We start from the raw sequence: 57,671 nt of genomic DNA on the forward strand, positions 1-57,671 counted from the left end.
TACGCCGCGGTCACCCGGTCGATTCCGGTCATTCCGGCGGCCACGGCGCCGGTGAGCAGGTCGCCCAGCCCGCCGTAGAAACTCATCGCCGTGACCATGGTGATGCCCGCCCGCCGGGCCGGCTCGGACATGACGTCGAACATCCACTTCGTGTGGTGCTGCTCCAGCGCGTGGTCGACGTAGTGGCAGCCGCCCTCGGCGGCCGCCTCGGCGACCGGCGCGCCGGTGTGCGTGAACGGGCCCGCGCAGTGGATCAGCACGTCCGCCAGCGCGGCGAGCTCGCGTAACGCGGCGGGGTCGTCGAGCGCGGCCTGGTGGACGGGCATCCCGCCGAGCTCGTCGGACAGGGCCTTGAGCGCGACGCCGTCGCGGCCGGCCAGGATGACCTCCCGGCCACGGGCGCGGAGTTCGGCCGCGGCCAGGCGGCCCGTGTGACCGGTGGCGCCGTAGACGGCGATGTGCGGTGGGGACACGGCTTACCTCCATGTTGCCTACTGGCGGTACGTAATCGAACATACGTACCGCCAGTGTGCAAGTCACGCGCCGGCCCGGAAGCCGGTCTGTGATCAGCCGTGCGAGTCGGTCGCCCCCTGCTTGGCGAAGCCCTCCCCGGGGGGCGGCGAGCAGGACGGGCCGCCGGGGCCGTTGAAGCGGACGGAGTCGAAGAAGTCGCGGAAGTCGATGTAGAAGTTGCCCTTGCCGCGCGCGCTGGTGACCGCCGCGCACCCGCCGTAGTTCGCCTCGGAGAAGAGGTAGATACGGGAGTCGGTACGGTTCCAGTCGGACTTGGCCCGGTCGGCCATGCCCAGCGCGGCGAGGTCGGGCGTGCTGCCCTTGATCTGAACGATGTCACCGGTGCCGTCGAGGCCGGAGAACAAGCAGTAGTTGCCCTCCACGCACCGGTCGTAGCCGTCGGCGGCCTGAGCCGGGGTCGCCAGGACGGTCAGGGCGGCGGCGGCCGCGAGCGGGAGCGCCAGTATGTGAAGCTTCTTGCCCACCATTCCTCCATGGGTGAAACTTTCTTTCGGCTCGAACATACAGGGCGCGATCTTGCCAGGAAAGGGGTTGGCAGAAAGCCGCCACGCGCGGGCCCGGCCCGCCCGGCGATGAGCCCACGGGGGCAGGCGGGACGGGCCCGGCGGCTTCTAGAGACGGGCCCCCAGGTCGGCGCCGCTCTTGGGGCGCAGGAAGGACGACGAGGGAATGCTCCCGTCCGCCCGGCGAGGGCCGGTCAGGATCGAGGGGTCGGTGCTGACGAGCGCGGCGTCGTCCCAGGTGCCGCCCAGGTTCCAGGAGTTGCCGCCGCCCGTGGACGACGATCCCAGATCGACCGCCTTGCCGTTGACCGCCGACAGGTCGCGGGTGAGGGTGGCGCTCGCGTCGGCGAAGTCGAACCCGGTCCCGCCGTTACGCCACGCGGTGCTGCGGCTCACGGCCAGCGCGCCGGGGTTGGCGTTGTCGATGAACCCGCCCACCTGGTTGCGGAAGGCCATGCTGTTGCGTACGACATGGGCGGCCGGCAGGTCCTCGTCCCCGCCGCCCAGCTTGAACCCGTTGCCGTCGCCCGTGTAGTCGGGCAGGTTCCAGCGGTTGAAGCCGTTCCCGTACGCGACGCCGCCCTCGATGACGATCGGCGACAGGAACTCCCACGCGTCGAACCCGTCGTCGGAGTTGTTCCACAGCCGGGCGCCCCTGACGACGTTGCCCGTGCCGCTGCCCTCCTTGATCGCCAGGCCGTCGGCGCTCTCGCCGTTCTTGCGGGGGTCGCGGTTGCCGTAGCTGTCCAGGTTGAGGATGGCGTTGTTGCCACTCGCGCCCTGAATGTGCAGGCCGCTCTCGTAGTTGTCGCGGGTGACGAGCCGGTCGAAGACGTTGCTGTCGCAGGCCCTGCAGAAGATCCCGTACGGGCCGTTGGCGATCTCCAGCCCGCTGATCCGCCAGTAGGACGCCTCCATGTGGATGGCGCCGCGCTCGCCGTTCGGGATGCTGCCGCCGACAGGGGCCGGGGTGTGGGGGAGGGCTTCGCCGTCGATCAGCACCCTTTCGCCCGGGTACGCGCTGAGCGTGATGGGCGCGGCGGCGGTGCCGCTCTTGAGGATCTGCAGGTTCTTCGTCAGGGCGTAGGTGCCCCGGCGGACGAGGATGGTCGTGCCGGGCTGGGCCAGGTCGATGGCGCGCTGGACCGTGGCCAGGGGGCGGTCGGCGGTGCCCGGGGCGGCGTCGTCACCGCCGGGCGCGACCACGAGCGTGGCGGCCTGCTGGAGGAGCGCCGCCGGGGAGATCCTGCCGTGGCCCGCGCCGGCCCGGACCGCCGCCGGGACACCCTGCGGCGGATCGACCGTGTACGCGTAGAAGGTGCGCGGCTCGACCACGGTGCCCGCGACCTCCGGGATGCCCGAGTTCACGAACACGTTGTTCCGCTGCACGGCCCGGCCGGGGCCGCTGTCGGCGTAGCCACTGGCCGAGTAGAGCGGATGCGGCACGTTCTCGAAGTAGTTGCCCTCGACCACGGCGCCGGCGTTCTCGGTGGAGGCCACCCCGTACAGCTCGTTGCCGAGGAAGTAGTTGTTGAAGATGTGCACCGGCTCGCCGAACCTGATGCGCGGATGCCGCTGGCGGCTGTTGTCGAAGAAGTTGTGGTGAACGCTCACCTTCAGATGCCCGACGTCGGTGCCGGCCGCGCCGTCGGAGTGGCTGATCAGCATGGACTTGTCGGAATGGTCGAAGTGGTTCCACGAGACGGTGACGTAGTCGGCGCCCCGTACGACGTCCACCGACCCGTCCACGGCGCCCGAGAACGTGTTGTGGTCGATCCAGATGTGGTGCGAGTTCTGCCCGATGTTGACGGCGTCGTCCTCGGCGTTGGTGAAGCGCAGGTTGCGCACGATCACGTTGTACGACCGGTAGAAGTCCAGGCCGCCGCCCGTGATGTGCCCGGTCGAGCCGACGCCCACGATGGTCTTGTTCGGGCGCACCCCCTGCTTGCTCTCGATCGTGATCGTGCCCGAGACCCGGATGACGAGGGGTTCGAGGCTGTCGATGTACTCAAGGAACTGGTCGGCGTTGGTCGCGGTGACGGTCCGGCCGGCGGCGCCGCCGGTGGTGCCGTTCTGGCCGAGCGCGTTGACGGCGGCGAACCCGACCGGCGCGTCGGCCGCCGCCGCAGCCGACGCGCCGGCAGGATCCACCGAGCTGTGCGCCGGGGTCAGAGTGAGCGCGGCGGCCGTGACCAGGGCCGCCGTTAACGAGGTGAAGGGCATGATGCTCTCCGCAGGTCGATGGAAAGCGCTTTCCTCGTATTATCGGCAGATCCTCACAGCCGGTAAAGTCGCCGTGAAAGTTTCATCGGTGCTCGCGCTCCCACCGCTCGTACGCCTCGACCGCCGTGGGCAGCGTGGGAAAGATCAGGTCCGTCCCGACCGAGCCGGTCAGCCCGTACGCGTCGAGCCGGTCGCGCAGATCCTGCTTGACCCGCGCCATGGCGAAGACGATGCCGCGCCGGTTCAGCTCGCGGCGCAGCAGATCGAGGGCGTCCAGGGCGGTGATGTCGACCTCGACGTTGGCCTCGGCGTTGAGCACGAACCAGCGGACGGGGTCGCGCTGCCCGGCCACGGATCTCAGGGCGCGGCGGCGGAAGTCCTGGGCGTTGGCGAAGAACAGAGGGGAGTCGTACCGATAGACGAGAAGGCCGGGGATCGTCCGGGCCTCGGGGTGGTCGTCGATGTCGTGCATGCCGGCCAGCCCGGGCACCAGGCCCAGGATGGCGTCGTGGGGGCGGGCGACGCGGGCCAGCATCTCGACGACGGACAGGGCGACCGCGAGCAGGATGCCGTACAGGATGTCGAAGACCAGCACGCCGGCGAGCGCGCCGAGCGCGAGCAGCAACTCGGCCCGGCGGAACCGGGCGAGCCGCCGGAACTCGGGCAGTTCGATCAGCCGTGTGGCGGCGTAGACGACGATCGCGCCGAGCGCGGCGGCGGGGAAGAAGGCGAGCAGCGGCCCGGCGAACAGCAGCACCGCGACCACGGCCACCAGGCAGGCGAGCGAGTAGAGCTGTGTGCGCGCCCCCGCCGCGTCGGCCAGGGCGGTCCGACTGCCGCTACTGCTGACCGGGAATCCCTGCAGCGCCCCCGCCCCGAGGTTCGCCGCGCCCAGCGCGAGCAGCTCCTGGTCGGCGTCGATGTCCTGGTTGTGGCGGGCGGCGAAGGAGCGGGCGGTGAGCATGTTGTCGGTGTAGCCGACGAGGAACACCCCGATCGCGGGCAGCAGCAGATCGCCCAGCGGCGGAATCGCCGGCGCGGGCAGCCCGGTGGGCACCTCGCCCACCACCCTGACCCCTTGGGCGTCCAACCCGAACACCATCACACAGCCGGTCGCCAGCAGCACCGCGAGCAGCGGCGCGGGCACGGCGGGCAGCCGCCACTGCAGCACGAACAGGAACGCCAGCACGCCGCCGGCCATGAGCACGGTGCCCAGGTGCGCCTGGGGAAGCAGCCGGGCGAACGAGACGACCTGCTCGACCAGCGAGTCGCCCGCCACGGGCGTGCCGGTGAGCTTGCCGAGCTGCCCGATCACCATCGTCACGGCCACCCCGGCCAGGTAGCCGACCAGGATCGGCCGCGACAGCAGGTCGGCCACGAACCCCAGGCGCAGCAGCCGGCAGCCCAGGCAGAGCAGCCCGACGAGGACGGCGAGCGCGGCGGCCAGGGACGCGTACCGCGCCGGATCCCCGGCCGCCAGGGGCCCGATGGCGGCGGCGGTCATCAGCGCGGTGGTGGACTCGGGGCCGACGGAGAGCAGGCGGGAGGAGCCGAGGACGGCGTACAGGGCCAGCGGCGCCAGCATCGCCCACAGCCCGGTCACGGGCGGCAGCCCGGCCACCGTCGCGTACGCCATCACCTGGGGGACCAGATAGGCCGCCACGGTCACCCCGGCCAGCAGGTCACCCCGCAACCACGCGCGCTGGTAGCCCTTCACGACCGCGAGTCCCGGCAGAAGTCGAAGCATGATCGAGGATGACTCATCGCGCGGCCGGGCGCCAGGAGGTGAAAGTTTCACCGCGCCGGGCCTGTTTGCCCTGGTGGGGGACGCGGCGGTGGAGTGAGGCGGGGGATGTGACCTACAGTCGGCTTTGGGAGCGCTCCCAACCGACCCCCCGACCGAGCCGGAGCAGCGTGCCATGAGTATGAGATGGATGAGCAGGGCGGCGGCGTCGCTGCTGGTCGCCGCCACCCTGGTCGCGTCCCCGGCGACCGCCACCGCCGCCTTCCCCTACCAGGATCCGACCCTTCCCGTCCCTGACCGGGTAGCCGACCTCATGTCGCGGATGTCGCTCGATGAGAAGCTCGGCCAGATGACCCAGGCCGAGCGCGGTTCCGTCAGCGCGTCCGACATCACCACCTACCGGCTCGGCTCGGTGCTGTCGGGTGGCGGGTCGGCGCCGTCGCCCAATACGGCGGCGGGGTGGGCGGACATGTACGACAGGTTCCAGAACGCGGCGCTGGCCACGCCGCTCGGCATCCCGATGATCTACGGGGTGGACGCCGTGCACGGGCACAACAACGTCCACGGCGCGACGATCTTCCCGCACAACATCGGCCTGGGCGCCAGCCGGGATCCCGCGCTGGTGGAGCGGATCGGGCGGGCCGTGGCCGAGGAGGTGTCGGGGACCGGGATCGACTGGAACTTCGCGCCCTGCCTGTGCGTGGCGCGGAACGACCGCTGGGGGCGTACGTACGAGTCCTTCGGCGAGACGCCCGAGGTGCCCTCGTCCATGGCCACCATCGTCACCGGCCTGCAGGGCGCCGCGCTGAACGGGCCCGCGTCCGTGCTGGCCACCGCCAAGCACTACGTCGGCGACGGCGGCACCACCGGCGGCACCGACCAGGGCGACACGCAACTGTCCGAGGCCGAGCTGCGGGCGGTTCACCTGCCGCCGTTCCGAGCCGCCGTGGAGCGTGGGGTCGGGTCGGTGATGGTGTCGTTCAGCAGCTGGAACGGGGCCAAGCTGCACGGCCACCAGTACCTGATCACCACCGTGCTCAAGGGCGAGCTGGCGTTCGGCGGGTTCGTGGTGTCCGACTGGAACGGGATCGACCAGATCGACGGCGCGGCCGGGATGTCGGCGAGCGACGTACGGTCCGCGGTGAACGCCGGGATCGACATGATCATGGTGCCGACCGCGTGGCGGCAGTTCATCGACCTGCTGCGGGCCGAGGTACAGGCCGGGCGGGTGAGCACGGCGCGGGTGGACGACGCGGTGCGGCGCGTGCTGACGAAGAAGTTCGAGCTGGGGCTGTTCGAGAAGCCGCTGACGGACCGGGCCTACACCGCGACCGTGGGCAGCGCGGCGCACCGGGCGCTGGCGCGCGAGGCGGTGGCCAAGTCGCAGGTCGTGCTGAAGAACAGCGCGAACCTGCTGCCCCTCGCCAGGACCGGCGGCAAGATCTTCGTGGCGGGCAAGAGCGCCGACGACATCGGCAACCAGAGCGGCGGCTGGACGATCTCGTGGCAGGGCTCGCCGGGCAACATCACCCCCGGCACGACGATCCTGCAGGGGATCAGGAACACCGTCGGCTCCGGGGCCACGGTCACCTACAGCCGGGACGGCGGCGGCATCGACGGCTCCTACCGGGTGGCCATCGCCGTGGTCGGGGAGACGCCGTACGCGGAGGGCGAGGGTGACCGGCCGGGCTCTCTGGGGCTGGACACCACCGACCTGAACACCATCGCCACCCTGCGCGCCTCGGGTGTGCCGGTGGTCGTGGTGCTGGTGTCCGGGCGGCCGCTCGACATCGCCGCCCAGGTGCCGAACTGGAACGCGCTGGTCGCCGCCTGGCTGCCGGGGACCGAGGGGCAGGGCGTGGCCGACGTGCTGTTCGGGGTCGTGCAGCCGGGTGGCAAACTGCCCATGACGTGGATGAGCAGCGCCTCCCAGCAGCCGATCAACTCGGGTGACGGGAAGACGCCGCTGTTCGCGTACGGGGCGGGGCTCACGTACCAGCCGCCCCAGAACGACACCAGCCCGCCCACCGCCCCCGGCACCCCCGCCGCGTCGTCGATCACCGCGTCGTCGGTGGCCCTCGCCTGGGCGGCGTCGAGCGACAACGTGGGCGTGACCGGCTACGACGTCGTACGGGTGCAGGGCGCCACCGAGACGCCGGCCGCCACCTCCGCGACGTCCCCGGCCACCGTCACCGGGCTCGCCGCGAGCACCTCCTACACCTTCGCCGTGTACGCCAGGGACGCCGCCGGCAACCGATCACCGCGCTCCGGCACGGTCACGGTCACCACCGCGGGCGGCGGGACGGGCGGCTGCTCGGTCACCCCGTCCACGCAGACCCAGTGGAGCACCGGCTACGTCATCCAGGCCGCCGTGACCAACACCGGCACCACCCAGAAGAGCGGCTGGAGCGTCACCTTCACCCTGCCGCCCGGCCACACGGTCACCGGCTCCTGGAACACGGCGCTGAGCGTCAGCGGGCAGACCGTCACCGCCCGCAACGCCGCCCACAACGGCACCCTCGCGCCGTCCGGCGGCACGTCGTTCGGCTTCCAGGCCACCCGCCCGAACGGCGACACCGCCGTGCCGTCGGCCTACACCTGCGCGTGAGCCGGACGAGCCGCGCGGCGGCACCCTGCGTACGGGATGCCGCCGCGCGGTCTCGAAGGAGGGCGGGTCAGCGGTCCTCGTGCACCCGCCCGAACTCCACCGCCGGTGTGCTACCGGCGAAGTTGCGGTCGACCTCGGCCCGTTCGGCCGCACTGGGGTTGGCGTTCGTGCAGCTCACGGGGGCGCTGGAGCCCGACATCAGGTCCGTGCAGCGTCCGGTGCGCCGGTCGGGCAGGCCCAGGATGTGGCCGATCTCGTGGGCGGCGATGCGTACGGGGGAGTAGCCCTGGTCGACGGCCTGCCGGCCCATCCAGATCGTGCCGCGGCCCAGGCTGGTGGGCAGCGCCCGCGGCCAGCCGTTGTCGGCGATCACCACGAAGCTGGCGGGTGAGCCCTGCATCAGCCGTACGTTGACGACACTGGCGTTCCAGACCTGGGCTCCCTGGTTCACCACGTTCACGAACTCCGCGGCCCGGCTCACGTCGTAGCGGAGCACGCGGACCAGGGCGGCCGCCTGCGCGGGCGAGGTGACCAGGAGGAAGGAGAGGGTGAGGGCGACGGAGAGCGCTAAGCGAAGGGGTCTTGGCACGGAGCCTCCTCCGGGGGTTGGGGGGTGCTGTCACGGTATGCGCACCCCCGCGCCCGGGAGACGTACCAGATTGCCCCTATCACGGTGTTATGGCCGTCAGCAGATGGTCTGCCGGCTGTTGACGAGCGTGTTGTTCCTGAAGGTCGTGTTGATCCCGCACGGGTTCTCGGTGATGGCGGAGTTGGTCACCGTCAGGTTCTGGATGAGGATGTCGGAGGTGTTGGGGAACTCCGAGCGGGCCGCGAGCCGGATCTCGCCGCCGCCGTTCACGGTGCCGCTCTGGGCGGCGATGTTCACGTTGTAGCAGTTCTCGATGAGGATGGCGTTGTTGCCGGTCTGTGCGAGATCGACCCGGTTGATGATGGCGCCGCCGCTCTCCGACACGCAGAAGACGCCGCGCCCGCCGCCGCGCGCGATGACCTGGTTGACGCGGATGTTGGTGGGATAGCCGCTGCCGATCCGGCCGTTCCTGTTGGCCATGCGGAAGGCGGCGTAGCCGGTGCCGGTGCCGGCGTTCTGGGCGTCGACGAGGTTCACGCTGGCGTTGATCGTGTCGTTCAGCAGCAGGCCGGAGTGGCCGGTGCCGCGCGCCGTGACGGTGCCGACCGTGAGGCCGTCGAGTCCGTACGTCTCCACGCCGTGGGTGCTCGTGCCCGACACGTAGACGTTGTCGATCCGGACGTTCCTGGTGCGTACGCTGCGGTCGCCGTGGTTGTCGATGCGGATGCCCAGGCCGCCGGACAGGCGCATGTCGATCTGGCCGAGGGTGATGTTGACGCCGTTGCGGACGAAGATGCCGTACAGGGGGGCGCCGGTGACCTTCAGGTTCTGGACCTCGACGTCCGTGACGCCCCTGGCGTACACGACGGCCTGGTCGCCGGAGCCTGAACCGGTCACGTTGACGGTGCCGCAGACGTCGAGCACCGTGTAGCTCGGCAGGGAGAGGCGCGAGCCCGCGCTCATCGAGCCCGAGCCGCGCACGACGACCCGCTGCTTCGAGGTGCGCCCCGCCGTCAGGCTGCCGACCGCGGCCTGCATGGCCGGCAGCATGCCGGTTCCGGTGTAGACGGTCCTGGTGCCGTTGCGGGCGGTCCAGGTGCTGCCGCTCAGCACGGCCTCCGCGTTGTACGAGCCGTCGCCGCAGGCCAGCCTGTTCGCTGAGGCGCCGGCCGGTGCGGACATCGAGGTCGCCATGAGCGCCAACGCGGTGAGACCGGCCGCGAGAGAGATCCGTCGCATGCTCCGCTCCTGTCGTGGGGTCTGGAGTGAATCGATTCATTCGCCTGACCTGCGGCTTGAGGAGCAGGCCGGGGGCTGAATTCGCAGGGAGTATTACAACGTTCAAATCGGGCGTCAACCGATCGTGAAACTTACACGGGCCATCGCCGATCGCCACTTGCACATTGTTCAAGTGGTGCCTATGGTCTTGACTTGAACAATGTGCAAGTCGACTTCAGGAGGGCTTCGTCATGCCGGTTAGCGTCGTCATCGCCTCGGTGCTGCAGTTCTTGCTCGCGGCGACCTTCATGATCATGTCCATCGCCGTCCACACGCACGGGGGCCGCGCGCAGCGGGCCGCCGAGGCCGTTCTGGCCAGGCACGGGCTGCCCGGGGACGTCCTCGCCCGGCACCGGATCAAGTTCGAGGAGACCATCACCGAGTTGCTGTTCCCGGTGTCCATCGCGGTCGTCATGACCGTGCTGGGCGTGCTCACGCTGGCCGGCAGCGGGCCAGGCCGGATCGCGTCCTGGGTGGCCGCGGGGCTCATGACCACCGCGGGCGCGGCCGTCATGGTCAGCCAGATGTTCGCCGAGAAGGTCGTCGCTGCCGTCTTCAGGAGATCGGCCGACCCGGCGGTGCGCGACCTCGACGCCGCCGCGGTGGTGGGAGCCGCGCGAGCCGCCCTGCCCGCCTGGGCGTCGGCCATGATCGTGATCCGGTTCCTTCTCGCCACCCTGGGCTCGATCCTGGTCATCGTCCTGCTGGCGACGCCGGCGGCGAGCGCCTACTTCGCCTGACGTTCTGACTTAAGCTTGGGGCCCGTATCTGTCCTCAAGAGGGATGGTTCACCCGATGGATGAGCGGCTGACCGTTGTCGTCGGATATCCGGGTTCAGAGCTTCTCGACATCTCCTGTGCGACCACTCCGCTCTACCTGGCCAACAGCCTTGGGGGAGATCCCGCGTACCGGATCGTCCTGGCCTCTCCCGGCGGCGCCGACTTCACCTGCGACTCCGGCCTCACGCTGCGCGGACAGGACGCCATCGAGCGCATCACCGGGCCGCTCGACACCCTGATCGTCTCGGGCGGGGCCGGGCACGAGGAGGCCGCCGACAACCGGCGGCTCGTCGGGCACATCCGGCGCCTGTCCGAGGTGAGCCGGCGGGTGGCCTCACTCTGTACGGGTGCTTCCGTGCTGGCCGCCGCGGGCCTGCTGGACGGGCGGCGGGCGACGACCCACTGGAACTACGCCCGGCTGCTGGCCGCCCGCCATCCCGAGGTGACCGTGGACCCGGCGCCCATCTACATCCGCGAGGGCAAGGTCTCCACCGCGGCCGGGGTCACCAGCGCGCTCGACCTGACGCTGGCGTTCATCGAGGAGGACCATGGCACGGCGCTGGCCAGGAAGGTGGCCAGGGGGGTGGTGACGTACCTGCAGCGGCCGGGGAACCAGGCGCAGGTCAGCATGTTCGTGAGCGGGCCGCCACCTGGGCATCCGCTGGTCAGGCGGGCCGTCGACCACATCACGCTGCACCTCGACGGCGATTTGAGCGCGGCGGCGCTGGCCGCCCGGCTCAACGTGAGCGAACGGCACCTGACGCGGCTCTGCCTGGAACACCTCGGCCTGACCCCGGGCCGCTATGTCCGGCAGGCCCGCATCGAGGCCGCCGCCCAGCTCCTGTCATCGTCGTCGCTGCCTACGTCGGAGGTGGCGGTGCGGTGCGGGTTCGGCTCGGCGGAGAGCCTGCGCCAGGCTTTCGTCGCCCACTACGGCGTCTCCCCATCCCGCTACCGCCGATCCGGCGCGAACTGACACCTATCGATCACGGACGCGCCAGTAGGGCACCCCTAAGGCCCCTATGATTCCTTCAAGGCCCCTATGCGTTCCCTGGGCCATGTGCGCGGCTGACCGGCGATGGTACGAAAGCGTTCGTGACCAAGCGAAAAATCTTATCCCTGACATCCAGCGGAATTCTCGGCGCGGTCGCGCTCACCGCGAGCTTGGCGACCGCGGCCCCGGCGGGTGCGACACTCGCGCCGGTCTGGGACCACCTGTCCTTTCCCTACGGATACTCCGATTCCGGGAAGCAGCTCAAGGAACTCAACGACGTCGCCGCGCTGAGCGGCACCCAGGCCTGGGCCGTGGGGCAGGTGCGGATGGAGGGGTGGCCGTACCCGCCGCCGGGTGTGGTCTGCCCCGACCTGTTCCGCTGGAACGGTCAGACATGGGTGAACGACCGGCCGGACGCCACCTGCCGCGGCGCGCTGACCTCGGTGTCGGCCGCCGCGGACAACGACGTGTGGGCCACCGGTTCGGCCATCGCCTACCACTGGAACGGCACGGCCTGGACCCTCACTCCGTACCCGACCGACCAGAACAACCCCTTCTACCTCGATGATGTCGCCGCGGTGGGCGGCACCGCCTTCGCGGTCGGCAGGTCCGACCAGTCGAGCAGCGGGGTTTCCACGGCGGGCGTGATCCGCTGGGACGGCACCGCCTGGCAGAAGATGAGCCTCCCGCCGCTCCCGGGCAGCACCGACCTGAGCGCGGTGCACGCTCTGGCGCCGGACGACGTCTGGGCGGTCGGCACCACCAACCGCTACGGGCCGGGCACCGACGCGCACACCCTGGTGCTGCACTGGGACGGCCGCACCTGGTCCCGGCTGCCGGATCCGCCGAAGGAAGCGCTGGTCGAGACCGCCCTGGACGCGGTGGCCGCGCGGCCCGGCGAGGTGTGGGCGGCCGGTCAGCGGACCACCTACGAGGCCAACGGCATTTCGGTCAAGAAGCGCGAGGCGTTCGCCATGCGGTGGAACGGCAGCGCGTGGACGGTGACACCGACCCCGGCGATCACCGGCTGGTACGGATCCGCCATCACCTCGCTGGCCTGGAAGGGCACCGAGGTGTGGGCCGGAGGCAGCGGGCAGGACGACGCCACCGCGCGCAGCGTCGGTGTGCTGCTGCGCTGGAACGGCACCGCCTGGCAGCAGGCGCCGAAACCGCCGCTGGTCGACGACTACCGGATCAAGCAGCTCGGTGCTGTGCCGGGCGGCGGCCTGTGGGCAACCGGCTACGGCACCCGGGAGACCGACGCGCTCGCCAAGGGCCAGTTCCTGGCCCGGGTCACCGGCTGAACCTCCCTCCTCGCGATGGAGTGGGTGTTGCGCGCGAGCTGACCGCCGCCCCGCCGATCTCCGTCCGGCGTCCGTCGGCCGATGGGTCGGCGGGGGCGGGTGATGGGTGGGTCAGCAGGTGGCGAGCATGCTGGTCAGGGCCGACTTTTCGGCGGCGTCGGTGCTCAGGCCCCAGTACCACTTGACCTGGATCCAGGCGCGGGCGTACCGGCAGCGTTCGGCGGTGCGGGGCGGTTGCCACTCGGCCGGGTCACGGTCCGACTTCGACTGGTTGACGTTGTCGGTCACGGCCCACAGTTGCGGGCCGCCCAGGTCGTTGGCGAACTGCTGGCGGCGGGCGGTGGTCCAGCTCCAGGCGCCCGAGGACCAGGCCTCGGCCAGGGCCACCATGTGGTCGATGTCCACGTCGCTCGCGGCGGTCCAGGTCGCGCCGTCGTACGGGCTGTACCAGGAGCCGGAGGTGGCCGCGCAGGCGGAGTTCGTCACCACGTTGGTGCCGTCGCGCTTGAGCACCTGTTCGCGGGTGTTGCAGGTGCCCGTGATGGTGATCCAGTGCGGGAACAGGTCGCGGTCGTAGGTGTCGCCGTGGGACTCGGCGGCCACCGGGAGTGCGGCGAGGCGGGAGGTGGCGGTCGAGGCGGAGGGGATGTTGGGCGGGATCGCCGAGGCGGGCTGGGCGGTGATCGTGAGGGTCAGGGCGGTGGCGGAGACGATGCCGAGGGTTCGAGGTAAGGCACGGGGTAATGCACGGTCGCGGCGCATGAGGGGATGACCCTTCTGCCGCCGTCCTCGGACGGGCCGCAGATGCCGGTCAGGGGGCGAGGAGGGCGGGCACCTCGACGGTGACAGCGTCCGGTTGGTCCATATATGGCCAGGTTTGCCGAGCTGTCATGAAGGTGTTGATGAACTCCTGACAAGGATCGTCATGGGGTCGCCGCCGAGTGGGTCAACGTTGGGGCGACGTTCATCGGGCGCGTGTTCGCGCCGCCTGTGCACGCCGGTCCCGGAGGGTCAGGCCACGGTGACGTCGAGGAAGATCGGTTTCTTGGCGGCGAGGAGCGGGGAGCCGTCCTCGTCGGTCATCTTCCAGAAGATCTTGCACCGGCCGGGCTTGTCCGAGGCGCGTACGCGTACCGTGATGTCGACCGTCTCACCGGGCAGGACCGGGCCGATGCCGACCCGCTTGGGAGCCTTGCACGGCGTGTCGTTCATGCGGGTGAGGTAGCGCCCCTGCCACGGGACGTTGCCGGCGTTGCGGATGCGCCAGACCTTGTCGAACTCCGCGCCCTTCTTGACCACACTGCCGTCCGGGAAGGTCACGTCGCCCTCGAAGGCGGAGTCGTCCCGGGGGGCGGAGGGCTGGGCCGGGGTGGGCTGGTTGGTGGGGGTGCTCTTCGCGTTCTCCATGACGAGGGGCATCACCCAGCCGAGCAGGACGGCGGCCAGGCCGGCCACGCCGGTGACCGCGGCCAGCAGGGTCAGTCTCCTGCCGGACGAACCGGTGGGTGAGCCGGTGGTCGGGCCGGTGGTCGTGTCAGCGGACGGGTTGGACGGGTCCGACGGGCGGGTGGGTGGTTCGGGGGTCTGGCCGGCGGTTTCGGGCATGCCCGCCTCGTTCTCGGTGGCCGCGGCCTGCTCCCAGTATGCCCGCCACTCCCGCCTGACCTCGTCGGCATCGCGGCCCAGCCGATCGACGGCCAGGACGCGTACGAACTCCCACGTCGTCTCCCAGCTCGGCAGCGCGCTGCCCCGGGCCGCGGCGGCCAGCGACGACTTCGAGGCCGCCGCCCCCATCCGGGAGGCCATGTCCGCGAACGACGGATCGCCCGCCTGCGCCTTCAGCTCCCAGAGACGGTGGGCGAACAGCGCGACGGGTCCGGACTCGGGATTCGGGCGGATCGGCTTGCGCCCCCGCCGCGACCCCAGCCCTTCGTCCTGTGATTCGGACGACTCCGCCATCCCACCCCTGCTCCGGTCGATCGCATGCGTACGGCTCTCTCGTCGTACGCATCGAGACCAAGGAGGCTATCAAAGCCGAGGCGCCCGGACCGGCCGAGCGGGTGAGCAGGAGGTGCCGCCCGGCCGGGGCCCCCGTGGGTGGTGGGGCATGAGGGAGGTCAGCGGATGACGTCGAGTGCCCGGAGTCGCCGCGCCGGGAGGGGGATCGCCGGGGCGGGGGTGGCCGCCGCGGAAGCCGCCTTCGTGCGCATTCTCATGAGTGCCCTCCCGTGTTTCTGGCAATACTTTCGCGGGCGGCTCCCCGCCGATCCAAGAGTTTTATGTCCGAGCATTGTCCAAAGGTCCTTTGGACAATTCGGTACGCAGGTCGGAGGGCGGGTCGCTCGAACCGATCCGCCCAGGTCGCCCGATGATCTATATTCGGGCATATGTCGGACAATCCGGAGATTGATAGGAAAGTCCCGAACGTAGCCCGGATCTACAACTACTTCCTCGGGGGCAGGGACAATTTCGCCGCCGATCGCACGGCCGCCGAGAGTGTGCTCTCGATGGCGCCCGAGGTCCGTGCCGCGGCCTTGGAGAACCGGGAGTTCCTCGTCCGCGCCGTCGACCATGTGGCCAGGGCGGCGGGGGTCCGGCAGTTCGTGGACATCGGCGCCGGGATCCCCGCCCGGCGTCCCGTTCACCAGGTCGCGCAGCGGGTCGATCCGGCGGCCAGGGTCGCGTACGTGGACAACGACCCCGTCGTGCTCGCCCACGCGCGCGCCCTGCTCGGCCGGGGCCGCGGCACCACGGTCGTTCAGGGGGACGTGCGGTGCCCGGAGGCGATCCTGGCCGCCCCGGGGCTGGCCGGGCTGCTCGACCTCAGCCGGCCGGTGGCGGTGGTCCTGATCGCGGTCCTGCACTTCGTCCCCGACTCCGATGACCCGGCCGGGATCGTGCGGCGGCTGCTCGATCGGCTGCCGTCGGGCAGCCACGTGGTGATCACGCATCTGTCCGACGGGGGCGTGCCCGGCGACCCGCGCATCGCCCGGGTCCGTCAGGTGTACGGCGGCCGGCTGTTCTTCCGCTCGCGCGCGGCCATCGGGGCCCTGTTCGACGGGCTGGAGCTGGTGGAGCCGGGACTGGTCGGGGTGGCGGACTGGCGCAGGTCCTGGTCAGGTGCGCAGGGCACCTCATGGTGGCTGGCCGGGGTGGCACGCAAGCCCTGAGCCGGCCGGTCGCGTACGTCGCGGACCGGCCGGTCCGGGTCTCAGCCCAGCCAGCCAGGGACCACCAGGACGGCCCACGCCGCCAGCGGCCCGACCACGACGATCACGCCGCCGTACGCCAGGAGTTTGCGGTAGAAGTCGTCGCGCTCCATGCCCCTGACGTTGGCCACGAGCAGCGCCCCCGTCGTGGAGAACGGGCTGACGTCCACGATCGCCGACGACACCGACAGCGCCGCGATCATCGCGATCGGCCCGAGGCTGCCCTGCGACAGCAGCGGTACGGCCAGCGGCACCAGCGCCCCCAGGATGCCCACGGTCGAGGCGAAGGCCGACACGACGCCGCCCACGTAGCAGATCAGCAGCGCCACCAGCAGCGGGATGCCGATCGCGGCCACGGCCGAGCCCACGTAGTCGACGGTGCCGATCTCCTGCAGCACGCCCACGTACGTGACGACGCCGCAGATCAGCAGCACGGTCGGCCAGGCCACCTTCTCCACGGCGCCCTTGTTCGTCTTGGGGGAGGTGAGGGAGAGGATGACGGCCACGGTGACGGCGGTGAGACCGACGTCGAGCTTGAACACCAGCACGGCCAGGCAGAGGCCGACGATCCCGGCGAGCGTCAGGCCCTGGTGCGGGGTGAGCCGCAACGTGGTGTCACGGGCCACCGTGGTCCCGACCCCGCCGCCACCGCCGCCATCGACCCCGCCGCCGGCCGTCTCGCCGCCCGAGGGCTCCACGTCGTCGGCGGGGGCGGTTTCGATGCGGCCGCGCCGTACCAGGTCGCGGCCGCCGAAGACGAAGTAGACGGCCACGGCCGCGGCGGCGTTGAACGCGAAGCTCGACAGGAACAGCACCAGGTTGTTGCCGGGCAGGTTCGCGTCCTTGGTGACGCCGTTCACGATGCCGCCCAGCACGCTGATCGGTGAGAACGCGCCCGCCTGCGTCCCGTGCGCCACCATGAGCCCGATCAGCATCGGATGGATCCGGTAGTCGGCCGCGAACCCGAACGCGATGGGCGCCAGGATCGCCGCCACCGCCGGCGCCGGGGCGCCCACCGCCGTCAGCAGCGCCGAGATGACGAACACCACCGGCGGGATGGCCGCCAGCCGGCCCCGTACGAGATGGACGGCGGCCCGTACGAGCCAGTCGACCGTGCCGTTGTTGGTCGCGATCGCGAACAGCAGCGTCACCCCGACGAGGATCACGAACAGGCTGCCGGGGAACGCGTCCAGGATGGCGTCGGTCTCCATGTTCGCGGCCAGCGTGCCGACCAGGAAGGCGCCGACGAGGGCCAGCGCCCCCAGGTTCACGGGGAAGAGGGTGGCGATGACGAACATGACGATGAGGGCGAGAATGGACAGGAGCTCTGCGGACACTGCGTACTCCGATCTCCCCCCGAACCGATTCCGGACGTTTATGGCAGGACGGCCGCCTCGAAGACGAGCTCGACCGGGTGGCGGGCGGTACGTCCCGCCCCGTGGGCGATCTGCTGGCGGCATGAGACCCCCGTGGCCGCGAGCAGGGTGTCGGGTGAGGACGCGGCGATCGCCGGGAAGAGCCGGAGGCCGCCGATCTTCATGGACAGGTCGTAGTGCTCGGACTCGAAACCGAACGATCCGGCCATACCGCAGCAGCCGGCGTCGACCTCTGTCACCTCCGCTCCCGGGATTCTGTTCAGCAGCGCCCGCGTGGCCGCGGTGCCGGTGACGGCCTTCTCATGGCAGTGGCCGTGCAGGAGGATCTCGCGCCCGCTCAGCGCGTCGCCGAGCACCAGCGAGCCGTCGTCGATCGCCTCGGTCAGCACTTCGGGTACGAGCCGCGCGCGAGCCGCCACCGCCGCCACCCGCGGGTCGCCCGGGAGCAGGGCGGCGTACTCGTCCTTCAGCGTGAGCAGGCAGGACGGCTCCAGGCCGACGATCGGCGCGTCGGACGCGGCCAGGCGGCCGACCATCTCCGCCGCCATCGTGCGCGCCCGGTCGAGCAGGCCCTTGGAGATGCTGGAACGGCCGCAGCAGCCCTCGGCCGCCAGGCGCACCCGATGGCCCGCGCGCTCCAGCAGCTCGATGGCCGCCCGCCCGATGGCCGGCTCGCTGAAGGTGGTGAAGGAGTCCGCCAGCAGGATGATCTCCTTGCCGGTGGCCGCCGGGCGGCGGGCGTGCCAGCGGAGCAGGTTGTCGCGGTGGAAGCGGGGGAGCGGCCGGCGCCGGCTCAGGCCGAGGGGGCCGCGGGCGAGGCCGGCCAGCCGGTTGGACAGCGGCGCGGTGGCCGAGCCCAGCCGGTTCAGCGTCCTGATCGCGCCGAAGAGCTTCGAGCGCAGCGGTACGCCGTGCGTCTGCTGATACTGGTGCAGGAACTCGCTCTTCAGCGATGCCATGTCCACCCCGAGCGGACACTCCGACTGGCACGCCTTGCACTCCAGGCAGAGGTCCAGGATGCCGTGCAGCCGCTCGTCGCCCAGCGCCTGCCGGGGATCGGGTGACGACAGGGCCAGGACCAGGGCGTTGGCCCGGCCCCGGGTGGAGTGCTCCTCCTCGCGGGTGGCCATGTAGGAGGGGCACATGACGCCCGAGTCGTCCTTGCGGCAGACGCCGACGTTCATGCACCGGTCGGCCGCGGCGTGCATGCCGCCCGCGAAGCTCAGCGTGGTGGCCAGCGGGCGCGGCTCGGGCGCGGCCGGGTCGCGCAGGTGGTCGGTCATCGGCGGCGCGTCCACGATCTTGCCGGGGTTGAGCAGCCCACGCGGGTCGAAGACGCGCTTGACCTGCCGCATCGCCTCGTAGATCTCGTCACCGAACAGCCGCCGGTTGAACTCCGAGCGCGCCAGCCCGTCGCCGTGCTCGCTGGAGTTCACGCCGCCGTGCCGGGCGGCCAGTTCGGCGATCTCCTCGGCGACCGCGCGCATCGTGCCGATCCCGCCGGGCGCGCGCAGGTCCACGAAGGGGCGGATGTGCAGGCAGCCGACCGAGCAGTGGCCGTAGAAGCCGGCCCGCAGCCCGTGCCGGTCGAGGATGCCCGCGAACTCCTCGACGTACGGCAGCAACCGCTCCGGCGGCACGGCCGTGTCCTCCACGAACGCCAGCGGCCGGCGGCTGCCCACGCTGGAGGCCATCAGCAGGCCGAGTCCCGCCTTGCGCACCTTGAGCACGGCCGTCTGCTGCTCGGCGGTGACGGCCCTGAGCGTGTGGTAGCCGTGGCCGTTCGCCTTCCAGGTGGCGGCCAGTTTGTCCACCCGGTCGGCCACTTCGGAGGGCTCGTCGCCGAAGAACTCGACGAACAGCAGTGCCTCCGGGTCGCCCTCCAGGATGTCGCCGAGCCTGGCGTAGTCCACGCGCTGCCTGGACAGGTCGAGGATGGCCTTGTCGAGCAGCTCGACCGAGGCGGCGCCGAAACCGAGGGCGTCGGCGGTGGCGGCGATGGCGGCCGGGGTGGAGGTGAAGTGGCCGACGGCGATGGCCTTAGCCCGCGGCCGGTCCACCAGCCTGACCGTGGCCTCGGTGACGACGGCCAGCGTGCCCTCGGACCCGACGATCAGCTTGGTCAGATCGAGCCCGCCGCCCGCCGTAGAGCCGCCCGCCGTGAAGCCGTTCGCCGTAGAGTCGTCCGCCGTAAAGCCGTTCGCCGTGAAGCCGCCCGCGGCGGCGTCCAGGCGGTAGCCGCCCGAGTGGCGCCAGAAGCGCGGGAAGCCCGACAGGTCCACGCCGCGCAGAATCTCGCCGATCTGGGAGGTCAGGTGGGGGTCGGTGGCCAGGTCGGGTGTGGTGGCGTCGGCGAGCACCACCCGCAGGGCCTCCACGTGGTCGATCGTGGAGCCGTACAGGACGGAATGGCTGCCGGCCGAGTTGTTGCCGATCATCCCCCCGATGGTGGCCCGGTTGCTGGTCGAGGTGTCCGGCCCGAACATCAGCCCGTGCTTGCGGGCCGCCCGGTTGAGCTGGTCCTGGACCACGCCCGGCTGCACCACGGCGGTCCTGCCGTCGATCTCCAGGATCCGGTTCATGTGCCGGGAGAAGTCCACGATCACGGCCGCGCCCACCGTCTGACCGGCCAGGCTGGTGCCCGCGCCGCGCGGCAGCACCGGCACGCCCAGCTCACCGCAGGCCGCCACCAGCGCCTGGACGTCGTCGGCGTGCCGGGGGAAGGCGACGGCGAGCGGTTCGATGGCGTACATGCTGGCGTCGGAGGAGTAGAGGTGCCGGGTGTAGGGGTCGTCCCTGACGTCGCCGGCGAGCAGGGCCGCCAGCGTCCTGGCCACGCTCATTCCGCGCTCTCCAGGTACGCGAGCGCCGCCCGTGTCCCGCCTTCCTTGATCGGCACCCCGGAGGCGGAGAGCCCCATCTCGACCCCGCTCAGCGTGCCCGCCAGCATCAGGTCGTTGAAGTGCCCCAAATGCCCGATCCGGAAGACGCGCCCGGCGAGCCGCCCGAGCCCGGTGCCGAGTGACATGTCGTAGCGCTCCAGGATGAGCCGCCGGACCGCGTCGGCGTCGTGGCCGTCCGGCATCAGTACCGCCGTGAGCGCGCTGGAGTGCTCCCGGTCGTCGGCGCAGAGCACTTCGAGCCCCCACCCGCGCACCGCCCGCCGGGTCGCCTCGGCGTGCCGGTCGTGCCGGGCGAAGACCGCGTCCAGGCCCTCCTCGGCCAGCATGATGAGCGCTTCGCGCAGGCCGTACAGGAGGTTGGTCGGCGGTGTGTACGGGAAGAAGCCCTGCCGGTTGGCCGCGATGATCGGCTCCCAGTCCCAGTACGAGCGTGGCAGCCGCCCCCGGTGCGCCAGCGCCTTCGCGCTGACCGCGTTGAACCCGATGCCGGGCGGCAGCATGAGCCCCTTCTGCGAGCACCCGACGGTCACGTCCACGCCCCACTCGTCGTGGCGGTAGTCGATCGAGCCCAGCGACGAGATCGTGTCCACCAGCAGCAGCGCCGGATGCCCGGCCCGGTCGATGGCCGCGCGGATCTCCGGGATGCGGCTGCGCACCCCGGTCGAGGTCTCGTTGTGCACCACCATGACGGCGGCCACGTCGGGCGTGAGCCGCCCGGCCAGCGCGTCAGGGTCGGCGCCGTGCCGCCAGTCGCCCGGGACCACGTCCACGACGAGTCCGAGCCGGGCCGCCATCTCGCACCACAGCGAGGAGAAGTGCCCGGTCTCGAACGCCACCACCTTGTCGCCCGGCGACAGCGTGTTGACCAGCGCCGCCTCCCAGGCTCCCGTCCCCGACGACGGGTAGACGACCACGTGCGAGCCGGTCTGGAAGACCGCCTGAAGCCGTTCGAGCAGCTCGGTCGCGAGCGCGGCGAACGCCGGGCCCCGATGGTCGATCGTCGGCTGGGCGATGGCGCGCAGCACGCGGTCCGGAACGTTGGTCGGCCCGGGAATCTGCAGGAAGTGCCGGCCCACTGTCTTTCCACCTCCGTGCCATCACACGGCACGGCGTGCCGCTGTGCGGTTCATTAACATTAAAATCACCCCGCAGAGGAGTCAATGCATGCAGAACGTGATCAACGCCCTCCGCGTCCTCGAAGAGGTCGCCGCCCGCCAGCCCGTCGGGGTCGGCGAGGTGGCGCGCGGGCTCGGCCTGCCCAAGAGCACGGTGCAGCGCTCGCTCAAGACGCTGCACGAGGCCGGGTGGATCAGGCCCGCCGGGGGCGAGGTCACGCGCTGGCAGGTCACCAGCAAGGCGCTGCAGATCGCCCGGCGCACCGAGCTGGGCCTGCGCGACGCGGCCATGCCGGTCATGGAGGAGCTGCGCCAGCGCACCGGCGAGACGATCCACCTGATGGTGCCCGAGGGGGACGCCGTGGTGCTGATCGAGCGCCTGGAGACCGACAAGCCGCTGCGCATCGTGCTGCCGCTGGGCATCAGGCTGCCCCTGCACGCCTCGGCCAACGGCAAGGCCGTCCTGGCCCACCTGGGGGGCCTGCTTGAAGACCTCCCCGGCTACACCGACACCACGATCACCGACGCCGGAGCGCTGCGGGCCGAGCTGGAGGCCGTCCGGGCGCGCGGCTACGCCGACAACCGGGGCGAGTGGCGCTCCGACATCGCCGCCGTGGCCGCCGCCGTCCTGGGCCCCGACGGCCCGATCGCCAGCCTCAGCGTCTCGACCCCGGCCAGCCGCATGCCGGAGGAGCTGCGCGCGGAGTACGGCAAGCTCGTCACCCAGGCGGCCAGGACGCTCACCGATTCACTCGGCTGAACCGCATGGAGCGGCGAAATGGCCGTTCCTGACGACCGGGGGAACGGCGGGCCTTTTACATGACGGGCGAACGCTACTGTACCGATCCCAAGATCGCGCGCTCACCGGCCAAGGGCCGGCGGCACCTCGACCCCTGGGCTACGTGGCGGGCGGCAGCGAGGCGTAGTGGCCGAGCCGCTGCATGACCGGCACGTTCACCCGCATGGTCTTGCCCTGCTGGAACGTGAACGTCATCGGCACCGACCCGCCGCGCACCCCGCTGGCCGTGCCGATGGGCCGGCTGTCCGTGCCGACCGGCTGGTTGGGCGGCAGGGCGATGGGCCCGGCCAGTTGCACCGAGCCGCCGCCCTCGACGGTGACCCTTTCGAGCTGGACGGGCCGGCCGCCCTCGTTGAGCAGCACCCCGTACAGGGCCAGCCGCGGCGCGGGCGAGGCCGGGTCGGTGCCGCCCAGCAGGAAGACGTTGCGCAGGTGCAGGCCGCCGTCCACGTCGGCGTTGGCCCCCTCGTTCTGGGGAAGCCGGTTGGCGTCGTCGAGTCCCGCCTGCGAACAGCCGGTGGCGGCCAGGGTGACGACGAGCATGGCGAAGACGATGGGACGCATCGCGAGGCCCCCTCCTCTTGACACTGCGTTGCCGTCCCGCTACCCGGCGATCGAACCGGCGAACCTCGGCCGCCCCGAAATCAGGCCCGTGACCATCGATGATGCATCATGTACCGTCACCGGTAACGCACGACCTACCGGAGGAGCGGTAGATGGTCGATCAGCAGGGACTTGACACGACAGGTCAGCAGAAGAGACGACAGCTGGTCCGGGCGGTGATCGCCTCCGCCGTGGGGACCTCGATCGAGTGGTACGACTTCTTCCTGTACGGCTTCGCCGCCAGCACCATCTTCGCGGAGCTGTTCTTCCCGACAGAAGACCCGACGACCGGCCTCCTACTCGCCCTCGGCACCTACTTCGGCGGTTTCGCCGCCCGCCCGATCGGCGCGGCGATCTTCGGCCACTACGGCGACCGCATCGGCCGCAAGGCCACCCTGATCATCACCCTGCTCACCATGGGCGTCGCCACCGCCCTGGTCGGCCTGGTGCCCACCTACGACCAGATCGGCATCTGGGGCGGCATCCTGCTGACCCTGCTGCGCCTGCTCCAGGGCATCAGCGTGGGCGGCGAATGGGGCGGATCCGTGCTGCTGGCCACCGAATGGGGCAAGTCGCGCGGCGGCAAGCGCGGCTTCCTCGGGAGCTGGCCGCAGTTCGGCGTGCCCGTCGGGCTCGTGCTCGGCTATCTGGCCCTGCAGGTGTTCCAGCCGCTCGACCCCTACTGGGGCTGGCGCATCCCGTTCCTGCTCAGCATCGTGATGGCCGGGGTGGGCCTGTACATCAGGCTCGGCATCCTGGAGACGCCGGTCTTCGAGAAGGTCGTGCGGGAGAACAAAGTAGAGCGCGTTCCCGTCCGCCAGGTCCTGGCCAAGAACTGGCGGGAGATCGTGCTGAGCGCGCTGCTGCGCACCGGGCAGCAGGCGCCGTTCTACATCTTCACCGTCTTCATCCTGAGCTACGCCACCAAGACCCTGGGGTTCGAGCCGAGCCAGGTCTACACGTACGTCATCGTGGCCGGCGTCATCTCGCTGTTCACCGTGCCGTTCTGGGGCTACATGTCCGACCTCGTGGGCCGGCGGCGGCTCTACATCGTGGGCGCCGCACTCATGGTCGTCTGGTCGTTCATCTACTGGCCGCTGCTCGACACCCGCACGCCCGCGCTGGTCTTCCTGGCCATCGTGCTGTCCGCGCCCATCCACGACATCCAGTACGGACCGCAGGCCACGTTCATCGCCGAGAGCTTCACCGGGCGGCTGCGCTACAGCGGCGCCTCGCTCGGCTACCAGCTCGCCTCGGTGACGGCCGGCGGCCCCGCGCCACTGATCGCCGTCTGGCTGCTCGCCACCTACCAGAGCTCGTTCGCCATCGCCGTCTACATGGCCATCTGCGGCCTGATCAGCGTCGCGGCCGCGTGGGCGCTCAAGGACCGCTCACACCAGGACTACGCCATCGAATACGACGAGGATCCCGCCAAGAGCGGGTGAACTGCTCGATCGCGACCACCGCGACCTCGGCACGGCGCTCCGTCAAGGCCGCCCCGAGCTCGCGGTGGTCGCGTGAACCTAGGCCTTCTCGAGGCGCCGGACACAGTCCAGCAGAGCCGCGTCCACCTGGCTGCGATGGTATCCACGGAAGGCGACCTTGAGCTTGGCCATCCTGATGGCATCCGGGGTGATGCGCTCCAGCTCATTCGCGGTCCCGGTCAACGTCTTCTCGACCCGCTGCAGCAGGTCGTGGACCAGATGCCGGTCGTAGCCCCGCATGACCACGTCGAAGGCGTACCGGCTCGCCGGTTCGTTCACGTCATCCACGAGGTGACGATCGCGCATCCACCGGGGATCCGGCAACCCCGGCTCGTGCTTGGATGTTGCTTCGTCCGCACATCGCATGACTCGCACGATGAGAGGTCACCATGCCGAACCTTGACGACCCGACCGCCACGTTCCAGGAGTTCGACCGCGACGGGGACGGATACATCACCCGCGAGGAGTTCGCGCTGGCCATGAACGCGCGCGGCGAGGAGGTCATCGCCGCCGAGCTCGACTCGATCTTCAAGGTCTCGGACGAGCACGACGGGGATGTGGACGGGCGCATCTCGCTGGCGGAGTTCTTGGTGGCCTGGAACAGGTGACGCGCCTGCCCACCGTGACCGCGTGAAGCGGCTAAGTGCGGGTGAGTTGCTCGATCGCGGTCATGGTCGAGTTGAGGTGCCGGATCGCGATCTCCACCGCGGCCTCCGCGCGGCGCTCCCTGAAGGCTGCCAGGAGTTCGCGGTGGTCGCGGTCGGCCTCCTCCCTGCGTGCGCGCTCCTGTCCGCGCAGGGAGAGCCCCACGTAGACGGCGGCGCCGTCGCGCAGGCCGGTGAGGATCGCGCACAGCCGGGGTGAGCGCGCCGCGTCGCTGAACACGGCATGGAACTGCCGGTTGAGCTCCACCCACTGGCCCGGGTCGCGCTCCGCCGCCATCAGCTCCCGCAGCCGGGCGGCCCGGTCGAGTTCCTCGTCCGTGATACGTTCCACGGCCTTGCGGATCGAGACCGGCTCCAGCATGCGGCGCAGCTCGTAGATCTCCCTGACCTCGGACAGGTCGAGCTCCCGGATGATCGCGCCCTTGTGGGCGTCGATCCGGACCAGGCCCGCGCCCGCCAGGTCGCGCAGCGCCTCGCGCACGGGGGTGATGCTCACCTTGAGCTGGGCGGCGATGTCGGCCTGCACCAGGCGGTAGCCGAGCGGCAGGTCGCCGCCGAGTATCGCCCGCCGGAGGGTTTCGTAGACGAAGGCGTGCGCGGTGCGGGCCGGCGGGCCGGGCTTGAGCACGACGGTCGTCACGCAAGCCACTATATGAGGCGCGATCGCCGGTCAGGCGGTCTCCGACACGACCGGGTTGCTCAGCTCGCCCAGCCCCTCGACCGCGATCGTCATCGTGTCGCCCGGCTGCACCGGGCGCACGCCCGGCGGGGTGCCGGTCATGATGATGTCGCCGGGTTCGAGGGTGGAGAACGCCGTCACGTACGCGATCAGGGTGGGGATGTCGAAGATGAAGTCCCTCGTACGGCCGTCCTGGCGCACCTCGCCGCCCACCGTGCAGGTCACGCGGACGTCGGCCGGGTCGAACTCGGTGTCCACCCACGGCCCCAGCGGGCAGAAGGTGTCGAAGCCCTTGCCGCGCGTCCACTGCGGGTCGCTCTTCTGGATGTCGCGGGCCGTGACGTCGTTGCCGATCGTGTAGCCGAACACCAGGGACATCGCGTCCTCGGCGGCCACCCGCCGGCCCCTCGTGCCGATGACCACGACCAGCTCGGCCTCCGGGTCGAGCCGGCCCGACAGCGACGGATAGACGACCTCGTCGCCGGGGCCGGCGATCGAGGACGGCGGCTTCAGGAAGAGCAGCGGCTCCTTGGGCACCGGGTTGCCGAACTCGGCGGCGTGGTCGGCGTAGTTCCGGCCCACGCACACGATCTTGCTCGGGGTGACGGGGGCGCGCAGCCGTACCCGGCTGACGTCGCCCACCGGCGTGCCGGGCCGCAGCCCCTCGTAGGGGTCGCCTTCGGCGGCGCGTACGGTGCCGTCCTGGTCGAGCACCCCCCACCGCACCGTGCCGTCGGCGTCGTACCTGATGATGCGCATCTCGCTCCTCAGCAACCGTTGTACTCGTTCGTCCAGAGCCGGCCCTCGGCTCCGTCCGCCTTCTCCTCGAGGATTTTCAGCCTGAGCATGACATCCAGCGTGCGCTGGACCACCGCCGGGTCGAAACAGCCCTTCTCGGACAGCGCGGAGGACATCGCCTGCACCGTGCGCAGCACCGTCGCCTTGTCGGTGCTGCCCAGATCGTCCATGATCTGCTCGGCCACGGCGTCCGGCTGCCGCTTGACCTTCGCCGTCGCCTGCGCGAGCACGCGGCTGAAGGCGGCGGCGGTCGTGGCGTTCTCCTCCGCCCACCGCCGGGACGTGGCCCAGGCGGTGTAGTCGAACCGGTCCAGCTCCGGCACCTCGCCCTTGGGGCCGTCGATGAGGACGACGCCGAAGCCCTTCTCCGCGGCCACGTACGGCGTCGGCGGCGACAGGTGGTAGGCGTCGATCTGCCCCTTCTCCAGGGCGGCCAGCAGCGCGGACCCGCCGCCCAGCGGCACGATCTCGACGTCGCGCTCCGGGTCGAGGCCGACCGAGCCCAGGTAGTAGCGCATGTAGGTGTCGGTGGGGGAGCCCGGCGAGGTGATGCCGATCTTGAGGCCCTTGAGCGCGCCCAGCCGGTCCTTCAGCGGGGAGGCCGCGGTGACGTTCTTGCGCTCGGCGACCTCCTTGCGCATGACGAGGGTGAGGGTGACCCGGTTGAGGATGTCGTGGGCCATGACGACCGAGTCGTCGCCCGCCTTGCTCAGCTCGGCCAGGTCCTCGAAGCCGACGTCGGCGTACTGGGCCTGGCCGGAGGCGAGCGCGGCCATGCTGTCGTTGCCGCTCTCCACCTCCACGATCTCGACCGTCAGCCCTTCCTTGGCGAACAGGCCGTCGTCCTGGGCGACGTACAGGGCGGACAGGAACACGTTGGGCGCCGACGCGATCGTGATCTTGTTGTCCTGCCCGGCGCAGCCCGCCAGCAGGAGCACCAGCACCAATGCCGTCGACCCGGACCTCCTCATAGAGACCCTCCTTCACAGGGCGTCGTCGCCGCGCAGCCGGACCTCGGGCCGCCAGCGCAGCACACGGGACAGTGGTCGCAGGGACAAGGACAGGAGCAGGACGATCGCGGCCAGCACGATCGTCCCCGCGATGACTCCCGCGGTCTGGTAGCGCCCGGCCGCCGCCCTGGTCAGGTAGCCGATGCCGCGGTTGGAGGCGATGAACTCGCCCACGACCGCGCCGATCATCGCCGCCGGCAGCGTGACCCGCAGGGCCGCCAGCACGTACGGCAGCGCGCCGGGCAGCAGCACCCACCGCATCGTCGCCCACCGGCCGCCGCCCATGACCCGGGTGACGTCGAGCAGCCCCCTCGGCACCTGCCGGATGCCCTCGACGGTGTTGATGAAGACCACGAAGAACACGAAGTACGCGGCCAGCACGATCTTCGGCGCCAGGCCGATGCCGAACCAGAGGATGAACACCGGCCCCAGCGCCACGGCCGGGATCGAGTACGCGATGAGGAAGTACGGCTCCACGACCCGGTAGGCCACCCGGCGCAGGGCCAGCGGCCAGGCCAGCAGGACACCCAGCGCCGCCCCGGCGAGGAACCCCAGGCCGGCCGAGGTGAGCGTGAACCTGGCGTGGAACCAGAAGTCGGCCGACCCGAACCACTCGATCAGCCGGTCGGCCACGGCGGCCGGGCTGCTGATGAAGAACGGCCTGATGAGGGTGCCGGAGACGAGCTCCCAGGCGACCAGCCCACCCGCCGCCACCCCGGCCCGGCCCGCCCACACGAACGCCCGCCGCGTCCGCCGCCGCCGCACACTCCGCCGCCGCGTCCGGTCCAGAAGGCCGGCCGAGCTCGCCGGCGCGGCCTCCTCCCGCTTCCCGGCCGAGCTCGCCGGCGCGGCCTCCTCCCGCTTCCCGGCCGAGCTCGCCGGCGTGGCCTCCTCCCGCCTCCCGGCCGCGCTCATCCGTGCGGCCTCTCCGCGCACCACGGCAGGGCCCGCGCCTCGATGGCCCGGATCGCCGCGTTGACCAGCATGACCAGGGCCGCCACGACCACGATCCCGGCGAAGACGGTCGCCGTCTCGAACTGGCGCGACGAACGGACGATGAGAAAACCCAGCCCCTGGGTCGCCGCGATGAACTCACCCAGGATCGCGCCCACCATGGCCCGCGAGAAGGTCAGCCGGATGCTCGCCACCACGGCGGGCGCGGCCCCGGGCAGCACGATCGTCCGCACCAGCCGCCCGCCGCGCGCCCCCATCACCCGCGCCACCTCGACCAGCCCCGGCTCGATCCCGCGTACCCCCGCCATGGTGTTGGCCAGCACGATCAGGAACACCATCAGCGCGGCCAGCAGGACCTTCGGCAGCAGGCCGAGCCCGAACCACATGATGAACATCGGCGCCAGCGCGATCTTCGGGATGGAGTAGAACGCCGCCAGGAACGGCCCCGCGATCTCGTCCAGCACGGGCACGGCCACCAGGACCAGCGCCGCCGCCAGGCCCACCGCGATGCCGATGAGGTAACCGGCGCCCGCCTCGCCCAGCGTGACCCCGATGTGCCCCCACAGCCGCCCGTCGACCGCCAGCTCCGCCAGGCGAGCCGCGACCTCGGACGGGCTGCTGACGTACCGGGGCTCGACGACGAGCGGCAGGCCGAACTCCCACACCAGCAGGAGCGCCGCTCCGAGCACGGCGATCCCGCAGCGAACGAGCAGCCGCTCACGGGAGGCGGCGGCGCGGGCGCGGGCGGTGGCCTGCGCGAGCACGTCCGCCGAGTGCCCGCCGCGTACGGAGGAGAGCGTCATGTCGCCGCGATCTCCATGCGGATGTCGTCCCACAGCGCGTCGTACAGCTCCCTGAACCGCGGGAGGTCGTGAATGTGGAACACGTCGCGCGGCCGGCGGAGCCCGACCTCGTACTCCCGCTTGATGCGGCCGGGCCGGCAGGTGAAGGTGATGATCCGGTCGCTGAGGGCGATGGCCTCGACCAGGTCGTGCGTGACGAACAGCACCGTGGGCCGCCGTAACTCCCACAGCTTGAGCAGCTCGTCCTGCAGGATGACACGGGTCTGCGCGTCGAGCGGGCCGAACGGCTCGTCCATGAGGACGACGTCGCTGTCGTACGCGAGCGTGCGCACGATGCCGGCCCGCTTGCGCATGCCGCCGGACAGCTCGTGTGGATAGTGGTTCTCGAACCCGGCGAGCCCGACCAGCTCGATGAACTCCCGCGCCCTGCGCCGCCGTTCGTCCTTGGGCACGCGGCGCAGTTCGAGGCCGTATTCCACGTTGCGCAGCATCGAACGCCACGGCAGCAGGTTGTCGTCCTGGGTGATGTAGCCGACCTCGGTGTTCACCCCGGTCACGGGCCTGCCGTGGTGGACGACCCGCCCGGCGGAGGGCCGGGTGAGCCCGGCGAGCAGGTTCAGCACCGTGGACTTGCCGCAGCCGGACGGGCCGACCAGGCTGATGAACTCGCCGGGGCGGGCGGCGAAGCTCACGTCGTCGAGGGCGAGCAGGGGTCGCGCGGAGCGGCCCCGAGGGACGAACGCCTTGTAGACCGCCTCCAGGCGGATGGCCTCTTCGAGTGGGTGGGCGCGATCAACCATTCGATCAGCTCCATACTGGATACTGCAGATGGTAGACCGTCTACGAATCAGATCAAGGGGCCTGCCGGCCGAACAGCTCGCGCAGCGCCTTGACGACCTCCGCCGGCGACTCCTCGGCCATGAAGTGGCCGCAGGACACGGTGTGGTGCGTCAGGTCGGGGGCCCAGGCCCGCCAGCGGGCGGCGGCGTCGAAGCCGAGCGCGGCGCCCCAGTCCTGCTGCAGGACCGTCACCGGCATGCGCAGCCGGTTGCCCGCCTGCCGGTCGGCCTCGTCGTGCTCGACGTCGATCGTGGCCGTGGCGCGGTAGTCGGCGACGATCGACGGGACGGCCTCGCGGCACGCCTTCAGGTACGCGGCGCGTACGTCGGCGGGGATGGCGTTCGGGTCGTTGCTCCACAGGTCGAGGAAGTGGCCGAAGAACGCGTCCGCCGAGTTGCCGATCATCGTCTCGGGCAGGCCGGGCGGCTGGGCCATCAGGTACAGGTGGAACCCGACGGCCGCGGAGGCGCCGCGCATGACGTCCCACATGTCGAGGGTCGGCAGGACGTCCAGCGCGGCCAGGTGGGTGACGGTGCCGGGGTGGTCGAGGCCGGCCCGGATGGCCACCAGGGCGCCCCGGTCGTGACCGGCCAGGGCGAAACGGTCGTGCCCGAGGGCGCGGGCCAGTTCGACGACGTCCTTGGCCATGGTGCGCTTGGAGTAGGTCCGGCCGTCGGTGTCGGCGGGCTTGTCGCTGTCGCCGTAGCCGCGCAGGTCGGGGCAGATCACCGTGTGGTCGGCGGCCAGGTCGGCGGCCACGTGGCGCCACATGAGGTGGGTCTGGGGGAAGCCGTGCAGCAGCACGACCGGGCTCCCTGAGCCGCCCACCGCGACATTGATCGCCACGCCGCCGTCGACGGTGACGCGCCGCTGGGCGAAGCCGGGGATGGTGGTGGTCATTTCGGTTTCTCCTGTGCTGTGTGGGTGGTGTGCCGTTCAATGTGCCGTCTCCCAATCAGCGCCTGGTCAGCGGTGGGTCAGCCGATAGGTTGGGTGGCGATGGTGTCTTTCGGTGTGCTGGGCCCGCTGACGGCCGAGAACGATCGCGGCCCGGTGCACCTCAAGGGGCCGCGGCATCGGGCCGTGCTGGCTCGGCTGCTGGTCGCCCGTGGGCGGGTCGTGCCCGTGTCGTGGCTGATCGACGACCTCTGGGACGACCCGCCGGCGGGTGCGCTGGGGGCCGTACAGACCTTCGTGGGGGCGCTGCGCAAGGCGCTGGAGCCCGACCGGCCGCCTCGTACGCCTTCCCGGCTGCTGGTGACGGCGCCGCCCGGCTACGCGCTGCGTGCCGAGCCCGGGACGGTGGACGCCTGGCGGTTCGAGTCCGCGATCGCCGGCGCCGGCGACCTGCCGGCCGGGGACGCCTTGGCCCTGCTGGACGAGGCGCTCGGGATGTGGCGGGGGCCGGCCTACGGGGAGTTCGCCGACCAGGACTGGGCGCGCGGGGAGGCGGCCCGGCTGGGCGAACTGCGCCTGCTGGCCGTGGAACGCCGGGCCGAGGCGGCGCTGGCCGCCGGCCGGGCCGCCGAAACGGTGCCCGACCTGGAGGCGCACGTGGCGGGGCAGCCGCTGCGGGAGGACGGGTGGCGGCTGCTGGCCCTGGCGCTCTATCGGTCCGGGCGGCAGGGGGACGCGCTGGGGGTGCTGCGGCGGGCGCGGGAGGTGCTGCGGGACGAACTGGGGCTGGACCCCGGGCAGGGCCTGCGCGAGCTCGAAGCCGACATCCTCGCCCAGGTCCCTCACCCCCCTGTCCCGATACGCGCCAAGGGTGGGGAGCGCTCGTTCGTCGGGCGGGTCGCGGAGCTTGGGGTGATGGAGGCCGCCGCGGCGGACGTGGTGACGGCCGGGCGGCCGAAGCTCGTGCTGCTGTCCGGGGTCGCGGGGGCCGGGAAGACCGCGCTGGCCAAGGTGCTGGCAGGGCGCTTGGAGACGGCGGGCTGGATCGCGGCATGGGGCACCAGCCCGGAACTGCCGGGCGCGCCGGCGGCGTGGCCGTGGACACAGATGTACGACCAGCTCTCGACCACGGCCGGAGCCGGGACTGGGTGGGAGCCGGAGGAAGGGACGCCGGCCGCGCGGTTCAGGCGGCATCGGGCGATCGCCGCCTACCTGGGTGGCATCGCCGCCGGCAGGCCGGTGGTGCTGGTCTTCGACGATCTGCACTGGGCCGACGAGGAGACCCTAGCGCTGCTGACCGCGCTGGACACCGGGCCGGTGCTGATCGTGGGCACCTATCGATCCACCGAGATCTCCGCCGGGCTGACCGAGGCGCTGGGGCGGGCCGCGAGGGCCGAGCCGGTGCGGGTCTATCTCGGCGGGCTGGGGGAGCCGGAGGTCCGGGAGCTGGTCCGAAGCGTGACCGGCCGGGAGGTCGGGGAGGCGGACGCGCGGGTGGTCCACGCGCGCAGCGGCGGAAATCCGTTCTTCGTCCGGGAGTTGGCCCGGGTGTGGGAGAGCGAAGGGCTGCACACGGTGCCGGCCGGGGTGCGGGAGGTGATCCGGCACCGGCTGGCCGGGCTTCCCGAGGTGGTGCGCGGGCACCTCAGGCAGGCCGCTGTCGTCGGGCAGGAAGTGGATCTCGGGGTGCTGGTCGCGCTGGCCGGGGACGAGGAGCGGGTTCTCGACTCCGTGGAGTCGGCGCTGCCGGCGGGCTTTCTCGTCGAGCAGGACGCCGGGCGGGTGCGGTTCGCGCACGCGCTGGTGCACGAGACGCTCTACGGCGACATCACGCGGGCCCGTCGGGCTCGCTGGCATGCCGACGTGGCCGGGATCCTCGAACGGACCCGCCCGGACGAGGTCGAGGCGATCGCCGGGCACTGCCTGCGGGCTGAGGGCCGGGCGGGCGCGGCTCGTACCGCGCGGTACACCCGGGCGGCGGCCGAGCGTGCGGAACGACGGTTCGCCCCGCACGAGGCGGCCCGCTGGTGGCGCGCGACGGTGACGGCCCTGGAGGAGGGTGATGCCCGGGAGTGGCTGGCGGCCGTGATGGGGATGGTCAGGGCGCTGGCCGTGAGCGGTGAGTTGCGGGAGGCGCGGCGGCATCGGGGGCGGGCCGTGGAGGTCGCCGAATCCGTGGGTGATCCGGTGCTGACCGCCAAGGTGATCGGGGCCTTCGACGTGCCCGCCATCTGGACCGCCAACGACGATCCCGCGCTGTCGGCCCGGCTGGTCGCCGCCGCCGAGCGGGTGCTGGGTGAGCTGCCCGCCGGGCACGCGGAGGAGCGGGCGCGGCTGCTGGTCACCATCGCCATGGAGTTGCGCGCCGACGGTGGGCGGCGGGGGGAACGGGCGGCGCGTGAGGCTGAGGAGATCGCCCGGCGGCTGGGTGATCCGGGGTTGCTGGCGTATGCGCTCAACGGGCGTTATATGCAGATGTTTCATCGGGCCGGGCTCGCCGAGCGGCGGGCCGGCATCGGGGCGGAGCTGCTGGAGCTGGCCGCTGGGCGGGGCGGGCTGGTGACGTACGAGGTGCTCGGGCGTCTGATCCTCATGCAGGCGCGGGCCGCGCTCGCCGACGTCGAGGCCGCCGACGCGCACGCCGCCGCGGCCGATCGGCTGGCGGAACGGTACGACCTGCCGCTGGTCGGGGTGTTCACCACCTGGTACGCGGCCCTCCGGCCGGCCATGACGGGACGGGCGGACGAGGCGCGGGCCGCCTGCCGGGCGGCGGCCGTCCGGCTGACGGGCACCGGGATGCCGGGAGTGGAGGAGGGGATCCTGCCGCTGGCCCTGCTCTGCATCGATCTGACCGCCGGTGAACGGCCCTCTCCGGAGCTGGGGAAGGCCGACTGGGGACCGTACGAGCCGTGGGCCCGGCCGCTGGTGCTGCTCGGTGAGGGACGGCGGGAGGAGGCGCTGGCCGCCGCGCGCTCGATCCCGGAATCTCCGCGCGACCTGCTCCTCGAGGTCAGGACCTGCCTGCACACCCGGATCGCCATCGAAGAGGGTGACCGGGCCGTGCTGGAGCGTCTCTACGACGCGCTGCTGCCCGCGGAAGCGGAGATCGCCGGGGCGGGCAGCGGGATGGTCACGCTCGGTCCCGTCGCGCGGTATCTCGGTGAGCTGGCCGCCGCCCTCGGACGAGAGGACGTGGCCGCACGCCACTATCGCAGGGCGCGGGCGGGGCTCCGACTTCCCTCCTGACTTTCCGAAACTTTCGGGCAACTTAATGCCGGATGGCGCCTGGGCCTGAATCGGTAATACGAACGTGACCTGCAGGGCTTATCCGAAACCTAGCAGTTGGCACGACTCTTGACACGCCTCATCAAGGCCCTTATGTTGCCGCAATATTAAACAGATTTGTATGAAACTTTCGGCGTGGGACGACGCCGTCAGCGGGCGAAGGGATGGCATGAGGGGCCAGGTACCAATCGACACAGGCTCGGCGTCCGGCGAGAGCGAACCCTGGCGGGATGCCCGGTCGTCGCCTGCCGAGCGGGCCGAGGCGCTCATCCCGCTGATGACCCTCGAAGAGAAGATCGCCCAGCTCGTGGGGGTCTGGGTCGGCGCCGACGCGTCGGGCGGCGGGGTCGCCCCGCACCAGACCGACATGGGCACCGGGCCCGAGTGGGGCGACGCCATCCGGCAGGGCCTCGGGCAGCTCACGCGGCCGTTCGGGACCGCGCCGGTCGATCCCGTCGCCGGTGCGCGGTCGCTGGCCGCGTCCCAGGCCGAGATCGTGGCGGCCAGCCGGTTCGGGATCCCGGCCCAGGTGCACGAGGAGTGCCTGACCGGGTTCGCGGCCTGGCGGGCGACCGTGTATCCGGCACCGTTGAGCTGGGGCGCCTCCTTCGACCCCGAGCTGATCGAGGAGATGGCCGGCCGGATCGGCCGGTCCATGCGCGCGGCGGGCATCCACCAGGGCCTGGCGCCGGTGGTGGACGTCACCAGGGACTACCGCTGGGGGCGTACCGAGGAGACGATCGGCGAGGACCCGTACCTGGTCGGGACGCTCGGAGCGGCGTACGTGCGCGGCCTTGAGGGCGCGGGCCTCGTCGCCACGCTGAAGCACTTCGCCGGATACTCCGCCTCGCGCGGCGGCCGCAACCTCGCCCCCGTGCCGATGGGCCGGCGGGAGCTGGCCGACGTCATCCTGCCGCCGTTCGAGATGGCGCTGCGCCTGGGCGGCGCCCGGTCGGTGATGCACTCGTACGCCGAGATCGACGGTGTTCCGGTGGCGGCCGACGAGAGCCTGCTGACCGGATTGCTGCGGGACGAATGGGGCTTCTCCGGCACTCTGGTCGCCGACTACTTCGCGGTCCGGTTCCTGGAGCGCCTGCACAAGGTGGCGGCCGACGCGGGCGAGGCGGCCGGGCTGGCGCTGCGGGCCGGGATCGACGTCGAGCTGCCGACGGTGGACACGTTCGGCGCCCCGCTCATCGAGGCGGTCAAGGCCGGCACGGTGGACGAGGTGCTGATCGACCGCGCCCTGCGCCGCGTCCTGACCCAGAAGGCCGAGCAGGGCCTGCTCGACCCGGACTGGCGGCCGCTCCCCGGCCCGGCCGAAGAGGTGCGGCTCGACGACGAAGGCAGCCAGGAGGTCGCCCTCCGGCTGGCGCGCGAGTCCATCGTGCTGCTGCGCAACATCGGCGGCATCCTGCCACTGGCCCCCGGCCGCCGGGTGGCGCTCGTGGGCCCGGTCGCCGACGACCCGATGGCGATGCTGGGCTGCTACGCCTTCCCCGCGCACGTGGGCCCGCACCCCGAGCACGGGCTCGGGCTGGACCTGCCGACGCTGCGCGAGGCGCTCGGCCGGCTGGTCCCGGACCTGGCGTACGCGCCGGGCTGCGGCATCACCGGCGACGACACCTCCGGCTTCGCGGCGGCGGTCGAGCTGGCCGCCGGGAGCGACGTGTGCGTGCTCGCCGTCGGCGACCGGGCCGGGCTGTTCGGGCGCGGCACCTCGGGCGAGGGCTGCGACGCCGCCGACCTGCGGCTGCCGGGCGTGCAGGCCGAGCTGGTCCAGGCGGTGCTCGCCACCGGCACCCCCGTGGTGCTGGTGCTGTTGGCCGGCCGCCCGTACGCGCTCGGCGACGACATGGACGCCGCCAAGGCCGTCGTGTACGGCTTCTTCCCCGGCCAGCGCGGCGGCCAGGCGCTGGCTGAGGTGCTCACCGGCGTGGTGAACCCGTCGGGGCGCCTGCCGGTCAGCGTGCTCCGCGACGCCGCCGGCCTGCCCGCGACGTACCTGGCGCCACCGCTCGGCCGCCGTACGGACGTGTCGTCCGTCGACCCGACGCCCGCCTACCCGTTCGGGCACGGCCTGAGCTACACCACGTTCGCGTGGGAGGACGCCCGCCTGGACGGCCCGGCCGACTGGCCGGTCGACGGCGAGGTGAGCGCCGGGATCACGGTGCGCAACACCGGGGAGCGGGCCGGCGCGGAGATCGTCCAGCTCTACCTGCACGACCCGGTCGCGCAGGTGACGCGGCCGGTGGTCAGGCTGATCGGCTACGCCCGCGTCCCGCTGGAGGCGGGGGAGTCCGCGCGCGTGACCTTCACCGTCCCGGCCGACGTCACCTCGTTCACCGGGACGCACGGCCGGCGCGTCGTCGAGCCCGGCGACGTCGAGCTGCGGTTCGGGCGCTCCAGCGCGGAGGCGGCGGCGAGCCTGCCGCTGCGCCTGGTCGGCCCCGAGCGCGAGGTCGGACACCAGCGGCGGCTGCAGGCGCCGGCGCACATCGACCGCAACTCACCGGAGGGCCGAGGATGACCACATCCAAGACGCTGAGCCCGGCCACGCGGGACGTACGCGAGAAGAAGCCCGGTCGCGGGCGGCGCGCGCGTCACAGCGGCGGCTCCTGGCGTAACGCGATCCGCCGCGACTGGCAGCTCTACTCGCTGGCGATCCTGCCGCTGCTGTTCTTCGCGATCTTCCGGTACGCGCCCATGATCGGCAACATCATCGCCTTCCGGAAGTTCGAGCCCGGCGGCAGCCTCTTCGGTGAAGAGTGGGTGGGCCTGCGTTACGTGAAGATGTTCCTGAACGACCCGACGTTCTGGAACGTGTTCACCAACACGCTCGTCCTCGGGGCGCTGACCCTGCTGTTCTGCTTCCCGCTGCCGATCGTGCTGGCGCTGCTGCTCAACGAGGTGCGCAGCGTGCGGCTGAAGCGGTTCCTGCAGTCGGTGTCCTACCTGCCGCACTTCCTGTCGATGGTCATCGTGGCCGGCATCGTCATGCAGATGTTGTCGATCGACGGGCCGATCAACCAGATGGTGAAGGCGTTCGGCGGCGAGCCGACCGCGTTCATGCAGAAGCCGGACTGGTTCCGGACGATCTTCGTCTCGTCGGAGGTCTGGCAGACCGTCGGCTGGGGCACCATCCTCTACCTGGCCGCGCTGACGACCATCAACGAGCAGCTCTACGAGGCGGCCCGGATGGACGGCGCCGGCCGCTGGCGGCAGATCTGGCACGTCACCCTGCCGGGCATCCGGCCGACGGCGATCACGCTGCTGGTGCTCAACATCGGCACGTTCATGGCCGTGGGCTTCGAGAAGGTTCTGCTGCTGTACAACCCGCTGACCTATCCGACCGCCGACGTCATCTCGACATACCTGTACCGCATGGGCGTGGAGTCCAGCAACCTGAGCTACGCCGCCGCGATCGGCCTGTTCGAGGCCCTGATCGGTGTCGTGCTGATCCTGTCGGCGAACCTGATCTCCCGTCGCACAGTAGGGACGAGCCTGTGGTAGCGATCGCCAAGAGCCGTGGCCGCCGGGTGTTCCAGGTGGTCAACGCCGTCATCCTGACCGGCGTCGTGATCGTGACGCTCTACCCCTTCATCAACATCATCGCCCGCTCCTTCAGCCAGGAGCGCTACATCATCAGCGGGCAGGTCAACCTCATCCCGCGCGGGTTCAACCTCACGACCTACCGGATCGTGGTGTCGGACCCGATGTTCTGGACGAACTACGGCAACACCGTCCTCTACACCGTCGTCGCCACCGCGATCTCGATGCTGCTGACGACGTGTTACGCGTACGTGCTGTCCAAGAAACACCTCAGGGGCCGTACGTTCCTGATCTGGATCGCCGTCTTCACCATGATCTTCTCCGGCGGCCTGATCCCCCAGTACGTGCTGGTCAACGGCATCGGACTGACGAACTCCATCTGGGCCATCGTCCTGCCCAACGCCATCAGCGTCTTCAACCTCCTGGTCATGAAGGCGTTCTTCGAGGGCCTGCCGCAGGAGCTGGAGGAGGCCGCCGCCATCGACGGCCTGAACACCTACGGCATCCTGTGGAAGGTCGTGCTGCCGCTGTCGAAGGCGGTCATCGCCACGATGGTGCTGTTCTACGCGGTCTCGTTCTGGAACTCGTGGTTCACCGCGTTCCTCTACCTGAACGACACGGACCTGTTCCCGGTGACCATCTACCTGCGCAACCTCATCGCCGGAGCCACCGGCGCCGAGTCGGCGGGCGCCGTCACCTCCGAGGTGACGCAGGCCGCCGCGAACATCCAGTCAGTGACGATCATGCTCACCGTGCTGCCCATCCTCGCGGTCTACCCCTTCGTCCAGAGGTTCTTCGTCTCCGGGGTCATGCTCGGCGCGGTCAAGGGTTAGTCCTCTCCCCCCCAACGCCCTCACCAGAAGGAAATCCCATGCGTGAACTCTCACGACGTCAGGCGCTGCTCGGTCTGGGTGCGCTCACCCTGACGCTCGCCGGCTGCGGCGAGGACGAGGCGCCGAAGAAGGCCGCCGACGTGTCCGCGAACAAGGCGGGCGCGATGGCGAGCTACGGCGTCAACCAGCAGTTCAAGGCCACCGAGCCGGTCTCGTTCGACGCGCTCTACAACAACCACCCGTTCTACCCGCACAAGGACGACTGGCTGTTCTGGCAGGAGCTGACCAAGCGCACCAACGTGACGCTCAAGGCCGTGACGGTGCCGCTCAGCGACTACGAGAAGAAGCGCGGCCTGCTGGTGGGCTCGGGACAGGCGCCGCTCATCATCCCGAAGACCTACCACCCGGCCGAGGAGGCGTTCGTGGCCTCCGGCGCCATCCTGCCGGTCAGCGACTACCTCGACCTGATGCCGAACTTCAAGGACAAGGTCGCCAAGTGGAAGCTGGAGCCCGAGCTGGACACGCTGCGCCAGTCGGACGGCCGCTTCTACCTGCTGCCCGGCCTGCACCAGGAGATCTGGGTCGACTACTCCCTCGCGATCAGGACCGACATCCTGGAGAAGCTCAAGCTGGAGGTCCCCACGACCTGGGACGAGCTCTACACCGTGCTCAAGGCGATGAAGGCCGAGTATCCCGACCAGTATCCGATGACCGACCGCTGGGGCGTCCCCACCCCCGGCGGCAACCTGATCAAGATCGTCGCCCAGGCGTTCGGCAGCAAGGGCGGCTGGGAGTACCAGCACGCGACCTGGGACGCGGCCGCCGGGAAGTTCGCCTACACCGGCGCCATGCCGCAGTACAAGCAGATGATCGAATATCTGCACAAGCTGGTGAAGGAGAAGCTGCTCGACCCGGAGAGCTTCACCCAGCAGGACGACCAGGCCAAGCAGAAGTTCGTCTCCGGCAAGTCCTTCGTGATCAGCACCAACGCGCAGACGCTGATCAACGACTACCGGGCCTCGCTCACCGAGAACAACCCGGACGCCAAGATCGCCAAGATCCCGGTGCCCATGGGCCCGGTCGGCGACTTCAAGATCGGTACGCGCCTCGAGAACGGCGTCATGATCTCCAAGAAGGCGCTGGAGAACAAGAACTTCGTGGCCATGATGCAGTTCGTGGACTGGCTCTGGTACTCCGACGCGGGCGAGGAGTTCGCCAAGTGGGGCGTCGAGGGCACGACGTTCACCAAGGAAGGCGCGAAGTACAAGCTGGCCAAGGACATCGACTTCGTCGGCCTCAACCCGGGCGTCCCCAAGCACCTGCAGAAGGACTTCGGCTTCTCCAACGGCGTGTTCGCCTACGGCGGCACCACCGAGCTGCTCAACTCCACCTTCTCGGAGGAGGAGCTGGAGTTCCAGAAGGTGATGAACGCCAGGAAGCCGTGGCCGGTGGAGCCGCCGCACCCGTTCAACGACGAGGAGCGCGAGCAGGGCACGCTGTGGGAGACGCCGCTCAAGGACTACGTCACCCAGAACACGCTCAAGTTCATCCTCGGCGAGCGCGACATCAGCGAGTGGGACGCCTACGTCAAGGAGCTGGAGGGCAAGAACATGACCTCCTACCTGAACCTGGTCAACACCGCCTACGAGCGGTTCAAGAAGGACCACGGCTGACCCCGTCGCGGCCCGTACCCGAAGGACGAAGATGCGACGGCACCGGGCGGGTCACGGTGCTGGCGTGGGCTCCGGTGGACGTCACGGGCGGGGAGCCGGTGAGCGGGCACACCGTGCGGCTGTCGGTGCCGCTCGCCGGGGCATCGGCGTTCATGCTGCGGTCGTCGGTGAGCGAGGAGCTGGGCAACGCCTGGCGGGCCTGGTGCGAGCTGGGCCGCCCGCGCTCTCCGCGCCCGAGGGAGCTGGATATCCTCCGGGAGGCGGCCGAGCCGGTCCGCCGTCACCGCGCGCTGCCGGTCGCCGGCGGCCGGGCCGAGCTCGACCTGACGCTCGACCGGCACGAGGTGACGCTGGTCGAGCTCACGCCGGTGACGGACGAGACCCCGCCCTGGTGGGACGACAACCGCATGCTCGGGCTTGGGGAAGGTAAGCGATGAGTGACGTGACGACCGGGCGGCGCTTCGGGACGGGACCGCTCTCGCGGGCCGCCGCGCTGATCTACACGCTGCTGACCGTGGAGCTCCTGCTGCTGGTCACCACCCTGCCGGGGCTGGCCGGGCTGGTGCTGCTCGATTGGCACGCCAGCAATGTGCCGCTGGCCGCGCTCTGCCTGGTCCCGCTCGGCCCCGCCCTGTCGGCCGCCGTGTACGCGCTGCGCCACCGCCGCAGGGAGCTGATCGAGCTGAAGCCCGCGGTCGCGTTCTGGCGCGGGTACAAGGCCAACGCCGCCGGCGCGCTGAAGATCTGGGTCCCGTGGCTGGCCGGGATGACCATCATCGGGACGAACCTGGGCAACTTCGCCGCCGCGGGTGTGCCGGGCTGGTGGGCGGTGCTGCTGGTGCTGGTGGCGGCGATGGCCACGCTGTGGGTGCTCAACGCGCTGGTGATCACCTCGCTGTTCGCGTTCCGGGCGGTGGACGTGGCCCGGCTGGCCGCGTACTCGCTGGGCCGCTTTCCCGGCGCCACCCTGGCCAACGCGTGCCTGCTGATCGTGGCGGGCGGCGTCACGCTGGTCGCGTCCGAGGCCGTGCCCACCCTGCTGGCCTCCGCGCTCGCGGCGGTGCTCCTGTGGAACGCCCGCCCGATGATCGCCGAGGTCGAGCAGCGGTTCACCGCCTGATTCCCGAGGAGCCCCCTGTGACCATCCCTGAACTCGACGACGTCCATCCGGCCTGGCTGCCCCCCGAGGCGTTCCGCGCGGTCGGCTCGCGCCGCACGCTCGTGGCCGGCGACGGGACGCTCGCCGACACCGTGCGGGCCGAGGTCGCGCACGCGTGCGCCCGCCACGGCGGCGCCCTCGACGGCCCCCATGACCTCGTGATCACCCTGTCCCCGCAGGAAGGGCTCGGCGACGAGGACTTCGTGCTCTCCCGGCAGGACGGTGTCACCACGGTCGCCGCCGGCGGTCAGGCCGGGCTGCTGTACGGGTTCTTCGCCGTGGTCAGGCTCGGCGAGGCGGCGTTCGAAGGGGAACGGGCGGCCGAGCACCATCGCCCCGCCCTGCGCCGGCGCATGCTCGACCACTGGGACAACATCGACGTGCACCCCGTGATGGGCCAGGTCGAACGCGGCTACGCGGGCGGGTCGATCTTCTGGCGGGACGGCGTCCCGCACGACGATCTCACCCGGGTGCGGGCCTACGGACGGCTGCTGGCCGCGAGCGGCGTCAACGCGGTCGCGATCAACAACGTCAACGTGCACGCCACCGAGGCCCGCCTGCTGACCGACCGGCTCGGCGAGGTCGCCGCGATCGCCGGGGCGCTGCGCCCGTACGGGATCCGCGTGCACCTGTCGGTCAACTTCGCCTCCCCCATCGCGCTCGGCGGGCTGCCGACCGCCGATCCGCTCGACGCGGGCGTGCGGGAGTGGTGGGCGCGGACGACCGAGCGGGTGTACGCGGCCATCCCGGACTTCGGCGGTTACGTGGTCAAGGCCGACTCGGAGGGGCAGCCGGGGCCGTTCGCGTACGGGCGCAGCCATGCCGACGGCGCCAACACGCTGGCCGACGCGCTGGCGCCGTACGAGGGGGTCGTGCACTGGCGGGCCTTCGTCTACGACCACCGCCAGGACTGGCGCGACCGCTCCACCGACCGCGCCCGCGCGGCCCACGACCACTTCGCGCCGCTCGACGGCCGGTTCCGCGACAACGCGATCCTGCAGGTCAAGTACGGTCCCATGGACTTCCAGGTGCGTGAGCCGGTCTCGCCGGTGATCGCGGCCATGCCGGGCACCCGGCTGGCGGTGGAGTTCCAGGTGACCCAGGAGTACACCGGCCAGCAGCGGCACGTCTGCTACCTGGGCCCGCTCTGGAGCGAGGTGCTCGGCTTCCGGCCCTGGGGCCCGGACGGGGCCACCGTCGCCGGTCTGGCGGTGAACGGCGGCCTGGTCGCGGTCTCCAACGTGGGCGACGACCCGTACTGGACCGGGCATCCGCTCGCGCAGGCCAACCTGTACGCGTTCGGCCGCCTCGCCTGGGCGCCGGACCTGGACCCGGGGGCCGTGCTCGACGAGTGGATCGGGCTGACGTTCGCGGCCACCGGCGACCGGGAGCCGCTGCGGCGCGCGCTGCGCGAGCTGATGGACGGATCCTGGCACACCTACGAGCGCTACACGGCGCCGCTCGGCGTCGGCTTCATGGTCCGCCCCGGCCACCATTACGGGCCCGACGTGGACGGCTACGAGTACACGCCGTGGGGCACCTACCACTTCGCCGACCGCGACGGCGTGGGCGTGGACCGTACACGCGCCTCCGGCACCGGCTTCACCGGGCAGTACCCGCGGCCGTGGTCGGAGGTGTACGAGTCGCTCGCCGACTGCCCCGACGAGCTGCTGCTGTTCTTCCACCACGTGCCCTACGAGCACGTGCTGCGTGACGGGACCACGGTGATCCAGCACATCTACGACACCCACTTCGCCGGAGCCGAGCAGGCGGCCGGGCTCCGGGAGAAGTGGGAGAAGATCGACGGGCTGGTGGCGCCGGACCTGCACGCCCGGGTGCGCGAACGGCTGGACGAGCAGGTGCGCTCGGCGGAGGAGTGGCGCGACCAGGTCAACACCTATTTCCTGCGCAAGTCAGGCGTTCCGGACGCCCACGGCCGCCGCATCCACTGAGCGGCCGCCAGGCCCGTTTCCCTTCTCAGGGGTTCGCGTTGAACGGGGTGAGCCGCAGGCGGATCGACGTGGGGCCGTGGTCCTGGATGTAGGTGGACTGGTCGGCGACGTCGTCGAAGGGGTAGCCGTACGCCTTGCGGTCGCGGGTGTTCGCGTGCAGCACGCGCGCGTAGTGGTTGGTGACCGACGGGCGGTAGAAGGTCCCGGGGTCGGTCGTCGGCTGGTCCGGGTGGCTGATCAGGGTGCCGCGGTTGAAGCCGGCGCCGAGGATGGCCGCCACCGGCCCCCTCGGCGGCGCGCCCGCGAACAGGGCGCCGTTGCAGAAGAACACGTCCCGCGTGCTCGGCCGCGCGAACGAGCCGACGCCCTTGTCGAACGCGAACTGCCCGCCCAACACCCGCCCCGTGTACGTGACCCCGCCCGCCACCACCCGCATGCTGCTACCGGCGTAGGCGTTCCACACCTGGTTGATGTAGGCGTCGAAGTAGTTACCGGGGAAGATCCCGGCCTCGATGCCGTGGCCGGGGGCGATCACTCGCAGGTTGTCGCCCACGATGAGCGGCCGGAACGTCGGCTCGGCCGCCAGGCCGGCGAAGATCTGGTCGCGGCCGTTCTGGACCAGGGTGCCGGCGGTCTGGGTGGCCTGGCCGACGAGCCGCAGCTCCATCGGGATGCTGAACATGTCGACCATGGTCGTGTTGCAGTACATGCCGGTGGACTCGAAGTTGAACTCCATGAAGTCGTGCAGCACGTTGTAGCTCGGGTCCGAGCGCACCCAGCCGGCCGGGTGCTGGAGCGCGGGCTGGCCGTTGCCGTCGAGAACGACCCGGAACTTGAGCTTCTGGCCCATGGAGACGTACACGCGGCCGGCCATCCACGGCAGCGTGACGCGCGTGTCGCCGCCGGACGCGAGCGGGATGGACAGGTCGGCGTAGCCGTCGGGGCCGTTGAGCGAGAGTGAGACCGGGACCTTGGCGCCGTCGGCGCGGACGTACACCTGCCGGCCGGTCGCCGGGTCGGTGCCGACGACGTAGAGGAAGATCGCGTTGTTGGCGTAGCGGTAGGTGTGGTTGACGACGGTCATGGGGAGCGTCGTGGCGGCCTCGGCGCGCCCTTGGAGCGCCAGGATCGGGGTGGCCGCAGCGCCTGCCAGCAGAGCCCGTCTAGTGATCATCGTTCCACTCCTCAACGTCGGCCGCTGTGCGGGAGAGCGCTCTCTCGCGTATTTCGGTTAAGTTTCTTTCCAGTAATGGGCGGCTGTCAAGGGATCAGCTTGTCCCGGGCGTACCCGGCGGCCTCCGTGCGGTTGCGGACGCCGATCTTGGCGAAGGCGTTGTTGATGTGGGTTTTCACGGTCGTCTCGGCGATGAACAGCCGGGCGCCGATCTCGGCGTTGTTCAGCCCCCGCTCGATCAGCCGCAGCACCTCGACCTCGCGCGCGGTCAGCCCGTCGGGGCAGACCGTCACGGGCTCGGGCGCCTCCCGAGACAGCGCGCCGACCAGCCGCTTGGTGGCCGCGGCCGAGAAGGTGGACTGCCCGGCGGCGGCCGAGCGCAGCGCGGCGGCGATCTCGGCGCGGCCCGCGTCCTTGGTCAGATAGCCGCGCGCCCCCGCCAGCAGCGCGGAGTCCACAGACTTGTCGTCGTCGTACGTGGTCAGCACCACCACGGCCACCTCCGGATGATCCCGGACGATCCGCCGGGTCGCCTCGACGCCGTCCATCACCGGCATGCGCAGGTCCATCAGCACCACGTCGGGGCGGAGCGTGGCCACCAGGCCCAGAGCGTCTTCACCCTGCCCGGCGTCGCCCACGACCTCCACCCCCTCCACCAGCCCCAGCAGCGCGACGAGCCCCTCCCGCATCGCCTGCTGGTCGTCCACCACCAGGACCCTCACTCCGGCACCTCCGCCCGCACCTCCCAGAACTCGCCGCCAGGCCCGGCGTCCAGTGTCCCGCCCGTCAGCGCCACCCGCTCACGCATGCCGGACAGGCCGTATCCGGGCTCACCCGAGGGGGTGGCCGGCTCGGGGAGCGGGTTGCGGACCGCCAGGCGGACGTGGCGGTCGCCGTACGAGAGATCGACCGTGATCGGCCGGCCGGGGGCGTGCCTGGCGGCGTTGGTGAGGGCCTCGCGGGCCGTGCGCAGCAGGCAGACCTCGGCCGCCGGGGTGATCGGGCGGCGCGCGCCCGCCGTCCGCAGCTCGGCCGGGACGTCGTGGTCGCGGCGGTGCTCGGCGACCAGCAGGCCGAGCGCGTCCGGCAGCGGCGGAACGTCCTCGCGCAGCGCGGCCACCGCCGCCCGCGCCTCGATGAGCCCCTCCCTGGCCAGCCCCCGCGAGCGGCGGATGCGCGCCACCGCCCCGTCCACGTCGCCCCGCTCGGTCAGCAGTGCCTCGGCCACGTCGAGCTGCACGCCGAGCGCGCCGAGCGAATGGGCGAGCACGTCGTGCAACTCCCTGGCGATGCGGGCGCGCTCGTCCAGCGCCATGGCCCTGGCCCGGTCGTGCAGGGCGCGGCGGTACTGGCGCCGGTGCAGCGCGAACAGCACCGTACAGACCATGACCGACGCCTGCACCACGAGCGACGCCCGCGACTGCCCGAACCAGAGCATGCTGCCGGTCGTCAGCGCCAGCGCGGCCGCGGTGACGAGGACGATGGCCGTCATGGTCGGGGTCGAGTGCGCCGCGAACAGCAGCAGCATGGCGAACAGGAACACCGTGGACGCCGCCTCGGCCGACCCGGCCGCCGTCGCCGCGGTCAGGGCGCCGGTCGCGAGCAGCGCCACGGCCAGGCGCGAGAAGCGGCCGTCCAGCAGGACGAACGCCAGCCAGCAGGCCATCGCCGCGCCCAGCGCCGCCCACACCAGCGCGGGCACCCGGCCGGGCGCGGCGGTGGCCAGCGACCACGCCAGGACCAGGGTGATCACCACCCTGGTCAGCCGCCCCGTCTCCGGGTCGTCGGCGGCCAGCAGCCGCGTGACCCGCGCCCACACCTCGCGCACGGCTTAGCGGGAGTCTCTCAGCTGGAGAATCATGTCCACCAAGATAAGCCGGAAGGCCAGGAACCCGACGACGACGATCACGGCCACGACGGCGATCGCGAGCAGGAATTTGGCGTTCAACTTTCCCCCATTGGCATCCAGGAGCCGCTGCAGCAGATCGAGTTTCTTGTTGTCCATGGCTGCGACGTTAGGAAGGGGGCGGGGTGGAGCGGCACCACCGAAAGGTGGAGCCGGGGGTGGAGCGTCCTACTTCTGGGAGGCTTTCTTGCCCGGCGGCTCGCGCGTCTGGCCTGGGGGGACGTGCTCGCGGGTGGCGGTGGGCCGGGGCGTCGGGATCACGGTCCTGGCGGGGCGGGGGGTCTTCGACGGCTTGACGCGCGGGGAGGCCGCGGGCGCGACCTGGGACACCTCGCGCCTGGCCGGCTGGTGGCCGGTGATGGTCGGCGTGGCGCGCGTACGGCGCGGCGTGGCGGGGGTGGCGCGCCGGACACGCGCCGGCGGGGTGGTTTCAACGGGCGCGGCCGATGAGGCCGGCCTGGCGGACGGAACCGCGGTGGCGGACGGAACCGCCGTCGGGCCGGTGGGCCGAGGGCTCGGGGCGGCCGCCGGTTGCCTGGTCACGACGTGGCGGCGGTCCGGCGCCGGGAGCGGATGCAGGGTGGGGGAGCCGACGGGGACCCCGCTCAGCGCGGCGGCCAGGGCCAGCAGGACGAGGCCCGCCAGCACGGCGGAGACGCGTAACGCCAGCCCCCGCCGGCGCCGCCGCTCTCTGGCCTGCTCGGTCAGCACGGCGTGCCCGTCCCTGCCGATGCCATGCGATGTCCTCCGGAGGGCGTAGGGGCGAGCGAACCTATCGATCTAGACATGGATGGCCACGCCGGTCAAGCGGATCCGACGAAGATCACCAATGGTGACCCGCCGCGCACGGCCTCCATGGTGAGTGAATCGTTTCGGAACGGCTCGGGTCCGCTGCGCTATGATCACCGTGACGACACGCTCGCGACCTGGAAAAATTCGCCACCCCGCATCTTGACGCCCGGTCAAGTGGCCGCGTGTCGGCGTTCACCTGACACGAGGAACGATGTCGAGCATCAAAGCGGTCGCCAGGCTCGCCGGGGTCTCCGTCGGCACCGTGAGCAACGTGCTCAACCGGCCCGAGATGGTGGCGCCCGACACCCGGCACCGGGTGCAGGAGGCGATCGCGCAGCTCGGCTACGTCCGCAACGGCTCGGCCCGGCAACTGCGGGCGGGGCGGAGCAGGACCATCGGCGTCGTCGCGCTCGACCTGGCCAACCCGTTCTTCATCGACGTGCTGCGCGGCGTCGAGACGGCGGCGCAGCGGTCCGACATCACCGTGATGGTCTTCAACAGCAACAAGGACGCCGCCCGCGAGGCCGGGCTGCTGGAGACGTTCGAGGAGCAGCGCCCGCTGGGCGTGCTGATCACGCCGGTGAACGACACCGGCGAGGAGGAGCGCCTGCGCCGGCTCATCGACCGGGGCATCCCGGTGGTGCGGTTCGACAGCTCGGCCCGGCACAGCCACGGGTGCTCGGTCGCCGTGGACGACGTGCTCGGCGGGCGGCTGGCCGGCCGGCACCTGCGCGAGCGGGGCCACCGGCACATCGCCTTCGCCGGCGGGCCGTTCACCGTGCGGCAGGTGCGGGAGAGGCACGACGGGCTGGCCGCGGTGCTGGAGGCGGGCGACCGGCTGACCGTCATCCCGTTACCCGACCTCACCGTCGCCACCGGCCGCACCGTCGGCGCGGAGATCGCCGGCCTGCCCCCGGGCGAGCGGCCCACCGCGGTCTTCTGCGCCAACGACCTGGTCGCGATCGGGGTGCTGCAGGAGATGACCCTGCGCGGCCTGCGGGTGCCGGCCGACCTGGCGATCATCGGCTACGACGACATCGACTTCGCCGCGGCGGCCGCGGTGCCGCTGTCGTCGATCCGGCAGCCGCGCGAGCAGCTTGGCCAGGTCGCCGCCGTGCTGCTGCTGGAGGAGGCCAACCAGCCCGATGACCACGAGCACCGCCAGGTCATCTTCCAGCCCGACCTGGTGGCCCGCACCTCGACCCTCTGACGGAATAGGGCGACAGGGGTCCGTCAAATTACATTATCACCGGGGCGTCGGGTGTTCTGTTACGTCACTGGTCCGGTGACTATGGCCGTGGGATAATTCCACTGTATTAGCCCGGGCGATGGATAATACGCCCCGACCCCCCGAAGGAGAAGCATGATTGCGCTCCTCGTCGTCGATGTGCAGAAGGAATACTCAGGAAGCGGAGCCCTGCCGGTCGAGAAATTCGATCAGTCGCTCGCCAACATCCGGCGTCTCCTGGAGGCCGCGCGTTCCAGTGACGTCGCCACGGTCGTGCACATTCGCCACATCAGCCGCGTTCCAGGGGACCAGAGTTTCGACGCGGGCAGCCCGGGGATCGACTTCGTCGACAGTGCGCGCCCCGAGCCGGGGGAATTAGTCCTCACCAAGCACTATATCGGGTCGTTCTCTAATCCGGATCTCGACAGATTCCTGCGCGGCCAGTCGGTGGATCGCATTGTGATCTGCGGATACACATCGTTCATCTGCTGCGACACGACCGCGCGCGAGGCCGTACAGCTCGGCTACAAAGTGCATTTCGTGGAGGACGCGATCAGTGAATTCAGTCTCGGCGAAATCAGTGCCGCGGAGCTGCACCGGATCGTCACCGCCGTCCAGGGGGCGGTGTTCTCCACGGTGACCTCCACCGACGACGCGGTAGCCCTCCTGGCGGGCAAGACGTAACGGCGGCGGAGGAGGCGGCGGCGCGTCTCCAGCGCGCCGCCGCCACCGCTCTTACTGAACGGGGACCACCCTGATCGCCGGGTGGTTCTCCGTGTTCAGGTACAACCGCTCCTTCTTGCCCTCCTGTTCGAGCTCGACCACCAGCCGATACCGGTAGAGCCCCGGCTTGGCGGTGCTCAGCACCGTGCCCGCCCAGTAGTAGTAGACGGGGGTGAACGGGTCGCGCATGCGGTCGGGCGCCCCGTAGATCTTGAGCTCGATACAGACCTTCTTCTCGGCCACGTCCTCCTCGTCACCGACCTCGGTGTCCAGGAAGACGATGTTGTTGATCTTGGGCATGGGCGGCCACGTGCCGTCCCGACGCCGCTCCATGTCGATCGGCCGGATGATCCAGTTGAGGACCTGGCCCTGCTTGCAGACCGTCTCCAGCGCGGAGGTGCCCTGTCCCGAGCCGGTGTAGCTGTTGTCCACCATGTACATGGCGCCGGCCGAGGCCACCAGGCAGAACACCCGCAACCCCCGGCCCTCGGCCGCCTCCAGCGCCGGCCGGACCCGGTTCATGTCGATCTGCTGCGCGTGGTTCAGCGGCAGCCGGACGATCTGGGCCTCACCGATGCCCATCACCCCGGCGGTACGCGTGACGCTGTAGTGCACGTCGTCCCCGACCGCGATGGCGGGCCGCTCCTGGCCGAGGAAGGCCGCGCTGCCCTCCGACCAGAAGCCGGGGAACTTGTCGTTCCTGGCCGCCAGCATGGCGGTCAGGTTGGCCAGCGAGCCTCCCGACGTGGTCACCATCGCGAAGGTGCCGGGCGGCCAGCCGATGAAGCGGTTGAGCTCGTCGGCCATGATCTTCTCCACCACGTTGGGGAGCTGGCCGGCCTCATAGAACGACGACGGCTGGTTGACCACCGAGCTCACGAAGTCGATGACGCCGGCGAGCGGCACGGTGCTGGAGAACTGCCGCCCCATGTAGCCGGGCGACTGCACCTGGATGCCGGTCTTGACGTACAGGTCGATGATGGCGCCGAGCTTCTCCTCGTCGTAGCCCGCGATGTTCTCCTGTTCCGTCGTCATCAGGGCCCTGGCCGCCCGGGACAGCGCCGAGGGCTCGGTCAGGGCCAGTCCTTTGATCGAGAGGTCGGCCAGGTGTTTCTCCAGCTTGGCCACGGTTGTCTCGGAGCTCTCCCGGAACAGCCCTACGTCGAACGCTTTGAGCGGTAACCCGCCTCGTTCGGTGGGAAAGGAAGACGGCTCCGGCTCCTGCGGCCGAGAATTCGTCAAGGCAGCCTCCGTTGAATGTTTAACCTGACTTTCGCGCATGGCGACCTGGCCCCCGGAGTCAGGCTGATTTGGCCCACCGTTTTCCAAAGATGATTGAAAAAGGCGGTTAATGGCCGGCTAACAGCCGCGGAACGCACGCGACCATGGAAAAGGGTTCCTCCATTTCCCCCGGGCGGAGGTCCGGGCGGTACAGCAGGGAAGTTTCCACATCCTTACCGTGACCCGGCCGGTTGAGCGGGGGAGGCCGGCATATGCAAATAAGCCGGATCAAAACATGGATCTGAGGCCAAATCAATAGCCCTCGGATGGCCTGGGCAGGCCAACATAATGGCCGGTCCGCATATCCGGACGAACATGTATCCATACACGGAGGGGTGGGTGAATCGCCGGTCAGTGCGGGCCGAAATAGTTCGCCGCGCTTTGGCCGGGTGTTTTATCGGCGGTTTCGGTCAATTCTGAGTAACCGCTCAACCACCGTGACCGTCGCTCGCCGGCACGTCGAGCGTGGGATTTCGGTCGAAGAAACCGACCGGCTTGAGCTTGAAACCGGTGTGGTCGACCGGCATGATCGGCCAGTCTTCCGGCCGGGGAAAGTGCGTGAGCCCGAAGGTGTGCCAGACGACGATGGAGTTGCCGTCGATATCGCGGTCGCCGGCGGTGAAGGCGGGAAGTCCCGCGCCGCCGGGATGCTGGTTGACGAAGTCGCCCGCCGGATAGCGCTCGGCCGGGTCGTACGCCGTCACCCACAGATGCCGGGTGGCGAACGCCGCCCGCGCGGCGATCGACGACCCGGGATCGGCCAGCAGCACCGGCTTTCCCTCGGGATACAGCGTGTATCCGACCGGCTGCCCCAGCGCGTTGCGCGAGGCCGGGTTGCTGATGTGCCAGACCCGGCCGGCCCCCGCGTCGGCGGTGCGCTGCGCCTGGCTCTCGCTGGTCAGCGGCGTGCGCCGGTAGGTGAAGGCGTTGCCGCGCGGATTGTCCGGCCCCATCGGCACCCGGGCCACCTCGACCTCCTCGACCCGGTTGGCCGGCCCGTCCAGCGCCATGTCCAGCCGGGCGCAGAACAGGTGCTGGTGGTAGGGCGCGCCCAGGCTCGGAGCGACCTCGCTCGCGTACGGCTGCTCGCCACCCGGATGGGCGGAGGTGAACAGCATGCCGGTGGCCTTGGCCTCGAACTCGATGGTGCCGTCGAGGTAGAGGTACCAGAAGAAGCCGTAGTCGTAGTTGCCGACCGTGGTGAAGAAGGACAGCACCAGGCGGCGGTCGCGGCGGGTCTCGGCGGAGTTCGTCCACAGGTCGCTGTGCTTCCACAGGATGCCGTGGTCCTCCTCGTGCACGCAGACCGCGTTCGTGATGGTCCTGGGGGCGCCGTGCTCGTCGGCGAGGACGGCGTCGAGGTAGGTGATGGCGCCCACGCAGTCGCAGCCGGGCTCGAGCGGGTTGGCGTACTGGCCGACGAGGTATTCGCCGGTGTCGAAGTAGTTCTGCCAGGAGCGCACCGGCGACGGGTCGGCGTAGGGCACGACCATCTCGGCGATCGAGGCGCGGTGCACGATCGACCGGTTACGGCCCCGCCGCCCGTTCACCTTGTCGCGATCGTGGAAGGTGACCTGGTGCAGCACCAGCCCCTCGCGGGCGTCGAAGCCCACCCGCAGCGACCAGTTCTCCCAGCTCAGCAGGTTGCCCTCCAGGGTGAACGAGGGGCCGTCCGGCTGGCTGATGACGATCGGCCGCTGCGTCGTGCGCGGGGCGCCGGCGACGGCGGCGTCGTCGTAGTTCGCCGACCCGCCCGGGATCGCGACCGGGCCGAAGTCGAAGACCCGGTCCACGGACCGGTTGAGGACGTCGACGTAGGCGACCAGGCCGTCCACCGGATGCGCCCAGGCGTGGTCCTTGTCGTGCTCCTGCACGAAGGCCAGGCCGCGCAGCAGGCGGCGGCCGGTCTCGCCCGGGTACTCGGCGGCGTACACGCCCGCCGACAGCGGGGCCACCCGGACCCGCGTCACGTCCAGGCCCCGGTTCTTGAGCGCGGCCACCCACCGCTCGTCGGTGGCCAGCACCTCCTCGACCACCCCGAACTCGGAGTCCAGCACGGGCAGCTGGCCGTCCGTCGCGGCGTCGAGCACGCGGTCGGAGTCGACCAGCTCGCGGGTGATCGAGACGACCACGTCATGGGACGGCCCGCCGGCCGTGTCGAGCAGCATGACCCGCACCCGGCGGTCGATCGGGTCCCCGGGCGCGTACGAGAGCAGCATCTCCTTCACCGGCTCCTCCAGGCCGGTGTACGCGAACCGGGTCGTGTCCCCGACCAGTCCGGCGGCGGCCAGCACGGTGCGCGCGGTCGTGATCTCGCCCGGCGTCAACGGGTCGAGCGGGTGCGGCGTGGTGGCGGTCATGGCCCCTCCTTCGACGAGCGTCTCGGATCCGTGCGTGCGCGGGGAGCCGCCCACCGCCCCACCGGCGGGCACTGCCGACAGCGAACACCACGGGCACGATGATTTCCAGGGCGGGTCCGGCCTGGGATGATCTGCAACCGATTGTCTTCGCCGCCGTTCGATGTTAGATATGGCGGAGTCAACCCTCTTGTCAGCATCAGCACCCTTGGCTCCTTGGAGTGGCGATGTCCCCACGTCGCGGGCGGGTAGCAAGGCTCAGCCGATTAGTGATCGCCGTGGCGGCGCTCCTGACTCCGTTCCTGACAGCGGCTCCCGCCGGCGCGGCCCCGGAGGCGGTGGACGTTTACCGCTATCTGGAGGATCCGGAAATGGTGGGGGAGGGGCAGCAGCCGCCACACGCGGTGCTGCGGCCGTACGCGGACGCGCGCTCGGCGATCTCCGGCGTCACCGAGCACGACGCCCGCTCGCCGTGGATCTCCTCGCTGAACGGCGAGTGGCGGCTGACCATCGCGCCGCGGCCCGAGGAGGTGCCGGCGGGTTTCCAGGCCGCCGGCCACGACGTTTCGCGCTGGCCGAAGGCCAAGGTGCCGCACACCTGGCAGTCCGACTTCAGCGACCACCCGATGTTCCGCAACATCAGCGAGGAGATCTGGCCGGACGAACCGCCCAAGGTGCCCCGCGACGTGAACCCGACCGGCGCGTACGTCCGGCAGATCGACGTGCCCGCGAACTGGTCGGGGCGGCGGGTGTTCCTCCGGTTCGAGGGCGTCACCAGCGGCTACTTCGTCTGGGTCAACGGCGCGTACGTGGGCTACGACCAGGGCGGCTACACCCCGGCCGAGTTCGAGGTGACGGACGCCCTGCGGCCGGGCGCGAACCGGGTGGCCGTGCAGGTGCACCGGTGGGGAGCGGGGGCGTACCTGGAGGACTTCGACCAGTGGCGCTACAGCGGGATCTTCCGCGACGTCTGGATGTACGCCACCCCGCGGACCTCGTTGCGCGACGCGTACGTGACCACCGACCTCGACGCCCAGTACCGGAACGCCACCCTGACCGCGAAGGTCCAGGTCGCGGGTGAGGCCGCCGGCCACACCGTACGCGGCACACTGACCGACGCCCGCGGCCGGCCGGTCGCCACCACGTCGCAGCCCGTCGCCGAGGGCGGCGCGACCCTCACTTCCCAGGTCGGCGACCCGGCCAAGTGGAGTGCCGACTCGCCCGCCCTGTACGCCCTCGTCCTGGAGCTGCTCGACCCCGGCGGCAAGGTGCTGCACACCACGGCCCAGGCGGTCGGCTTCCGCGAGGTCGAGGTCAAGGACCGCCAGATGCTCGTCAACGGCGAGCGCATTCTCGTCAAGGGCACCAACCGCGCCGAGACCGACGCGGACACCGGCCGCCACCTCACCCGCGACGCCCAGCGCCGCGACGTCGAGCTGATGAAGAGCCTGCACCTCAACGCCGTCCGCACCTCGCACTACCCGTCCGACCCCTACCTCTACGACCTGGCCGACCGGTACGGCCTGTGGGTCGCCGACGAGGTGGACATCGAGACCCACTCGCGCGAGTCGTGCCCCCGCGACTGCCTGGCCGACCGGCCGGAGTGGCAGGCCGCCTTCGCCGACCGGTTCAGGGCCATGGTGGCCAGGGACAAGAACCATCCCAGCGTCATCATCTGGGACACCGGCAACGAGGCCGGGCTCGGCGCCGCGCACTACGCGATGGCGCGGTGGGCCGACGCCAACGAGCCGACCCGGCTGCTCTACCACCAGTCCAACAGCCCCAACGGCGACGCCCCGTACGCCGACGTGTGGGGCCCGCGCTACCCCACGCCCGGTTACGTCGACTCCATCGGCGGGACGACCACGCGGCCGGTCGTGTTCGGCGAGTACGCCCACGCCATGGGCAACAGCCTGGGCAACTTCGACCGCTTCTGGGAGCTGATCCGGCGCTACCCGTCTCTCCAGGGTGGTTTCATCTGGGACTGGGCGGAGGCCAACCTGCGCCAGCCGCTGGTGTTCACCCCCGACTCCTCCCGCAACCGCATCCAGGCGTTCCTCGTCGGCAAACCGGGGGCGGCCGAGGGGCGGCGCGGCCAGGCGGTGGAGCTGTCCAGCCTGGACGACTTCGTCAACGTCTTCCGCGACCGCAGACTGGACCTCACCGGCTCGGCCGTGACCCTGGACGCCTGGGTCAAGCCGGGGCCGTGGGCGGGCAGCCTCCCCATCGTGACCAAGGGGCGGGCGTACGCGCTGCAGATGCGCGACGAGCGCACGCTGGAGTTCGGCGTCACGACCGGCGCCGGCTGGAAGGCCGCCGCGGCCGCCGTACCCGACGACTGGTACGGCGCCTGGCACCACGTCACCGGCACCTATGACGGGACGGAGCTGCGGCTGTCCATCGACGACCGGCAGGCCGGGACCGCCGCGCAGTCCGGAGCCCTCGAACCCGGCCTCTACGAGGTCAACGTCGGCCGCAACGCGGAGACCCAGCAGGACAACACGGTGCCCCGGCTGGCCCGCGGCCTCATCGACGACGTCCGCGTGTACGGCGGGGGCGAGGACCCGGTGCTGGCCCTCGACTTCGACCGGTTCGACCGCCGCGGCGACTTCCTCAGCCTCGGGCTGAGCCTGTCCGGCACGGACGGCCTGGTCGGCTCCGACCGCCACCCGCAACCGGAGACGACGGAGATGGCCTGGGCCCACGCCCCCATCCGCTTCACCTCCACCGCTCCGTCCACCGGTAAGGTGCGCGTGCACAACGAGCAGCCCGCGGGCTCGCTGCACGTCAAGGTGCGCTGGTCGCTGCAGGAGGTGGACCGCGTGCTCCGTTCGGGCGTGCGCGACCTGCGCCTGGAGCCCGGGGGCAGCGCCGACCTCGACGTCGGGACCCCGCCCGCCAACCCGGACGACCGGCAGCGCAGGCTGATCGTCGAGGCCGTCGCCGCCGATCCGCCCGCGTGGGCGCCCAAGGGCTGGCGGTACGGCTGGCAGCAGTTCGACCTCGGCGGCCGCGTCGTCCCCGGCATCGCCCTGCCACCCGCCGGAACCCCGAAGCTGAGCCGCGACGGCGACACGATCACCGTAACCGGCGCCGGCTGGAAGTACCGCTTCGTGAAGGGTGCCCTGACGTCCATGGACGCCGGTGGCCGCGAGTTGCTGCGTGCGGGCCCGGAGCTGGACGTCTACCGGCCGCCCACCAGCAACGAGACCTACGACTGGGGCACCGCCGACCGGGAGGTGTGGCACCGGGCCGGCCTCGACCGGCTGCGTACGGAGATCACCGGTACGCGGGCCGAGCCGGACGGGGACGCCGTGGTCGTCGAGGTCACCAGCACCGCCGCCGCCCCCGGCATGGCGAGCCTGCTGTCGTTCGAGCAGGTCATGAGCTACCGCATCGACGGCCGGGGCACCGTGAGCCTGCGGCACCGCGTGGTTCCGCGCGGCTCGCGGCTGACCACGCTGCCGTACCTGCCCCGGGTGGGCGTACAGGTCAAGGTGCCCGGCTCGATGCGTGAGCTGGCCTACTACGGCAAGGGGCCGCATGAGACGTACAACGACCGGTCGAGCGGGGCCTTCACCGGCGTGTGGCGGAACGACGTGGACGAGGAATATGTCCGCTACTCCCGCCCCCAGGCGCACGGCAACCACACCGGCGCCCGCTGGGTGACGCTCAACGACGGCCGGAACGCCGGGCTGCTCGTCGGCAGGACCGACGGTCCCATCGACGTCAGCGCCACCCGGTACGACGAGCTGGCCCGCGCCGAGTACGACTTCCAGCTCCCGCTCGTGCGCAACGACGGCTGGATCACCCTGCACGCCGCCATCGGCGAGACCGGCATGGGGGAGACGCCCAACTCGGTGCTGACCGAGTATCGCGTGCCGCCCGCCAAGACCCAGGACTACACGCTGACGCTGCGCCCGCTCACCGCCAAGGAGGTCCGCGCCGGTGGCGTGGCCGACTCCGACGTGACCGCGCCCTGCCCGCCGGACGTGACCGCGACCGGCGACGGGAACGCCGAGCCCGGCACGCCCGAGCGCGTCACCGTCACCGTCACGGCCGGTTGCGCGGACGGGCTCACCGGCGTGACCGCGGTGCTGGCCGCGCCCGCGGGCTGGACGGTCACCCCCGCCACGGCCGACCTGGGCACAGTCGCTCATGGCACCCCCGGCCAGGCCTTGTTCACCGTCACCCCGCCGCCGGACGCCGACTTCGGCGAGCACGAGCTGACCGCCACGGTCACCGCCACCTCCGCCCGCTTCCCGGTCACCGCGCGGGCCGCCACGACGCTGCGCACGCCGTTGCCGCCGGGCAGCGTGTGGGTGAGCGACCTGCCGTTCACGGCGTCGGAGAACGGCTGGGGGCCGGTGGAGCGCGATCGCAGCAACGCCGAGCAGCCCGCCGGTGACGGCAGGACCTTGTCCATCGGCGGCCGGACGTACGAGAAGGGCATCGGCGCGCACGCCCCGTCGCGGATCGCGCTCGATCTCGGCGGGCGGTGTACGACGTTCCGCGCCGACGTCGGGGTGGACGACGAGATAGGCGGGAGCGGCTCGGTCGCCTTCGAGGTGTGGGTGGACGGGCAGCGCCGCGCGGCCTCCGGTGTGCTCACCGGGGCGGGCGGCGCGGAGTCGCTGTCGGCCGATGTCAGTGGGGGTCAGGTGCTGGAGCTGCGCGTCACGGACGGCGGCGACGGCAACGGCGCCGACCACGCCGACTGGGCCGCCGCCCGCCTGGCCTGCGGTTCAGGGTGAGGTCACGCGGACCGGGAGGGTGCGTGGGCCGCGCACCTGCCCGGTCGACCAGGTCACCGCCGCCGGGTCCGCCAGCGTGAACTCCGGGATGCGCTCCAGCCACACCTCCAGCGCCACCCGCAGCTCCATCCGCGCGAGATGCGAGCCCACACACCGGTGGATACCGAGTCCGAAGGCCGCGTGCCGGTTGACCTCCCGGTCGATGACGACCTCGCCGGCCCGCTCGAACTGCCCGGGATCCCGGTTGCCGGCCGGGAACGACAGCAGCACCCAGTCGTCGGCCCGCATGTCGACGCCGTTCCAGCTCATGT

At 71.1% G+C, this 57,671-nt stretch carries 47 protein-coding genes (2 of these 47 running past the window's edge); 19 read left to right on the plus strand and 28 right to left on the minus strand.

What is annotated here, in order from left to right; all coding sequences use genetic code 11:
* The 4 genes from C4V41_RS04155 to C4V41_RS04170 form a co-directional block, all read right to left on the minus strand.
* Positions 1–473: the 5' end (the start) of a saccharopine dehydrogenase NADP-binding domain-containing protein gene (locus C4V41_RS04155; RefSeq protein ID WP_200823731.1), read on the minus strand. Its footprint begins 553 nt before the window's first position; the window shows 473 of its 1,026 coding nt (coding positions 1–473); its start codon is at positions 471–473; its stop codon lies beyond the left edge, outside the window.
* 93 nt (positions 474–566) lie between these two features.
* Complete coding sequence (locus C4V41_RS04160) at positions 567–1,001, minus strand: peptidase inhibitor family I36 protein (protein WP_235029893.1); 435 nt, start codon at positions 999–1,001, stop codon at positions 567–569.
* 144 nt (positions 1,002–1,145) lie between these two features.
* Positions 1,146–3,260: a pectate lyase family protein gene (locus C4V41_RS04165; RefSeq protein ID WP_103954341.1), complete on the minus strand. Its 2,115-nt coding sequence runs from the start codon at positions 3,258–3,260 to the stop codon at positions 1,146–1,148.
* An 82-nt stretch (positions 3,261–3,342) separates the two neighbouring features.
* Entirely contained in the window at positions 3,343–5,007 is a 1,665-nt protein-coding gene (locus C4V41_RS04170) for a SulP family inorganic anion transporter (RefSeq protein ID WP_103954342.1), read from the minus strand.
* A 172-nt stretch (positions 5,008–5,179) separates the two neighbouring features.
* Between C4V41_RS04170 and C4V41_RS04175 the strand changes: the two genes are divergently transcribed.
* Positions 5,180–7,612: a glycoside hydrolase family 3 N-terminal domain-containing protein gene (locus C4V41_RS04175; protein WP_103954343.1), complete on the plus strand. Its 2,433-nt coding sequence runs from the start codon at positions 5,180–5,182 to the stop codon at positions 7,610–7,612.
* A 67-nt stretch (positions 7,613–7,679) separates the two neighbouring features.
* Here C4V41_RS04175 and C4V41_RS04180 read toward each other — a convergent pair whose 3' ends face one another.
* On the minus strand, positions 7,680–8,201 hold the full coding sequence (locus C4V41_RS04180) for a snapalysin family zinc-dependent metalloprotease (RefSeq protein ID WP_103954344.1): 522 nt from the start codon (positions 8,199–8,201) through the stop codon (positions 7,680–7,682).
* Between the two features lie 96 nt (positions 8,202–8,297).
* The gene (locus tag C4V41_RS04185; RefSeq protein ID WP_103954345.1) at positions 8,298–9,440 is read right to left on the minus strand and encodes a right-handed parallel beta-helix repeat-containing protein; all 1,143 of its coding nucleotides are present in this window, start codon (positions 9,438–9,440) and stop codon (positions 8,298–8,300) included.
* Between the two features lie 230 nt (positions 9,441–9,670).
* Between C4V41_RS04185 and C4V41_RS04190 the strand changes: the two genes are divergently transcribed.
* The 3 genes from C4V41_RS04190 to C4V41_RS04200 all read left to right on the plus strand — a co-directional run bounded on the left by C4V41_RS04190 (position 9,671) and on the right by C4V41_RS04200 (position 12,556).
* Positions 9,671–10,219, plus strand: a complete 549-nt coding sequence (locus C4V41_RS04190; RefSeq protein ID WP_103954346.1) for a hypothetical protein — start codon at positions 9,671–9,673, stop codon at positions 10,217–10,219.
* Between the two features lie 55 nt (positions 10,220–10,274).
* Positions 10,275–11,234, plus strand: a complete 960-nt coding sequence (locus tag C4V41_RS04195) for a GlxA family transcriptional regulator (protein ID WP_103954347.1) — start codon at positions 10,275–10,277, stop codon at positions 11,232–11,234.
* A 119-nt stretch (positions 11,235–11,353) separates the two neighbouring features.
* Positions 11,354–12,556 carry a hypothetical protein gene (locus C4V41_RS04200; protein ID WP_146103523.1) on the plus strand — a complete coding sequence of 401 codons (1,203 nt, stop codon included), beginning with the start codon at positions 11,354–11,356 and terminating at the stop codon, positions 12,554–12,556.
* Positions 12,557–12,667: 111 nt separating this feature from the next.
* On the opposite strand, the gene C4V41_RS65235 is transcribed toward C4V41_RS04200, so the two are convergent.
* Together C4V41_RS65235 and C4V41_RS65240 are read right to left on the minus strand one after the other, a co-directional pair.
* A complete protein-coding gene (locus tag C4V41_RS65235) occupies positions 12,668–13,318 on the minus strand; it encodes an HNH endonuclease family protein (protein WP_103954349.1) in 651 nt (216 codons plus the stop codon).
* A 249-nt stretch (positions 13,319–13,567) separates the two neighbouring features.
* Complete coding sequence (locus C4V41_RS65240; protein ID WP_103954350.1) at positions 13,568–14,515, minus strand: NBR1-Ig-like domain-containing protein; 948 nt, start codon at positions 14,513–14,515, stop codon at positions 13,568–13,570.
* Positions 14,516–14,943: 428 nt separating this feature from the next.
* Here C4V41_RS65240 and C4V41_RS04215 point away from each other — a divergent pair, with 428 nt between their 5' ends.
* Positions 14,944–15,726, plus strand: a complete 783-nt coding sequence (locus tag C4V41_RS04215) for an SAM-dependent methyltransferase (RefSeq protein WP_103954351.1) — start codon at positions 14,944–14,946, stop codon at positions 15,724–15,726.
* A 41-nt stretch (positions 15,727–15,767) separates the two neighbouring features.
* Here the strand turns inward: C4V41_RS04215 and C4V41_RS04220 are convergent, their stop codons facing one another.
* Genes C4V41_RS04220 through C4V41_RS04230 form a run of 3 tightly spaced genes read right to left on the minus strand, consistent with a single transcriptional unit; the run spans position 15,768 to position 21,120 of the window.
* On the minus strand, positions 15,768–17,102 hold the full coding sequence (locus C4V41_RS04220; RefSeq protein ID WP_103954352.1) for an SLC13 family permease: 1,335 nt from the start codon (positions 17,100–17,102) through the stop codon (positions 15,768–15,770).
* A 38-nt stretch (positions 17,103–17,140) separates the two neighbouring features.
* Positions 17,141–19,984 (minus strand): FAD-binding and (Fe-S)-binding domain-containing protein, encoded by a 2,844-nt coding sequence (locus C4V41_RS04225; RefSeq protein ID WP_103954353.1) that lies wholly within the window; start codon positions 19,982–19,984, stop codon positions 17,141–17,143.
* Positions 19,981–21,120 carry a pyridoxal-phosphate-dependent aminotransferase family protein gene (locus C4V41_RS04230; protein WP_103954354.1) on the minus strand — a complete coding sequence of 380 codons (1,140 nt, stop codon included), beginning with the start codon at positions 21,118–21,120 and terminating at the stop codon, positions 19,981–19,983. Before C4V41_RS04230 ends, C4V41_RS04225 begins: the two co-directional genes overlap by 4 nt.
* Positions 21,121–21,208: 88 nt before the next feature.
* Between C4V41_RS04230 and C4V41_RS04235 the strand changes: the two genes are divergently transcribed.
* Entirely contained in the window at positions 21,209–21,919 is a 711-nt protein-coding gene (locus C4V41_RS04235; protein ID WP_103954355.1) for an IclR family transcriptional regulator, read from the plus strand.
* Between the two features lie 138 nt (positions 21,920–22,057).
* Here the strand turns inward: C4V41_RS04235 and C4V41_RS04240 are convergent, their stop codons facing one another.
* A complete protein-coding gene (locus C4V41_RS04240; protein ID WP_103954356.1) occupies positions 22,058–22,522 on the minus strand; it encodes a copper chaperone PCu(A)C in 465 nt (154 codons plus the stop codon).
* A gap of 152 nt (positions 22,523–22,674) precedes the next feature.
* On the opposite strand from C4V41_RS04240, the gene C4V41_RS04245 reads away from it, so the two are divergent.
* Positions 22,675–24,006, plus strand: a complete 1,332-nt coding sequence (locus C4V41_RS04245) for an MFS transporter (protein ID WP_103954357.1) — start codon at positions 22,675–22,677, stop codon at positions 24,004–24,006.
* 78 nt (positions 24,007–24,084) lie between these two features.
* Here C4V41_RS04245 and C4V41_RS04250 read toward each other — a convergent pair whose 3' ends face one another.
* Positions 24,085–24,333: a DivIVA domain-containing protein gene (locus tag C4V41_RS04250; RefSeq protein WP_160150161.1), complete on the minus strand. Its 249-nt coding sequence runs from the start codon at positions 24,331–24,333 to the stop codon at positions 24,085–24,087.
* Positions 24,334–24,434: 101 nt separating this feature from the next.
* Between C4V41_RS04250 and C4V41_RS04255 the strand changes: the two genes are divergently transcribed.
* Entirely contained in the window at positions 24,435–24,653 is a 219-nt protein-coding gene (locus C4V41_RS04255) for an EF-hand domain-containing protein (protein ID WP_103954359.1), read from the plus strand.
* 31 nt (positions 24,654–24,684) lie between these two features.
* Here the strand turns inward: C4V41_RS04255 and C4V41_RS04260 are convergent, their stop codons facing one another.
* From C4V41_RS04260 to C4V41_RS04290, 7 genes are read right to left on the minus strand one after another with little or no spacing between them, the layout of a single operon-like run.
* The gene (locus C4V41_RS04260) at positions 24,685–25,350 is read right to left on the minus strand and encodes a GntR family transcriptional regulator (RefSeq protein ID WP_146103524.1); all 666 of its coding nucleotides are present in this window, start codon (positions 25,348–25,350) and stop codon (positions 24,685–24,687) included.
* A gap of 30 nt (positions 25,351–25,380) precedes the next feature.
* On the minus strand, positions 25,381–26,148 hold the full coding sequence (locus C4V41_RS04265; protein WP_103954361.1) for a fumarylacetoacetate hydrolase family protein: 768 nt from the start codon (positions 26,146–26,148) through the stop codon (positions 25,381–25,383).
* 8 nt (positions 26,149–26,156) lie between these two features.
* Positions 26,157–27,158, minus strand: coding sequence for an ABC transporter substrate-binding protein (locus C4V41_RS04270; RefSeq protein ID WP_103954362.1), 1,002 nt, complete (start codon positions 27,156–27,158; stop codon positions 26,157–26,159).
* A 12-nt stretch (positions 27,159–27,170) separates the two neighbouring features.
* Complete coding sequence (locus C4V41_RS04275) at positions 27,171–28,112, minus strand: ABC transporter permease (RefSeq protein ID WP_146103526.1); 942 nt, start codon at positions 28,110–28,112, stop codon at positions 27,171–27,173.
* On the minus strand, positions 28,109–28,954 hold the full coding sequence (locus tag C4V41_RS04280) for an ABC transporter permease (RefSeq protein ID WP_103954364.1): 846 nt from the start codon (positions 28,952–28,954) through the stop codon (positions 28,109–28,111). Before C4V41_RS04280 ends, C4V41_RS04275 begins: the two co-directional genes overlap by 4 nt.
* Complete coding sequence (locus C4V41_RS04285; protein ID WP_103954365.1) at positions 28,951–29,754, minus strand: ABC transporter ATP-binding protein; 804 nt, start codon at positions 29,752–29,754, stop codon at positions 28,951–28,953. The genes C4V41_RS04280 and C4V41_RS04285 overlap by 4 nt, the downstream gene beginning before the upstream one ends.
* A gap of 52 nt (positions 29,755–29,806) precedes the next feature.
* Complete coding sequence (locus C4V41_RS04290) at positions 29,807–30,694, minus strand: alpha/beta fold hydrolase (protein WP_103954366.1); 888 nt, start codon at positions 30,692–30,694, stop codon at positions 29,807–29,809.
* 99 nt (positions 30,695–30,793) lie between these two features.
* Here C4V41_RS04290 and C4V41_RS04295 point away from each other — a divergent pair, with 99 nt between their 5' ends.
* The 8 genes from C4V41_RS04295 to C4V41_RS04330 all read left to right on the plus strand — a co-directional run bounded on the left by C4V41_RS04295 (position 30,794) and on the right by C4V41_RS04330 (position 43,145).
* On the plus strand, positions 30,794–33,937 hold the full coding sequence (locus tag C4V41_RS04295; RefSeq protein WP_103954367.1) for a BTAD domain-containing putative transcriptional regulator: 3,144 nt from the start codon (positions 30,794–30,796) through the stop codon (positions 33,935–33,937).
* 208 nt (positions 33,938–34,145) lie between these two features.
* Positions 34,146–36,506, plus strand: a complete 2,361-nt coding sequence (locus C4V41_RS04300) for a beta-xylosidase/alpha-l-arabinosidase (RefSeq protein ID WP_103954368.1) — start codon at positions 34,146–34,148, stop codon at positions 36,504–36,506.
* Positions 36,503–37,489: an ABC transporter permease gene (locus C4V41_RS04305; protein WP_103954369.1), complete on the plus strand. Its 987-nt coding sequence runs from the start codon at positions 36,503–36,505 to the stop codon at positions 37,487–37,489. Before C4V41_RS04300 ends, C4V41_RS04305 begins: the two co-directional genes overlap by 4 nt.
* Entirely contained in the window at positions 37,483–38,361 is an 879-nt protein-coding gene (locus tag C4V41_RS04310) for a carbohydrate ABC transporter permease (RefSeq protein ID WP_103954370.1), read from the plus strand. Before C4V41_RS04305 ends, C4V41_RS04310 begins: the two co-directional genes overlap by 7 nt.
* A gap of 38 nt (positions 38,362–38,399) precedes the next feature.
* Complete coding sequence (locus C4V41_RS04315) at positions 38,400–40,034, plus strand: ABC transporter substrate-binding protein (RefSeq protein WP_103954371.1); 1,635 nt, start codon at positions 38,400–38,402, stop codon at positions 40,032–40,034.
* A gap of 56 nt (positions 40,035–40,090) precedes the next feature.
* The gene (locus C4V41_RS04320; RefSeq protein ID WP_200823732.1) at positions 40,091–40,471 is read left to right on the plus strand and encodes a hypothetical protein; all 381 of its coding nucleotides are present in this window, start codon (positions 40,091–40,093) and stop codon (positions 40,469–40,471) included.
* Entirely contained in the window at positions 40,468–41,154 is a 687-nt protein-coding gene (locus tag C4V41_RS04325; RefSeq protein WP_103954372.1) for a DUF624 domain-containing protein, read from the plus strand. Before C4V41_RS04320 ends, C4V41_RS04325 begins: the two co-directional genes overlap by 4 nt.
* A 17-nt stretch (positions 41,155–41,171) precedes the next feature.
* Positions 41,172–43,145: an alpha-glucuronidase gene (locus tag C4V41_RS04330; RefSeq protein ID WP_235029894.1), complete on the plus strand. Its 1,974-nt coding sequence runs from the start codon at positions 41,172–41,174 to the stop codon at positions 43,143–43,145.
* Between the two features lie 25 nt (positions 43,146–43,170).
* Here the strand turns inward: C4V41_RS04330 and C4V41_RS04335 are convergent, their stop codons facing one another.
* The 5 genes from C4V41_RS04335 to C4V41_RS04350 all read right to left on the minus strand — a co-directional run bounded on the left by C4V41_RS04335 (position 43,171) and on the right by C4V41_RS04350 (position 46,936).
* A complete protein-coding gene (locus C4V41_RS04335) occupies positions 43,171–44,319 on the minus strand; it encodes a beta-1,3-glucanase family protein (RefSeq protein ID WP_103954373.1) in 1,149 nt (382 codons plus the stop codon).
* An 86-nt stretch (positions 44,320–44,405) separates the two neighbouring features.
* Entirely contained in the window at positions 44,406–45,041 is a 636-nt protein-coding gene (locus C4V41_RS04340) for a response regulator (protein ID WP_268808524.1), read from the minus strand.
* On the minus strand, positions 45,038–46,147 hold the full coding sequence (locus tag C4V41_RS04345) for a sensor histidine kinase (RefSeq protein ID WP_235029895.1): 1,110 nt from the start codon (positions 46,145–46,147) through the stop codon (positions 45,038–45,040). The genes C4V41_RS04340 and C4V41_RS04345 overlap by 4 nt, the downstream gene beginning before the upstream one ends.
* 3 nt (positions 46,148–46,150) lie before the next feature.
* Positions 46,151–46,324 (minus strand): hypothetical protein, encoded by a 174-nt coding sequence (locus tag C4V41_RS62745; protein WP_200823733.1) that lies wholly within the window; start codon positions 46,322–46,324, stop codon positions 46,151–46,153.
* Positions 46,325–46,393: 69 nt separating this feature from the next.
* Positions 46,394–46,936 (minus strand): flagellar biosynthesis protein FlhF, encoded by a 543-nt coding sequence (locus tag C4V41_RS04350; protein ID WP_103954374.1) that lies wholly within the window; start codon positions 46,934–46,936, stop codon positions 46,394–46,396.
* Positions 46,937–47,228: 292 nt separating this feature from the next.
* Here C4V41_RS04350 and C4V41_RS04355 point away from each other — a divergent pair, with 292 nt between their 5' ends.
* Both C4V41_RS04355 and C4V41_RS04360 read left to right on the plus strand, forming a co-directional pair.
* Positions 47,229–48,227 (plus strand): LacI family DNA-binding transcriptional regulator, encoded by a 999-nt coding sequence (locus tag C4V41_RS04355; protein WP_103954375.1) that lies wholly within the window; start codon positions 47,229–47,231, stop codon positions 48,225–48,227.
* Positions 48,228–48,380: 153 nt separating this feature from the next.
* Entirely contained in the window at positions 48,381–48,929 is a 549-nt protein-coding gene (locus tag C4V41_RS04360; RefSeq protein WP_103954376.1) for an isochorismatase family protein, read from the plus strand.
* A gap of 51 nt (positions 48,930–48,980) precedes the next feature.
* Here C4V41_RS04360 and C4V41_RS04365 read toward each other — a convergent pair whose 3' ends face one another.
* Together C4V41_RS04365 and C4V41_RS04370 are read right to left on the minus strand one after the other, a co-directional pair.
* The gene (locus tag C4V41_RS04365; protein WP_160150162.1) at positions 48,981–50,210 is read right to left on the minus strand and encodes a pyridoxal-dependent decarboxylase; all 1,230 of its coding nucleotides are present in this window, start codon (positions 50,208–50,210) and stop codon (positions 48,981–48,983) included.
* A gap of 467 nt (positions 50,211–50,677) precedes the next feature.
* Positions 50,678–52,609, minus strand: coding sequence for a primary-amine oxidase (locus tag C4V41_RS04370; RefSeq protein ID WP_103954378.1), 1,932 nt, complete (start codon positions 52,607–52,609; stop codon positions 50,678–50,680).
* 224 nt (positions 52,610–52,833) lie between these two features.
* Here C4V41_RS04370 and C4V41_RS04375 point away from each other — a divergent pair, with 224 nt between their 5' ends.
* Positions 52,834–57,360 carry a glycoside hydrolase family 2 TIM barrel-domain containing protein gene (locus tag C4V41_RS04375; protein WP_103954379.1) on the plus strand — a complete coding sequence of 1,509 codons (4,527 nt, stop codon included), beginning with the start codon at positions 52,834–52,836 and terminating at the stop codon, positions 57,358–57,360.
* On the opposite strand, the gene C4V41_RS04380 is transcribed toward C4V41_RS04375, so the two are convergent.
* Positions 57,352–57,671 carry the end of a cytochrome P450 gene (locus C4V41_RS04380; RefSeq protein ID WP_103954380.1) on the minus strand. It continues 958 nt past the right edge of the window, so the window shows 320 of its 1,278 coding nt (coding positions 959–1,278); its start codon lies beyond the right edge, outside the window — the gene reads right to left on this strand; its stop codon occupies positions 57,352–57,354. The genes C4V41_RS04375 and C4V41_RS04380 overlap by 9 nt on opposite strands.

This window comes from Nonomuraea solani, from assembly GCF_900108335.1.
Classification (GTDB): domain Bacteria; phylum Actinomycetota; class Actinomycetes; order Streptosporangiales; family Streptosporangiaceae; genus Nonomuraea; species Nonomuraea solani.

What these genes read in the sequence shown, in the direction of transcription:
- C4V41_RS04160 (WP_235029893.1), bottom strand. Translation starts at nt 1,001, where the DNA reads ATGGTGGGCAAGAAGCTTCACATACTGGCGCTCCCGCTCGCGGCCGCC.
- C4V41_RS04165 (WP_103954341.1), bottom strand. Translation starts at nt 3,260, where the DNA reads ATGCCCTTCACCTCGTTAACGGCGGCCCTGGTCACGGCCGCCGCGCTC.
- C4V41_RS04170 (WP_103954342.1), bottom strand. Translation starts at nt 5,007, where the DNA reads ATGCTTCGACTTCTGCCGGGACTCGCGGTCGTGAAGGGCTACCAGCGC.
- C4V41_RS04175 (WP_103954343.1), top strand. Translation starts at nt 5,180, where the DNA reads ATGAGTATGAGATGGATGAGCAGGGCGGCGGCGTCGCTGCTGGTCGCC.
- C4V41_RS04185 (WP_103954345.1), bottom strand. Translation starts at nt 9,440, where the DNA reads ATGCGACGGATCTCTCTCGCGGCCGGTCTCACCGCGTTGGCGCTCATG.
- C4V41_RS04190 (WP_103954346.1), top strand. Translation starts at nt 9,671, where the DNA reads ATGCCGGTTAGCGTCGTCATCGCCTCGGTGCTGCAGTTCTTGCTCGCG.
- C4V41_RS04195 (WP_103954347.1), top strand. Translation starts at nt 10,275, where the DNA reads ATGGATGAGCGGCTGACCGTTGTCGTCGGATATCCGGGTTCAGAGCTT.
- C4V41_RS65235 (WP_103954349.1), bottom strand. Translation starts at nt 13,318, where the DNA reads ATGCGCCGCGACCGTGCATTACCCCGTGCCTTACCTCGAACCCTCGGC.
- C4V41_RS65240 (WP_103954350.1), bottom strand. Translation starts at nt 14,515, where the DNA reads ATGGCGGAGTCGTCCGAATCACAGGACGAAGGGCTGGGGTCGCGGCGG.
- C4V41_RS04215 (WP_103954351.1), top strand. Translation starts at nt 14,944, where the DNA reads ATGTCGGACAATCCGGAGATTGATAGGAAAGTCCCGAACGTAGCCCGG.
- C4V41_RS04225 (WP_103954353.1), bottom strand. Translation starts at nt 19,984, where the DNA reads ATGAGCGTGGCCAGGACGCTGGCGGCCCTGCTCGCCGGCGACGTCAGG.
- C4V41_RS04235 (WP_103954355.1), top strand. Translation starts at nt 21,209, where the DNA reads ATGCAGAACGTGATCAACGCCCTCCGCGTCCTCGAAGAGGTCGCCGCC.
- C4V41_RS04240 (WP_103954356.1), bottom strand. Translation starts at nt 22,522, where the DNA reads ATGCGTCCCATCGTCTTCGCCATGCTCGTCGTCACCCTGGCCGCCACC.
- C4V41_RS04245 (WP_103954357.1), top strand. Translation starts at nt 22,675, where the DNA reads ATGGTCGATCAGCAGGGACTTGACACGACAGGTCAGCAGAAGAGACGA.
- C4V41_RS04255 (WP_103954359.1), top strand. Translation starts at nt 24,435, where the DNA reads ATGCCGAACCTTGACGACCCGACCGCCACGTTCCAGGAGTTCGACCGC.
- C4V41_RS04265 (WP_103954361.1), bottom strand. Translation starts at nt 26,148, where the DNA reads ATGCGCATCATCAGGTACGACGCCGACGGCACGGTGCGGTGGGGGGTG.
- C4V41_RS04270 (WP_103954362.1), bottom strand. Translation starts at nt 27,158, where the DNA reads ATGAGGAGGTCCGGGTCGACGGCATTGGTGCTGGTGCTCCTGCTGGCG.
- C4V41_RS04275 (WP_146103526.1), bottom strand. Translation starts at nt 28,112, where the DNA reads ATGAGCGCGGCCGGGAGGCGGGAGGAGGCCACGCCGGCGAGCTCGGCC.
- C4V41_RS04280 (WP_103954364.1), bottom strand. Translation starts at nt 28,954, where the DNA reads ATGACGCTCTCCTCCGTACGCGGCGGGCACTCGGCGGACGTGCTCGCG.
- C4V41_RS04285 (WP_103954365.1), bottom strand. Translation starts at nt 29,754, where the DNA reads ATGGTTGATCGCGCCCACCCACTCGAAGAGGCCATCCGCCTGGAGGCG.
- C4V41_RS04290 (WP_103954366.1), bottom strand. Translation starts at nt 30,694, where the DNA reads ATGACCACCACCATCCCCGGCTTCGCCCAGCGGCGCGTCACCGTCGAC.
- C4V41_RS04295 (WP_103954367.1), top strand. Translation starts at nt 30,794, where the DNA reads ATGGTGTCTTTCGGTGTGCTGGGCCCGCTGACGGCCGAGAACGATCGC.
- C4V41_RS04300 (WP_103954368.1), top strand. Translation starts at nt 34,146, where the DNA reads ATGAGGGGCCAGGTACCAATCGACACAGGCTCGGCGTCCGGCGAGAGC.
- C4V41_RS04305 (WP_103954369.1), top strand. Translation starts at nt 36,503, where the DNA reads ATGACCACATCCAAGACGCTGAGCCCGGCCACGCGGGACGTACGCGAG.
- C4V41_RS04315 (WP_103954371.1), top strand. Translation starts at nt 38,400, where the DNA reads ATGCGTGAACTCTCACGACGTCAGGCGCTGCTCGGTCTGGGTGCGCTC.
- C4V41_RS04325 (WP_103954372.1), top strand. Translation starts at nt 40,468, where the DNA reads ATGAGTGACGTGACGACCGGGCGGCGCTTCGGGACGGGACCGCTCTCG.
- C4V41_RS04335 (WP_103954373.1), bottom strand. Translation starts at nt 44,319, where the DNA reads ATGATCACTAGACGGGCTCTGCTGGCAGGCGCTGCGGCCACCCCGATC.
- C4V41_RS62745 (WP_200823733.1), bottom strand. Translation starts at nt 46,324, where the DNA reads ATGGACAACAAGAAACTCGATCTGCTGCAGCGGCTCCTGGATGCCAAT.
- C4V41_RS04355 (WP_103954375.1), top strand. Translation starts at nt 47,229, where the DNA reads ATGTCGAGCATCAAAGCGGTCGCCAGGCTCGCCGGGGTCTCCGTCGGC.
- C4V41_RS04360 (WP_103954376.1), top strand. Translation starts at nt 48,381, where the DNA reads ATGATTGCGCTCCTCGTCGTCGATGTGCAGAAGGAATACTCAGGAAGC.
- C4V41_RS04370 (WP_103954378.1), bottom strand. Translation starts at nt 52,609, where the DNA reads ATGACCGCCACCACGCCGCACCCGCTCGACCCGTTGACGCCGGGCGAG.
- C4V41_RS04375 (WP_103954379.1), top strand. Translation starts at nt 52,834, where the DNA reads ATGTCCCCACGTCGCGGGCGGGTAGCAAGGCTCAGCCGATTAGTGATC.